Below are 56,806 nucleotides of genomic sequence, written 5' to 3' on the forward strand. Positions count from 1 at the left end.
AACCACAAGCTATGCTTGTGGACGAGAAGAGCACGAGCGTTGAAACGGTAAAAAAAGAACCTCCTTTTGCTACAATAGAAGCGGGTAACGCCAACCGCACTAAAGCAAAAGGAGGTTCATCCATATGGACGAAAAAAGTTTATCACATACGAGTTGGAATTGCAAATATCACATAGTACTGGTGCCAAAGTATCGCAGAAAGGTAATTTACGGGAAATTAAGAAAAGATATTGGAAAAATCCTGAGAATGCTTTGTGATTACAAGCATGTGGAAATCATCGAGGGACATGCAATGCCAGACCACATTCATATGCTGGTATCGATTCCGCCGAAACTGGCGGTGGCAGATTTCATGGGGTACTTGAAAGGCAAGAGTACGCTGATGATTTTTGAGAGGCATGCGAATTTAAAGTACAAGTATGGAAGAAGAGTGTTTTGGGCAAAAGGGTACTATGTAAATACGGTTGGAGGAAATGAGGCAAAGATTCGCAAGTACATCCAAGACCAGGAAATGCAAGACCAGATGAGCGATCAGCTGAGTTTCAGAGAATACGAAGATCCGTTCAAAAATATAGCGGATCTGGATGATGATTCACCAGATATCCCGACCGACAGTAGAATAAAGAAGTAAAAAAGCAACGCCAAGTGCGGTTGGCGTTGCTCATTACGCACCTTTAGGTGCTGCTGGAATAATGGCCCTTATAGGGCCGTTCTGCAAACCCCACGTTCAACGTGGGGTTATGATTGCTATAATAAAACTGATTGTTCATTCATACCCAAACATTTTTGAACATCAGACACATAAAAAGAGCACCCGGCAGCACCGAGAGCGCATGGCTTGATTTTTGCCGGGTGTTCATTGCCGCAGAGTATTAGCTTGCTTTAGGGTCGTCCAGCGTCAGCCAGTCCAGCTGCGCAGGGTCCACGCCGACGGTACAGTAAAACAGCCGGGCATCAATGCGCAGGATCGCGCACAGGCGCAAAAGCAAGCGTCCGCTGGGAGTACGCCGCCCGCTTTCAATCTGCTGATACCACCGGGTCGAGATCCCTGCAAGTTCGGCGACGCTTTCTTGCGTAAGACCCAATTGGTGACGGCGGACAAAGAGCTCAGATGAAAATGCATGTTTGAATTTCATACCGCAAGATTACCTCCTTTACTTCTTATTATATAGTGTAGTGCGTTTTGCGTTTTTGTGGAGAAAAAGGTGCTGATGTAGGCAAATTTGGCGGGATTGCGCTGTTTTTGTGCCAAAAATGCCGACAAAACAGAGCGGCCAAGAGGGCGAAAAGGTTCGGGCTGTACTGGACAGATTACTGATGCTCTGTTATGATAAACTCATAAAGAAAAGTGCGCTGTGTCTGATTTGCGGAAAGTATAACAAAAAAAGAATGAAATGGCGTGCGGCATGGCTTTTGATTGCGAAATATGGTATACTGAAAAAAATAGTATTCGATTCAACTTGGACGGTATACGGCTGTTTAAGAAAAAGCAGGTGTACTGTCCAATGTAAAGTGGGGATTTTGGCTGTGAGTTTGGAAGTAACGATGTTCGGCGGCTTTGCGCTGCGGCACAACGGAAATACGCTTAAATTAGAGCGAAATAACGTCACACGCTCCATGCAGGTATTGCAGATGCTTCTGTTCCATGGGGAAGAGGGTGTGCCCAAGGACGTGCTGATGGACCAGTTGTTCGGTTACGAGGATGGTGTAACCAATCCGGCCAATAACTTGAAGGTGACCATCAGTAACCTGCGGCGTATCCTGAAGCAGGTCGGCCTGGAGGATACTACTGTGCTGTTCAAGGCGGGCAGCTATCACCTGGTCACGTCGGAAGAGATCACTGTGGATGCCTTCCGGTTCCAGCAGACGGCAGAACAGGCGCTGGAGGCCCAAGGCGATGAGCGAATCGATCTGCTGGAGTCGGCATGTGATCTTTACAACGGCGACTTCCTGCCTCATCTGGCAGGCTGCGATTGGGCGATGGTGGCGGCAGTCTATTATAAAGAGGAATACGCCGCTTGTGTGCATGCTCTTTGTGCGGAGCTGAGCCAGCGACAGGACTGGCAGCGGATGCTGCGCATCGCTACCAAGGCTTCGGGCCTGTGCCCGCAGGAGGACTGGGACATCCTGCGTATCCAGAGCCTGCTTGCCATGCAGCGCTATCAGGAGGCCAAAGAGGTCTACGAAGAGACCGCCAACCGAATGCTGGATGAATTCGGCGTCAAGCCCAGCGACCGGCTGAATGAGTGCATGCGTCAGCTGGAAAATGTGCTGCCCAGCAGCAAGGCTTCTCTGGAGCAGCTGCAGGAGGTCCTGAAAGAAGAGGATGTGTCCCGCGGAGCGTATTATTGCCCCTTCCCCAGCTTCATCGATACATACCGTACGGTCAGCCGTATGCTGGAGCGCAGCGGGCAGTCGGCCTATCTGATGATGTGTTGGGTCACTGACAAGCAGGGGCACCGCATTGAGCAGCGTGGCCAGGTGGCCCAGGTGATGCCTCAGGTAGGCGAGGCGATCCATTCCGCTCTGCGCCGGGGTGACATTTATACTCGTGCAGAGGATGACCGCTTCCTGATCCTGCTTACGGGCATCAACCGGGAGAACTGCAGTATCGTTATTCAGCGCATCGACGATTGCTACACCGCTCTGCGCCGGGGCAGCCGCGGCCCTGCTGTGACCCTCCACTATAAAATGGCCCCTGTGGGCGATATGAGCCCCCAGCAGTGGAAAAGCGGCAGCGTGAACTGGGGCTGAGTCGCGCCATTCATCCTGCCGGCAATTGTAGGCGCATGTTCGGATGCGGCCGTTGTTAGGCCATCAACCGCCGCAAGAGCGTTGACGGCAGGTGATTCCGGCAGTAAAATAAAAAGGAGCCGGCTGTGAAGGCAAAACGCCTGTTCACAGCCGGCTTTTATTTATCGGAAAGGGGGAGTGGTCCATGCCCACACCCACAAAACAGACGAAACGAAAATTCGGTCTGCTGGATTTTGTGCGTATTATTCTGGTGCTGGTGATCCTGTGTGCGCTTGGCGTGATTGCATACCGCCTGTGGGACTACAAGATCGGAACGGACCGCTATAATCAGCTGCAGCAGCAGGCGGTGCAGCCGGTGGAACCGGTTCAGGAGGAATCCCCGGAGGAGGGCTTTGTTCCGCTGGATATTGACTTCGACACGCTGCGGGAGGAAGGGCCGGACATCATCGGCTGGATTGATTTCGATTCGGTGGAGATCAGCTATCCCATCGTGTACAGCGGTGACAACAGTTACTACCTGCGCCGCCTGTGGGACGGCAGCTATAACCAGGCAGGCACCCTGTTCCTGGAGGGCAACAACCAGAGCCTGAATGATCTGCATGCCATCGTATACGGGCACAACATGCGCAACGGCACCATGTTTGCCCCCTTGAAGGAATATCTGGACCCGGAATTTTTTGCGGCGAACGGCGGCTGGTTTACCCTATATACTCCGGAAGGGGCCTGGCGCTATCAGCTGTTTTCCATCCATGAGGCCGAGCCGGACGATCCGCTCTATACGGTGGGCTTCGTGGTGGGGGATGAATACACCGAATTTTTGAAGACCTTGCGGGAGGCGCGCCTGTATGATACCGGCGTGACGGTGTATTCCGACGATCATGTACTTACCCTGAGCACCTGCACCGACGACGGCAACGACCGAATCGTGGCCCATGCCCGCCGGGCCGAAGCGGTGGAGCTGCCCTGAGGGGAAGAAAATAAGGGCAATACCGCACAATTCACGCCTAACGGCTCAGACGGCGTATCACGCCAAAATTTTCTGTGCTATTTTCCCAAAATGCTCGCCAATCCACCAAGGATTGGCTGTGCTTTTTGGTTCATATCACAAAAATTTTCCGGCGCGTTCCACCATCTGGAATTGTGCGGCATTGCCTAAGGGAGTGTGAGGAGCAATGGCAATGCGTTTGACCCCGGACCAGCAGGCCATGCTGGACGGCGCAAAGGGAGAGACCCTGGCCAAGGTTATGAAGACCCTGGTGATGTACGGCGAGGCCTTCGGCGCCGAGGAAATGGTCCCGGTGACGGCGGAGAAGGGGCATCTGGTGACCAGCTTTGGTCTTTCCATGATGAAGCCGGTGTACGACCTGATGGATCAGCTGATTGAAGGCGGTGCGGTAAACGGCCAGAAGTTCAGTGTGGACCCCCGTCCGCTGGACCCCAATGTGCCCACGAACCTGCTGCAGAAGCTGGTGTTCAAGTTCATGTATTCCAAGCAGGATGACTACGAGGCGCAGCTGCGGCAGCTGGGCCTCGTGGAAGACGACGCCTTTACCTGCACCTGTTATCTGCCTCAGGTGGGCAACGAGCCCAAGCAGGGCCAGGTGCTGAGCTGGGCGGAATCCAGCGCGGTGGTGTATGCCAACAGCGTGCTGGGTGCCCGCTGCAACCGGAATTCCGGTATTCTGGAGCTGTTTGGCTCCATCGCCGGCTGCGTGCCCAAGTTCGGTCTGCTCACCGATGAGGGACGCAAGGCCAGCTGGGTGGTGGAAGTGAAGACCAGCCGCCGCCCGGAGGCGCAGATTCTGGGCAGCGCCATCGGCATGAAGGTGATGGAGGACGTGCCCTACATCCAGGGGCTGGACCAGTGGCTGGGCGGCCAGCTGGATGATGCGGCCAAGGCCTACCTGAAGGATATGGGCGCAGCCAGTGCCAGCAACGGCGCGGTGGGTCTGTACCATGTGGAGGGCATCACTCCGGAGGCCTGCCAGCAGGGCAAGGCGCTCATCCGGCCGGACGCGCAGGTCTATGTGATCGACGACGCGGAACTGGAGCGGGTGCGGGCTGGCTATCCCTGCATCTGGAAGGACCCCAATGCCAAGCCGAAGCTCTGCTTTGTGGGCTGCCCCCATCTTTCGCTGGAGCAGCTGAACCAGTGGACCGGCGATCTGTGCGCCGCGCTGGAACAGGCAGGCCGCAAAACCGTTGCGGTGCCCACCGTGTTCACCGCAGCGCCCGCGGTGGCCAAGGCCTTTTCAAAAACGCCCGCCGCCGCCCGGCTGAAGGGCACGGGCGTGGTGCTTTCCTCCATCTGCCCGCTGATGTACATGAACAATCCGCTGTGCGGCAAGATGCCGGTGGCCACCAGCTCCAACAAGCTGCGCACCTATTCCTCGGCCCGTTACTACACCGATGCCGAGATGCTGCAGATCATGGTGAAAGGGGAGTGCTGAGATGAAACAGTTCAAGGGCCGCCCGGTGGTGCCGGGCAAGGCGAAGGCGGAGGCACTGGTTTCCCACGGGGGCTTCAACACCTTGGCCAGCTTCCAGAAGAGCCTGATGTTCGGCGACAAAAACGCCACCTGTTCCGACCAGAACAACCCGGATCTGTACCAGAAGCCCATGGCGGGCAAGGCGCTGTGCCTGCCCATGACCATCGGCTCCACCACCGGCGGTATGGTGCTGTACACCGCCGCCTGCATGGGCCGTCAGCCCGCCTGTCTGCTGTTCAGCCAGCCCATCGACAGCCTGGCCGCAGCAGGAGCGATTCTGGCGGGCGTCTGGAGCGAGAACCCCATGCCCACCGTGGACAGCCTGGGCGAGGAGTTTCTGCAGGCAGTGAAGACCGGCGACTCCATCACCGTGGAGGAAGACGGCACCGTGACCGTGGGCTGAGGCTTCTGCCGGACACAGAAAGCAAAAAAGAAAGACCGCCGGGTGGTTTGCAGGCACCCGGCGGTCTTTCTCTGCTTGAGAGCTGAAAAAGGAAGAATACATATGGTATTGGGAAATGTCGAATCTACAAATGGGAGCGTTTTCCGGCCGCTCCCGGGCCGGATCAGACCAGCTGTGCGCCCAACGCGCGGCAGGCAGCCTCGGCGGTTTCGTCCGGCGCGTCGCAGCAGATCACGCCCTCGCCCACCAGAGCCGCGCTCGCTTCGGTGCAGCGGTCCTGCCAGGTGCGCATCCACTCGCCGTCGCCCCAGCCGTAGGAGCCGAACAGGCCCAGCTTTTTGCCGCTGAGGGCGGACTCACAGGCGGCGAACATGGGCTCGAACTCGCCCTCCTCCAGCTGCTCCGCACCCATGGAGGGGCAGCCGAAGGCCACTGCGTCATATTCAGGCAGCTGCTCGGGACCGAATTCCGCGGCGGTGAGCAGGACGGCCTCGCCGCCTGCACCGCGCACGCCCTCGGCCACCTGAGCGGCCATCTGCTCGGTATTGCCGGTGCCGCTCCAATATACAACTGCGATCTTACTCATCGTCATACACATCCTTTCGGGAAAGTAAAAATGCTTCAGGCGGCCACGGTGAGCTGCAGCACGCTGCGCCCGCCGTTGAATAACCGCCAGTAAACGCCCCGGCATTTCTGATACTTGGCGAACAGCTTGGCGGTCTCACATTCGTTGCAGTAGACCTTCCAGCAGCCGGAGCATTTATAATGGGCGCCGCCGTGCTCAATGAAGCCCTGCACGTCGCCCAGCGGATAGCTGAGAAACAGGCCGATCTCGTGAGGAAAGCCCTCCTGGCTGCAAAGCCGTTCGCTCAGCCGGGCCAAGGCCTCGTTCGGGGCCAGGCTCTGATAGCCGCACCCGGCCAGGAATTCCGCTACACCCGGCTTGCACAGATCTGCGGCCAGACGCAGCGGCCGGTACACATAGATCAGCGCACAGCCGTTTTTGGCCCGAAGCAGCCGCAGGCAGACACCTTTGGATTCCAGCGCCCGGTGCCAGCCCAGCACCTGACCGGCCAGCTGTTCCTGGCTGCTGTAACGGCAGGAAAACAGGTTGGCGGTTTTCAGGTTGGCCAGTGTGGGGGAACAATGGTCAATGAGGTAACGGTCCAGCGGCATGGCGGGGCTCCTTTCGGCGGTTTGTTTTTTTGCGGTTAGCGTTAACTAACTTGATTGTATTATAGCACGCCTCACAGCGGCGCGCCTTTAAAATCTTGGCTGGTTCTTTCAAAAAATGATCCCGGCAGTGGTTGACATCGCAGATGAGTTAGTTTATACTAATCCTGAAGTTAGAAAAGACTAACTGCAGGCTGAAATGCCTGCCAGCCTTCTATATAAAAGGAGAGAGAACCATGAACCGAGAATTGCTTCAGGCCATTTATGATCACCGGGCCATCTGCACGGCAGTGGAGCAGCGGCAGGAGGAGCAGGCGCTGGAGCTGTGGGAGGAGAAGGCCCGGCTGCTGAGTCAGGCGGAATCGGCCGAGCGCAGCGCCATGCTGGAGGCGCTGAGCCAGAGCCTGTACGACCATATTTTACGGGTACAGGGTGCGGCTCCGGTGGAGTTCCGCCACACCAGCCGGGAGATGTACACCCGCACGCTGCCCCAGGCGGCGCTGGTGGGCCATGGGGCCGAGATGATCCGCCAGTACATCCGGCGCATGAATGAGGACGGCCGGCAGGATGACCACATCCGCATGGCCTGCTGCTACATCACCACCCACCTGAGTGAGCCCTTCACGCTGGAAACGGTGGCCAAGCATGTGTTTGTGAGCAAGTGCTACCTGTGCCGGATGTTCCGCAGCCAGACCGGGCAGAGCTTTTCTCAGTATGTGACCGCTCAGCGGCTGGAACGTGCCGAGCACCTGCTGCGCCACAGCGGTCTTTCCATCGACCGGATCGCTGAACAGTGCGGCTTTGGCAGTGCGGCTTATTTTGCAACCACCTTCCGGCGGCGCAACGGCATGGCTCCCAGCGCCTGGCGGCGGCAGCTGCGGACCCAGCAGAAGGCGGGGTGAGCGGCATGGAGTTGGAACGCAAGCGGAAGAACGAGCAGGAGATGGTGGAGAAGATGATCCGCATCTATTGCAGGGGAAAGCACAAAAGCAAAAAAGGCTGCCTGTGCCCGCAATGTCAGGCCCTTGCCGATTACGCCCGTGCCCGCACCCAGCGCTGCCCCCGCATGGCGGAAAAGACCTTTTGCAGCGCCTGTCCCCGCCCATGCTATAAGCCTGAGCTGCGGGAGCAGATGAAACAGGTGATGCGCTACGCAGGCCCTCGGATGCTGCTGCACGACCCGGTGGCAGCGGTGCGCCATCTGGTGCTGACCCGTTCACTCTGAGCGATTTTATCCAAAAGAACCGAAAGGCCCCGATTCATCCGAATCGGGGCCTTTTTTGGCCTGAAAACCGGCAAAATGTAAAAATAGTATGAAATGAGATTGGATATATTGACAAGGAAGCAAAAGATGAATAAAATACTTAGGTAACATAATTAATATAGATAACAACTGACGTAGTCAGTCGAGAAAGGGGGAGAAGATGAAGGAAATGGAGAACAGCAACGCGCTGCAGATGCTGCGCGCCATGGACCGCATCCGGCGGGCCTGGAAGAACGCCAGCCCCAGTGAAACGCTGAACAAATCGCAGTTTTTCACCCTGATGACCCTGCACAACAAGGGGGCGGATGTGTTTGGCGGAAGCTGCCCGCACACCGACCCCTACGAGCCGATGACCCTGTCGGCGCTGGCGAAGGCGATGAATCAGAGCATGCCTGCGGTGAGCCAGCGTATCCGGCGGCTGGAGGAACTGGGCTATGTGTGCCGCACGCCGGACGAGAATGACCGGCGCACGGTGTGGATTGGCCTCACGGAGTCGGGCAACACGCTGTTGCAGGAAAACTGCCGGGATATGTTCCGGCGGCTGGAGCGGATGATGACCCGCCTGGAGCGGCAGGGAGAACGAACCCCCGCCCAGGTGATCGAGGCCTTCAACTACCTGGCGGATGCCATGGAGGAGGAGTTCGGTGCGCCCTGAACCCGGTGTGGCCGGTGAAACAAAGCGAATTTAACAGCTGCCGCCCGCTTGCGGACGGCGCTGGCAGTAAGGAGAAACGAGTATGCTGAAACTGAAGCGATATTTAAAGCCCTATCTGGGCCTGCTGCTTGTGGGCGTGGCGCTGCTGTTCGGCCAGGCAATGCTGGAGCTGACGCTGCCCAACTACATGAGCGACATCGTGAACGTGGGCCTGCAGCAGGGCGGCATCACCCAGGCGGCGCCTGAGGTCATTGACAGTGATGCCATGGCTATGATGCAGATGTTCATGTCCGAGGAGGATAAGGCTCTGGTGGATGCGGCCTACCAGCCTCTGGGCGAACGGGAGGACGCAGACAAGCTGAAAGAGACCTACCCCAATGCAGGGGATGAGGATCTGGCGCTGGCCGCCGACCCGGAGAATGGTGCAAACGATGTCTTCAACCGGGCAGCCTATGCCCTGGTGAACATGATGGAGGAGCTGGCCCCTGCCGATTCCTCCACCGAAACCGAGGAGCAGGCCAGCGGTACGCTGGGTGCCGGCGCTATGGCCCAGCTCACCGCCATGCTGCAGAGCGGCGCGCTGGATGAGCAGCTGAATGAAGCCATCGCCACCGCGGCAGTGACTCCCGAAAGCATGCTGGAGCAGACCGGCGTGGTGCTGACCAAGAGCTTTTACACTCAGTTGGGCGCGGACACCGATGCCATCCAGACCTCGTACATTCTGAAGGTGGGCCTGCGCATGGCGGGCCTTGCCATCCTGCTCACTGTGTGTGCTATCTCGGCGGGCTTCTGCATGGCGCGCCTGGGCGCGGGCGTGGGCCGCGATCTGCGGCGGGACGTATTCCGCAAGGTAAGCTACTTCAACAACAACGAGATGGACCAGTTCTCCGGTGCCAGCCTGATCACCCGGTCCACCAACGATATCACCCAGGTGCAGAACTTTTTGAGCATTGGCCTGCGGATGATGTGCTTTGCTCCCATCATGGGCATGGGCGGCCTGATCATGGGCCTGTCCAAGTGCCTGAATCTGGCATGGGTGCTGGCCCTGGCTCTGATCGTGATGCTGGGCCTGATCCTCACCCTGTTCGCGGTGGCCATGCCTCGTTTCAAGAAGATGCAGACCCTGATTGACCGGCTGAACCTGGTGAGCCGGGAGGAGCTGAGCGGCCTGATGGTGGTGCGCGCCTTCTCCAACCAGCCCTTTATGCAGAACCGGTTTGAAAAGGCCAACAAGGACCTGACCGGCAATACTCTGTTTGTGAACCGGGCCATGGCTACCATGATGCCCTTCATGATGCTGGTGATGAACGGTCTGTCGCTGCTGATCGTCTGGTTCGGCGGCAAGCAGATCGCCGCCAGCAATCTGCAGGTGGGCGATATGATGGCCTTCATCCAGTACGCCATGCAAGTGATTATGAGCTTTTTGTTCATCAGCATGATGTTCATCATGGTGCCCCGTGCCTCGGTCTCCGCCGAGCGTATCAACGAGGTGCTCACCTGTGAGAGCACCGTGGCTGACCCCGCTCAGCCCACCGAGATGAACCACCCGGTAAAGGGCGTTGTGGAGTTCAAGGATGTTTCCTTCCGGTACGAGGGCGCGGATGCCAACGTGCTGGAGCATGTGAGCTTCACTGCCCGACCGGGCGAGACGGTGGCCTTTATCGGCGCCACCGGTTCCGGCAAATCCACCCTGGTAAACCTGATTCCCCGGTTCTACGACGCCACCGAGGGCAGCATCACCGTGGACGGCGTGGACGTGCGCCAGCTGCGTCAGAAGGATCTGCGCGACGCCATCGGCTATGTGCCCCAGAAGGGCCTGCTGTTCAGCGGCACTGTGGCCACCAACCTGCGCTACGGCCGGGCCGATGCTTCGGATGAGCTGCTGAAGGAAAGCGCGGACATCGCCCAGGCCACCGAGTTCATCCAGACTCTGGAAAACGGCATGGATACCGCCATCAGCCAGGGAGGAACCAACGTATCCGGCGGTCAGCGCCAGCGGCTTTCCATCGCCCGTGCGCTGGTGAAGCAAGCTCCCATTTATATCTTTGACGACACCTTCTCCGCCCTGGACTTCAAGACCGACGCCAAGCTGCGCGCGGCGCTGAAGGGCTACACCGAGCAGTCCACGGTGTTCATCGTGGCGCAGCGTGTGTCCACCATTATGCATGCGGACCAGATCCTTGTGCTGGATGAGGGCCGCGTGGTGGGCAAGGGCACCCATGAGGAGCTGCTGAAAAACTGCGAGATCTACCGCGAGATCGCGGAAAGTCAGCTTTCGAAGGAGGAATTGGCATAATGGCAGGACCGATGAGACACGGCCCCGGCGCAATGGCCGTGGGCGAAAAAGCCAAGGACTTCAAGGGCACCATGAAAAAGCTGCTGGCCTATATGCGGCGCTATCTGCCCAGCATTGTGCTGGCGCTGCTGTGCGCTGTGGGCGGCACGGTGTTCTCCATCTTCGGACCCAAGATTCTGGGTCAGGCAACCACCAAGCTGTTTGAGGGCGTGATCGCCATGCTCACCGGCACCGGCGGTATTGATTTTGCGGCCATCGGCCAGATTCTGCTGTTCCTGGCCGGTTTGTATGTGCTCAGTGCGCTGCTGTCTTACGTGCAGGGCTGGGTAATGGCCGGCATCGCCACCAAGGTGAGCTACGCCATGCGTACCGATATCAGCCAGAAGATCGACCGGTTGCCCATGTCCTATTTTGACCGGGTGCCCCACGGTGAGGTGCTCAGCCGCATCACCAACGATGTGGATATGGTCACCCAGACCCTGAACCAGAGCCTTTCCCAGGTGGTCACTCAGCTGACCATGATCGTGGGCGTGCTGTGCATGATGCTTTCCATCAGCCCGCTGATGACCCTGATCGCCATCTGCATTCTGCCGGTGTGCCTGGTAATCGTGATGAACGTGGTGCGCCACAGCCAGAAGTTCTTCCGCCGCCAGCAGGAATACCTGGGTCATGTGAACGGCCATGTGGAAGAGATGTACGGCGCCCATGTGGTGGTCACCGCCTTCAATGGCCAGGAAGAGAGCATCGAGAAATTTAACGGCCTGAACGAAAAGCTGTACCAGAGCGCCTGGAAGAGCCAGTTTTTGAGCGGCATGATGATGCCCCTGATGAACTTTGTGAGCAACCTGGGCTATGTGGCCATTTGTGTGCTGGGCGGCTTCCTTTCGCTGAACGGCACCATCACCGTTGGTGATATCCAGGCCTTCACCCAGTATGTGCGCCAGTTTACCCAGCCCATCACCCAGCTGGCCAATATCTCCAACCAGCTGCAGATGACTGCCGCGGCTGCCGAGCGCGTGTTCCTGTTCCTGGAAGAGCCGGAGGAAGTGCCGGACACCAAGGAGCCGGTACCCAGCAGCGAGATCAACGGTTCGGTCTACTTTGCCCATGTGCACTTCGGTTATGTGCCGGAGAAGACCATCATCAACGATTTCTCCGCCATCGTGCAGCCGGGCACTAAGGTGGCCATCGTTGGTCCCACCGGCGCGGGCAAGACCACCATGGTCAAGCTGCTCATGCGCTTCTACGATGTGAGCGACGGCGCCATTCTGCTGGATGGCTACGATGTGCGCCAGTTTGAGCGAGGCGATATGCGCAGCGCCTTCGGTATGGTGCTGCAGGATACCTGGCTGTACAACGATACCATTCGGGAGAACATCCGCTTCGGCCGTCTGGATGCCTCCGATGAGGATGTGCTGGCAGCTGCCAAAGCCGCTCAGGTGGACCATTTTGTGCGCACCCTGCCCCAGGGCTACGACACCATTCTGAACGAGGATGCCAGCAACATCAGCCAGGGCCAGAAGCAGTTGCTCACCATTGCACGGACCATCATCTCGGACCCCAAGATTCTGATTCTGGACGAAGCCACCTCCAGCGTGGATACCCGCACCGAGCTGGCCATCCAGAAGGCCATGGACGAGCTGACCCGTGGCCGCACCAGCTTTATTATTGCCCACCGCCTGTCCACCATCCGGGATGCGGATATGATCCTGGTGATGAAGGACGGCGACATCGTGGAGACCGGCAACCACAACGAGCTGCTTGCCAAGGGCGGCTTCTACGCCAACCTGTACAACAGCCAGTTTGCGAACGGCGAGGAATAAGCCGGCGAAAGGGTAAAAACTCTGTGAAAACCGTTGACCTTGCCACCGGAAAACTGGTATAGTAAAGCCAGTTGAAAAGGGAGTAGTTGCAAGTCGCTTCGTCAACAGCACGGCAAATGCCTGGCGAAGCGGGCCGGTTTGCTCACAGCGCGGTAACAAGACTTTTCGGCACAGTGTTTGCTGTGCCGAAAGGTCTTTTTTTATTGCCGGGCCGGGGGCGGGTCAAACGGAAAGGAGGCAGAGCAATGGCCACAATGTATCTGATGGTGGGAATTTCCGGCGCGGGCAAGACCACCTGGGCCAAAACCCGGCTGGCCGGGGCGGAGTACATCGGGTCGGACGGCATCCGCATGGAGCTGTTCGGCAAGGAGCTCACTTTGAAGGGGTACCACCGGGTACACCGGATCATGAACCAGCGCATGCGCGCCGCGCTGGAGCAGGGCAGAGACGTGGTGGTGGATTCGGTGCATCTGTCCCGCCGGGCGCGGCGGCGGGTGCTGCGGGCGGTGCCTCAGGGGGTGCGCTGTGTGGCGGTGTGGATCGACACCGGCGTGGTGCAGGCCATCCGGAATGATGCCTGCCGTCAGCGGCATGTGCCCTTCTTTGCCATCGCTCTCATGCGCCGCCGTCTGGTGGAGCCGAAAAAGGAGGAAGGCTTCCACGAGATCCGGCGCATCTCCTGGCAGGAGCGGGCGGAAAGCGCGGCATGGAAAAATGGCATCAAATATGAAAAAAATGAAAATCCTGCAAAAATCACTTGACGGGGCCTGCCTGCCGTGGTATAGTTAACCCAAGTTGAAAAGGGAGTAGTTGCAAGCCGCCTTGTCAACATCACGGCCTCAAAAGGGCCTGGCAGGGTGCGCCGCTTCTTAATGAGTCGGTAACAAGACTTTTCGACAGCAACGCTTTGCGCGTGCTGTCGGGAAGTCTTTTTTCTTTTGCGAAAAAAGACTTCCCGCCGGGTGAAACGGGCAAACTAGGAAAAAGGAGAATGAACGTATGGAACAAACTTATTTTGACAAAACTGTTCCGCAGGCCCTGGAGCAGGTAAAGGCCACCGCGGACGGTCTGTCCGCTCAGGAGGCCGCCCGGCGGCTGGAGGAGCACGGCCCCAACCAGCTGGCGGAGGGCAAAAAGAAAAGCCCGCTGGTGGTATTCCTGGAGCAGTTCAAGGACCTGCTGGTCTTTATTCTGGCTGTGGCCGCGGTGATCTCCATGGTGTCCGGCAATGTGGAGAGCACGCTGGTCATTTTTGCGGTGCTCATCATGAACGCGGTGCTGGGTACCGTACAGTACCTGAAGGCGGAAAAAAGCCTGGAAAGCCTGAAGGCTATGTCCGCTCCGGTGGCTAAAGTCCTGCGGGACGGCGTGCGCCAGGAGGTGGCAGGTCCCAAGGTGGTGCCCGGTGACATCGTGTACCTGGAGGCGGGCGACCTGGTGGTTGCCGACGGCCGTCTGCTGGAGTGCTACTCGCTGAAGGTGAACGAGAGCTCGCTGACCGGTGAGTCCGAGGCGGTGGAGAAGACCGCCGACGCTCTGCCCGCGGGCAAGACCGCGCTGGGCGACCAGAAGAACATGGTGTTCTCCGGCTCGCTGGTCACCTACGGTCGCGCAGTCATGCTGGTCACCGGTACCGGTATGAACACCGAGCTGGGCCACATCGCCGAGCTGATGAACCAGACCCAGCAGCGCAAGACCCCCCTGCAGAAGAGTCTGGATGATTTCTCCGGCAAGCTGGCGGCGGCCATCCTGGCCATCTGCGCGCTGGTGTTCTGCCTGTCGCTGTTCCGCAGCGGTATGGGTGTGCTGGACTCCCTGCTCTTTGCCGTGGCTTTGGCGGTGGCCGCCATTCCCGAGGCGCTGAGCAGCATTGTGACCATCGTGCTGGCCATGGGCACCCAGAAAATGGCCCGTCAGAACGCCATCATCAAGGAGCTCAAGGCGGTGGAAAGCCTGGGCTCGGTGCAGGTGATCTGCTCGGATAAGACCGGTACCCTGACCCAGAACAAGATGACCGTGCAGAAGATCTGGGCGGACGGCAAGCTGGTGGAGGCGAAGGAAGCCGACATGAGTGACCCGGCCCAGGAGCTGCTGATGAAGATCGGCCTGCTGGCCAGCGACGCCACCGTGGATGTGGCCAGCGGCGCTTCGGTGGGCGACCCCACCGAGATTGCCCTGGTGAACTGGGGCGGCATGCATCAAACCGATGCAAACAGTGTACGCAGTCAGTTCCCCCGCCTGGGCGAGCTGGCCTTTGATTCCGACCGCAAGCTGATGAGCACCCTGCACCGGGTGAACGGCAAACCCATGCTGCTCACCAAGGGCGCCATGGATGTGCTGCTGGCCCGTTCCGAAAAGCTGCTCACCGCCAAGGGCGTTGTGCCTCTGACCGATGAGATGCGCACCGCCATCGCCCGGGCCAACGAGGAATTTTCCGAAAACGGCCTGCGCGTTCTGGCCTTCGCCTGCCGCGAGATGGACGCGGAGCGGGAGCTGACCCTGGAGGACGAGAACGGCTTCACCTTTGTGGGTCTGGTGTCCATGATCGACCCGCCCCGTGAGGAGAGCAAGCAGGCCGTGGCCGACGCCAAGCGCGGCGGCATCCGCACCGTGATGATCACCGGCGACCATAAGGTCACCGCCACCGCCATTGCAAAGCAGATCGGCATCTTTGAGGAAGGCGACATGGCTCTGGAGGGCGTGGAGCTGGATGCCATGACCGACGACGAGCTGGACGAAAAGCTGACTCGCATCTCGGTTTACGCCCGCGTTTCTCCCGAGCATAAGATCCGCATCGTCTCCGCCTGGCAGCGCAAGGGCTGCATCGCCGCCATGACCGGCGACGGTGTGAACGACGCCCCCGCCCTGAAGAAGGCGGATGTGGGCGTGGCCATGGGCATCACCGGCACCGAGGTAAGCAAGGACGCCGCCGCCATGATCCTGGCGGACGACAACTTTGCCACCATCGTGAAGGCTGTGGTGAACGGCCGCGGCGTGTACACCAACATCAAGAACGCCATTCAGTTCCTGCTGTCCGGCAACATGGCCGGTATTCTGGCGGTGCTGTACGCTTCGCTGATGGCTCTGCCCGTGCCCTTCCAGCCGGTGCACCTGCTCTTTATCAACCTGCTCACCGACAGCCTGCCCGCCATTGCCCTGGGCATGGAGCCCGCCCGCAAGGGTCTGCTGGACCAGAAGCCCCGCGACCCCAAGGCCTCCATTCTGGATAAGCCCCTCATGTTCAAGATCCTGTGGCAGGGCGCGCTGATCGCCATCGCTTCCATGACTGCCTTCTATCTGGGGCTGTCTGCCGGCGGCGCTGCCATGGCCAGCACCATGGCCTTCGCCACCCTGACCCTGGCCCGCCTGTTCCACGGCTTCAACTGCCGCGGCACCGAGTCCATCTTCAAGCTGGGCCTTGGCAGCAACAAATATTCTCTGATGGCCTTTGCCGGCGGCGTGGTGCTGCTGGTGGCCGTACTGATGATCCCGGTGCTGGAGAGCCTGTTCGCAGTCACCGCCCTCAGCGGTATGCAGTACCTGCAGATCCTGGGTCTGGCCTTCGCGCCCACCCTGCTGATCCAGCTGGGCCGTGTGATTCGCGGCAAGTAATTCCGGGCAGGAAACACACAAAAACAGCCGCCGCGCTTCCCGATTTCGGGAGGCGCGGCGGCCTTTTTTTGTATGCGCTTATCAATACTGGCTGATGGGCAGGGAAGCGTCGTCGTCACTGGCTTCAATGGCCCGGATGGTCACCGGGTAGCTCACGCCGGGGCGAACCTCCACCTGCACGGTGTCGCCGATACGCTTGCCGAAGATAGCCCGGCCCAGCGGGGATTCCCGGCTGATGAGGCCGCTGTCCGCGTTGACCCGCAGAGTGGTCACCAGCTTGACCACCATCTCCTCCTCGTCCTCGGGGAAGTACAGGGTGATTTTGTCAAACAGACCCACCGAACCCTCGGCGTGGTCGGATTTGACCACCTTGGCGGTCTTGATCATCCGCTGCAGGTAACGGATGCGGCTCTCGTTCCGGTTTTTCTGGCGCTTGGCCTCCTTGTATTCAAAGTTCTCGCTCAGATCTCCGTAGGAGCGGGCGATCTTCACGTCCTCCAGGCACTGGGGCCGCACCACCAGGATGCGGTGCTCGATCTCCTCCTGCATTTTTTGAATGTCCACTTCGGTGAGTTCGTCGTACATGCAATCAATCCTCTTTTTCGGTATGTTCGCTCAGAGCCCTCAGGCGTAGACCTGGCGGCTCTGGAAGATGCACAAAGCGCTTTTGCTTTTGCCCGATTCCAGCAGGGTGCGGGCGGCGTATAGGGTGGCCCCGGCGCTGGCACCGGCGGGAATGCCGTCGGTGAGCAGCACCTCGCGGGCGGCCTGCACCGCCTCGCCGGTGGTCACCGCCGTCACCAGATCCACCACATAGGGGTTGTAGTTCTCCGGCACAAAGCCGAAGCCGATGTTGGCAATTCCGTGGGGCGCCAGAAAACCGCCGCCGATGGCCTGACACTCGTAGGGTTCCACCGCTGCCATGCGGATGTGGTTGGTCCAGGCCTTCACGTATTCGCCCACGCCGGTCACGGTGCCGCCGCTGCCCACCCCGGCCACAATGGCGTCGATCAGGTTGCCACCCTCGGTGGCCTTTAAAATGGCGGGGCCGGTGATGCGCCGGTGGTATTCCGGGTTGTCCTCGCTGGCCAGGTAGTTCATGTAGTAAGCGCCCTGCTCCTCGGCCATGCGGCGGGCCAGAATATCCATGCCCTCCTGGCCGGAGGGGCGCTCGTAGCAGGGACGCAGCCGGGCACCCAGTCCCTGCAGAAAACGCTCCCGCTCCGGCTCCAGTGCGGGCGGCACCACCAGCGTGAGCGGGTGACCGCTGCGCCCGGCGGCAATGGCCAGCGCCGCCGCAAAGGCGCCGCAGCCGGTCTCCACAATGGGCTGGCCTTCCTTCAGTTCACCCCGCTGGGTGGCCAGACGGATCATGGCGGTGGCCAGCGCGTCCTTGCCGGTGCCGGTGGGGCCGTCGAACAACAGGCAGGCGTATAGCTTGCCGGGGAGGCCGTGTTTTGCGGCATAGCCGCCAAGGGCCACCACAGGGCAGCGGGTGAGCTGCTGGTAATAGGTCTCGTTGATTCCGGTCATCACAAACGCCTGCCTTTCTTATTATATATAGGAAAGCATCGCAAACGGATGCAGCGGATACGGGCGGCGCACCCGCCGCTTTCTGCCTTTATTGTAGCACGTTCTGCGGCCAAAGTCATGCCCGGGAAAAAAGAACGTTTTTTGCACCGTTTCCCCCTTGACAGCGCTGCGCGGCCTCTGTTATAATAGCAAACTGTAAAGCAAAACGCTTTACGAAAAGGCAAAACACTTTACAGGGCCCGGCACCCCGGCAAGGAGGCGTTTTCGGTGGCAAAGAATCTTGAGATTTCGCTGTTGCTGGATTTCTACGGCGACGTGCTCACCGAAAAGCAGCGCGATGTGATGGAGCAGTATTACAACGACGATCTGTCGCTGGCCGAGATCGCCGATAACTTCGGCATTACCCGCCAGGGCGTGCGGGACTCCATCAAGCGGGGCGAGGGAATCATCCTGGAGCTGGAGGAAAAGGTAGGCTTCGCGAAGCGCTACCGGGCCGTGCAGCAGGGCATCGCCCAGCTGGAAAGCCTTGCGCGGGAGATTCAGTTCGAGAACGCCAACGGCTACACGCCGAACAAGCGTATCGACGATTCCGCCCGCAGGATGCTCGAGATCATCGGGCAGATCAGCGAATAACCGGCACACACAACGAAAGGACAACGACATGGCCTTTGAATCTCTTTCCGAACGGCTTTCGGGCGTGTTCAAACGGCTGCGGGGCAAGGGCAAGCTCACCGAGGCGGATATCAAGGCCGCCATGCGTGAGGTGCGCACCGCTCTGCTGGAGGCCGACGTAAACTATAAGGTGGCCAAGGACTTCATCGCCGGGGTCACCGAGCGGGCCATGGGCCAGGAGGTCATGGAAAGCCTGACCCCCGCCCAGCAGGTCATCAAGATCGTAAACGAATCCCTTACCGAGCTCATGGGCGGCAGCGAGGCTGCGCGCATCCACATCAAGTCCAAGCCTCCCACGGTGCTCATGCTCTGCGGTCTGCAGGGTAACGGTAAAACTACCCATGCCGCCAAGCTGGGCAAATGGTTCCTCAAGCAGGGCCATCGCCCGCTGCTGGTGGCCTGCGATATCTACCGCCCCGCGGCTATTGATCAGCTGCAGGTGGTGGGCAAGCAGGCGGGCGTTCCGGTGTTCACCATGGGCACCGAAAAGCCCGAGATCATCGCCAAGAAGGCCATCGCCCACGCCAAGGATTACGGCAACGACATCGTGATCCTGGATACCGCCGGCCGTCTGCATGTGGACCAGGCGCTCATGGATGAGCTGGGCCGCATCAAGGAAGCCGTTGAGGTGGACGAGGTCCTGCTGGTGGTGGACGCCATGGCCGGTCAGGACGCGGTGAACGTGGCCAAGGCCTTCAACGAGGCCGTGGCGGTGGATGGTATCATCCTCACCAAGACCGACGGCGACACCCGCGGCGGTGCGGCGCTCAGCGTCAAGGCCGTCACCGGCAAGCCCATCAAGTTCCAGGGCACCGGCGAAAAGCTGGACGATCTGGAGGTCTTCCACCCGGCCCGCATGGCCAGCCGAATCCTGGGCATGGGCGACGTGCTCACCCTCATCGAGAAGGCGCAGGACCTGCAGGATGAGAAGAAGGCCGCCGAGACCGCCAAGCGGATGATGGAGAACAAGTTCGACATGAACGACATGCTGGACCAGCTGGCCCAGATGAAGAAGATGGGCGGCGTTGCGTCTCTGGTCTCCATGCTTCCCGGCGGCAACAAGATCAACCCGGACGACATCGATGAAAAGGTGTTCGTCCACATCGAGGCCATCATCCACAGCATGACCCCCGCTGAGCGGGAAAAGCCCAGCATCATCAACCCCAAGCGCAAGCGCCGCATCGCCGCCGGCAGCGGTACCAGCGTGGAAGAGGTGAACAAGCTGCTTCGCCAGTTTGAGATGATGCAGAAGATGATGAAGCAGATGAAAAAGAACCCCAAGGCCTTTGGCCGCCGCCTGCGCGGCATGTAAGCGCGAGAAAAACGCGCAGTTTTCCAAGGTATGACCCGCAGCCCCCAAAAGGGCGGGTTTGATACAATATAACAATCACAATCGCCCCACACCGGGGCCCCAAACATCAGGAGGTTTACCACTATGGCAGTTAAGATCCGTCTGCGCCGCATGGGCGCCAAGAAAGCTCCCTTCTACCGCGTTGTTGTTGCTGACAGCCGCTTCCCCCGTGACGGCCGCTTCATCGAGGAGATCGGCTACTACGATCCCACCAAGGAGCCCAGCGTTGTGAAGATCGACGCCGAGAAGGCTAAGAAGTGGATCGCCAACGGCGCTCAGCCCACCGATACCGTTCGTGAGCTGCTGAAGAAGAACGAGATCCTGTAATCAGTCTTAAAGGGAGGGCAACCCTATGCAGGAGCTGTTGCTGGCAGTTGCCCGGGGCCTGGTCGACGATAAGGACGCTGTGTCCGTTACCGTGGACGCCCCCCGTGAGGACGGCACCATCGTTTACCACCTGAGCGTGGCTGAGAACGACATGGGCCGGGTGATCGGCAAACAGGGCCGCATCGCCAAGGCCATCCGCGTTGTAATGCGGGCTGCCGCCGTTCGCAAGGGCGAAAAGGTCATGGTAGAGATCGACTGACCTTCGGGAGAACAAAACCACAAAAACAGGGCCACTTGCCAGCTTCTGTGCAAGGGGCCCTGTTTTTTGCGTGGGAAACACCGCAATTCACGCCAAAAGGCTCGGGAGTTGTATCACGCCAAAATTTTCCGTGATATTTTCCAAAAATGCTCGCCAATCCACTAAGGATTGGCTGCGCTTTTTGGTTCATCTCACAAAAAATTTCCGGCGCGCTCCACCACCCGGAATGGTGCGGTGTTTCCCTTGTCACCGGGCGGGCGAAGCGGCCCTGCCCCACACAAAAGGAGAGAAACAAGATGCAGCAGTATCTGGAAGTCTGCAAGGCCGTGACTACCCATGGGGTGGCAGGCGAAGTGAAGGTGGAGCTCTGGTGCGACGACGCGGCCTTTCTGGGCCGGTTCAAGCGGCTGTACCGGGGCCCGCAGGGCCAGGCGCCCATCGCCGTGACCAAGGTGCGCGCCCACAAGAACATGGCGCTGGTCACCTTTGAAGGCGTGAACGACATGGACGCTGCCCGCGCGCTGGTGGGTCAGGTGTTCTACATCGACCGGGCGGATGCAAAGCTGCCCAAGGGTCATTATTTTCAGGCGGACCTGCTGGGCTGCCGCCTGATCGACGCCGAGACCGGCCGGGACTACGGCGAGATCGCCCAGGTCAGCCATCCCGGCGCCCAGGACATCTATACCGTCACCTGCCCGGACGGCTCCACCGCCCTGTTCCCGGCGGTCAAGCCCTTCCTGGTGAAGATCTGCATTGAGGACCGCAAGGTGCTGGTCAGCCCCATTCCGGGCATGTTCAGCGAAGCGGAAAATGGTGACCAGGTATGATGCGTGTGGATGTGGCGACCCTGTTTCCGGAGATGTGCCAGCGGGTGCTGGACGAGAGCATCCTGGGCCGGGCCGCAAAACGAGGCTATATCGAGACCCACTGCCACCAGATCCGGGACTACACCCTGAACCGGCAGAAGCAGGTGGATGACTATCCCTACGGCGGCGGCTGCGGCATGGTAATGAACGCCCAGCCCATCTATGACTGCTGCCAGGATATCATCCGTCAGGTGGAGGAACAGGGCCGTCAGCGGCCGCATATTATATTTATGACCGCGGCGGGTCAGCGGTTTTCCGAAGAGACCGCCAAGCGTCTTGCCCAGTACGACAGCCTTCTTCTGGTTTGCGGCCATTACGAAGGCATGGACGAGCGGGTGATCGAGGAGCTGGCGGACGAGGAGATCAGCATCGGCGACTATGTGCTCACCGGCGGCGAGCTGGCCGCGCTGGTGGTGGCAGACAGCGTGCTGCGTCTGCAGCCCGGCGTGTTGTCTCAGCCGGAGGGCTATCAGGATGAAAGCCACTGGAACGGCCTGCTGGAGTACCCCCAGTACACCCGTCCGGAGGAGTGGCGGGGCAAAAAGGTTCCGGAGGTCCTGCTCAGCGGTCATCATGGCAATATAGACAAATGGCGGCGCGAGCAAAGCCTGGAACGCACCCGTATCCGGCGTCCTGATTTGTACGAAGTGTATCAAAATGAGCATAATCAGAACCACAAAAAGTAATTAATATCAATAACGTTGAAAACTTTCGGGATTTCATATGAGATTGTTGAAAACTAAGTGGTTGTTTTGCACAAAGAAACGTTTCCGGCATTTTCTGGATTCGGGAAACTGACAAAATTGCACAAATGTACTGTACAATCGGGTGAGAATGGGCTATTATAACAACCAGAAGCCCATCTAATTTTAGAAATAGGAGCGAATGAATCATGTTTGTTAAAGAAGTTACCGTTGAGAACAAAGTCGGCCTGCATGCCCGTCCTGCTACCTTCTTCATCCAGAAGGCCAACGAGTACAAGTCTTCCATCTGGGTCGAGAAGGAAGAGCGCCGCGTGAATGCCAAGAGCCTGCTGGGCGTTCTGAGCCTGGGCATCGTGGGCGGCACCACCATCCGCATCATCGCTGACGGCGCCGACGAGCAGGCTGCCGTGGAAGGCCTGGTAAAGCTGGTAAACTCCGGTTTCGCCGAGTAATTTCTTTGCTTTCATAAATCAAAGGGCGGGTTTTGAAAAACCCGCCCTTTTTCTGCTTTTGCCCCACAGCGGGGCATACTGGAGGATAGCGGCCCCGCAAAACCCGGCCGCAGAAGGAGGACCCCCATGACCAAGGCTGAACTGCACGAAAAAGCGAAGATGCTCCCCCTGCTGCCGGGGGTCTATATCATCCGGGATAAAAGGGATGAGATCATCTACATCGGCAAGGCCAAGCGGCTGCGTACCCGGGTGAGCCAGTATTTCCGCGAGGGCGTCCCCCACGATGCCAAGGTCACCCAGATGATCGAGCATGCCTTCAACTTCGACGTGATCGTCTGCCAGAGCGAGTTCGAGGCTCTGGTGCTGGAGGCCAGTCAGATCAAGGCCCACACGCCCAAGTACAACATCCTTCTGAAGGACGATAAGGGCTACAGCTATGTGAAGATCACCAAAGAGGAATACCCCCGCATCTCGGCGGCGCTGCAGAAGGAGGAGGACGGGGCGGAGTACATCGGCCCCTTCACCAGCAGCTTTGCGGTGCGCCAGATGGTGGAGACCGCTCAGGACGCCTTCCTGCTGCCCCGGTGCAACCGGCGCTTTCCCCAGGAGATCGGCAAGGGCCGACCCTGCCTGAACGCTCACATCGGCAAGTGCATGGCTCTGTGCAGCGGTAAAATCAGCAAGGACACCTATAACCAGGCGGTGCAGGGAGCCATCCGGCTGATCCGCTACGGCAAAAAGGACATTGTGAAGACGCTGGAGCAGCGCATGGAAGAGGCCGCCGAGCGGCTGGACTTTGAACAGGCCGCCCTGCTGCGGGACCAGATCGCCGCCATCAAAAAGGTGTCGGCCGGGCAGAAGGTGGTGGTGGACGAGAGCACCCAGATGGATGTGATCGCCTTCGCCGGAGCGGGGCAGAACAGCTGCGCCGCCATTTTGCGCTACCGTACCGGCCGTTTGACCGACAAGCGGGAGTTTTTGTTCCGGGGCACCGCCGATCTGGACGCCCTGCGGGAGGAGTTCCTGCCCCGTTACTATCTGGACGGGGAGGAGATCCCCAAGGTCATCGCGGTGGATGTGCTGCCCGAGAGCCATGAGGCTCTAACCCAGCTGCTGGAGGAGACCCGGGGCACTAAAGTGCAGCTGTATGTGCCCCAGCGGGGCGACACCGCCAAGCTGGTGAGCATGGCCTACACCAATGCGGTGGAGCGCCTTGCCCGGGAGAGCGGACGCACTGACCGGAGCCAGCGCCTGCTGGACGAGGCCGCCGCGGTGCTGGGCCTGCCCGAGCCGCCTGCGGTGATCGAGAGCTACGATATCTCCAACTGGGGCGAGGGCACCAGCGTCTGTGGTATGGTGGTGTTTGAAAACGGCCGCCCCAAGAAAAGCGGCTACCGGCGCTTTAAAATGCGCACCGTGGCGGGCACCGACGACTTCGCCAGCATGGCCGAGGCGCTGAGCCGCCGGGCCGCCGAATACGAAAAGGGCACGGCGGGCCAGTTCTCGGTGCTGCCCAGCGTGATCTTGCTGGACGGCGGCAAGGGCCAGGTGAGCGCGGTGAAGTCGGCGCTGGCAGGTACCGCCCTGGCGGCGGTGCCCCTGTTCGGCATGGTGAAGGACGATCACCACCGCACCCGGGCCATCGTGACCGCGGACGGCGGCGAGATCTCCATCAGCATGCACCGGAACATCTTCACCTTCATCTCCTCCATTCAAGACGAGGTGCACCGGTTCTCCATCGCTTACCAGCGCCAGAACCAGAAGAAGAAAGCCTATGCCTCCAGCCTGACCGCCATTCCCGGCGTGGGCCCGGCCACCGCCAAGGCACTGCTGGCCCATTTCAAATCGGTGGGCGCGGTGCGTGAGGCCGATGTGGATGAGCTGACCAATGCCAAGGGTGTGGGTCAGAAGGCAGCCCAAACCATCTATGACTATTTTCACCCCCAAACGGAGGACTGATCTATGGACCAGAACACATTGCACGAACGTTTTGCCGAAGCGGCGGAGTACTATGCCGGCCGCAAGGGCAGCCGCCCCACCCTGGAGCAGGAGGACACTGTGGCCCTGCTGCGGGAAACCCAGGAGATCTACGGCCATATTCCGCCCCAGGCGCTGGAGACCATTTCCGTCTGCACCGGCTATAAAGTGCCGCTGCTGGAAAAGCTGATCCGGTTATATCCCAGCCTGAAGCTGGGGGCCGCCGCCCACGAAATCGTGGTGTGCAGCGGCGGGCGCTGCGGCGCGAAAAATGCCGCTCTGATGGATCGGCTGAAAAAGGGGTTGGCCCAGCTGCCCGAAGGCACTGCAGTACTGCGCACCCAGAACTGCTTCAAGCAGTGCGGCAAGGGGCCCAACATCCAGGTGGACGGAACGCTCTGGAACGGCTGTGATGCCGCCGCCGTGGACCGGATTCTGGAAATGCTGCGGCCGAAAAAAGGGTAAATCAACGGTAAGGGCTCACGCCTTTCTGCTTGACAAAGCGGCCGGTGCGGGCCATAATGGAAAAAAACAAAGGGACAGGAAAGGGAGGTGGACCCCCATGCGCGTGATCTCAGGCTCTGCCCGGGGAACAAAGCTGGCGGCCCTGCCGGGAGAAGATATAACAAGGCCCACGGTGGACCGGGTGAAGGAGGGCATGTTCAGTGCTCTGCAGTTCATCCTGCCGGGAGCGAAGGTACTGGACCTGTTCGCGGGCAGCGGGCAGCTGGGCATCGAGGCGCTGAGCCGTGGCGCGGCCAGCTGTGTGTTTGTGGATCAGGACCGGGGCGCGGTGCGCATTGTGGAGCAGAACTGCAAGGCTGCCGGAGTGCAGGCCCAGAGCCAGATCCGAAATACCAGGGCGGACACGTTCCTGGCAAGCTGCGGCGAGCAGTTCCACATCGTACTGCTGGACCCGCCCTACCGCCACGATACGCTGGCACAGATCCTGCCTCAGGTGGCGCGGGTGACCGCGCCCGGCGGCACCGTGCTGTGCGAGAGCGAGCTGGCAGCCAATCTGCCGGACGAGTGCGAGGGCCTTTGCAAGAAAAAACAATACCGTTACGGCACCGTATTGGTGACCCGCTATGAAAAGGAGCGAGAAGAATGAACATCGACGAGTTGCTGGACCTGATGGAAGAAACCATGGAAGAGGCCTCCGGCCTGCCGTTCTCCGGCAGCAAGCGGATGGTGGACATTGACAAAATGCGGGACATCATCGACGAGGTGCGCCTGAACATGCCCACCGAGATCCGCCAGGCCAAGGCCATCGTGAACGACCGGGCGGACATCATCGCCAGCGCCAAGCGGGAGGCTGAGGCCATCGTGAAGAAGGCCGAGGACCGGGCCCGGGTACTGGTGGGCGAGGAGCAGATCGTGCGGGCTGCCCAGCAGCGCGCGGCGGAGATCCTCTCCAGCGCGCAGAGCCAGTCCCGCGAGATGCGCACCACCGTGACCGACTACTGCGAAAACATGCTGCGCATCACCGAGGAGCAGCTGGCCCGCAACGCGGCGGAGGTCAAGACCGTGCGCGCCAACCTGCGCCAGAACGCGAAGAACAATAACGGCTGATTTGGCTGTCAGTCATCAGAGCCCCGTGCCCGCCCGAACCGGCAGGCACGGGGCTTTTTGCTTGCTGCGGGCTGTGGAAAATCCGGTGAAAATACAAATCCTTGCCTGCGTGATTTACTGTGCGGCAGTGCCCGGCGGAAAGAATACACAAAACAGGAAAAATATGCAGCCAAACCACGAAAAAGCGGCATTGGGGCGAGATTTTTCACGATTCTTTTTCGGTGCAATATCTTGCAATTGAGGTGGGGGTAACGTATAATAATTGATACAGTGGGGAGAAGTGGGGGAAAGTGGAGAGTTTTCCACAGCGGTGGAGCCGATGGGCAAAACCCGTGCCCCCGCGCGAAAGGAGGCGGCGCCGTATGTTGATGGGCGAGTACAACTATGCCATCGACGAAAAAGGCCGCCTGAATTTTCCCGCACGCTTTCGGGAGCAGATGGGTCAGGTGTTCGTCATCACACGCTGGATGGACAACTGCCTGGTCGCTTTCCCGGAGAGCGAATGGCAGCTCATCTGCGAAAAGCTGCAGGGCAAGAGCCTGGTCAAGACCCGCGAGATCCAGCGGTTCCTGTTCGCCATGGCCACCGAGGTCACGCCGGACAAACAGGGCCGGGTGCTCATTTCGCCCAGCCTGCGTACCCACGCGGGCCTGCAGAAGGATGTGACCATCATCGGTGTGGGCAAGCATGCCGAGATCTGGGACACTGCTGCCTGGCAGCAAAAACAGGCGGGCTTTGGCAGCGAAGAGCTGGAAGCCGCCATGGAAGAACTGGAACTGTAAGGGGGAACGCACATGGAATTCAGCCACATCCCCGTGCTTTTGAACGAATGCCTGGAGGGCCTGGCCATCGACCCGGCCGGCATCTATCTGGACGGCACCGCCGGAGGCGGCGGCCATTCCAGCCAGATTGCCAAACGCCTCACCACCGGCCGTCTGGTCAGTCTGGACCAGGACCCGGACGCCATCGAGGCGGCGGGCAAGGCCCTGGAGGGGCTGCCCGCCACACTGGTGCAGACCAACTTCTGCAACGCCCGCAGCGCCTTGTATGGGCTGGGCATCGAAAAGATCAACGGCGCCTTGCTGGATCTGGGGGTATCCTCCCATCAGCTGGACGATGCCTCCCGGGGCTTTTCCTACCGGCAGGACGCGCCGCTGGATATGCGCATGAGCCAGAGCGGCCCCACGGCGGCAGATCTGGTGAACACCGCCAGCCGGGAAGAGCTGGCCCGTATTCTGCGGGAGTACGGCGAGGAGCCCTATGCCTGGGCCATTGCCGGACGCATCGTGCAGCGCCGGGAGGAGACGCCCTTCGCCACCACCCTGCAGCTGGCCGATGCCATTGCCAGCGCCCTGCCCCCGGCGGTGCGCCGTAAGGACAAAAACCCCGCCCGGCGCAGCTTTCAGGCGCTGCGCATCGCGGTGAACAGCGAGCTGGATGTGCTCAGCCAGGGCATGGAGGAGATCTTTGATCTGCTTGCCCCCGGCGGACGCTTCGCCATCATCACCTTCCACTCGCTGGAGGACCGACTGGTGAAGAATAAATTCCGCCAGTGGGCCACCGCCTGCACCTGCCCGCCGGAGTATCCGGTCTGCGTGTGCGGGGGCAAGGCAAAGGGAAAGCTCATTACCCGCAAGCCCATCGAGGCCACCGCTGCCGAGCTGGAGGAAAACCGGCGCAGCCGTTCCGCAAAGCTTCGGGTGATCGAAAAGCTGGGCGACTGAATCGCATTCTGTTTCGGCAAAGGGGAGCCGGAACACCGATAAAACGCAAGGAACAAAAAAGGAGGTGAGCGCACATGGCACAGGCAGCCTATGAACTGGAACGGTTCGCGGACCGGCCATTGGACGTAAAACCCCGCATGAGAGCGGTACAGGGCAAAAAGCAGGCCATGAAGATCAGCGCTCAGGCCTATAAAACCGTGGCGGTGAGCTGCGTGATGGTCATGCTCACCGTGGGCCTGCTGCAGAGCCAGGCCACCCTGACCCAGCTGACGACCCAGATTCAGAAAACCAATCAGCAGCTGGTCAATGCCCAGAGTGACTACAACTATCTGTCCGGCGTGCTGGACAGCAAAACAAACCTGAAAAACGTGGAGCAGATCGCTGCTCAGCTGGGGCTGATGAAGCTGGATAAAAGCCAGATCACCTATGTGACGCTGGAAAACGAAAGCACCATCCAGCGGCCGGAGAGCGGTTGGCAGCGCATTTTGGATCTGCTGAACAACGGATTTCTGCGCCTGATGGATCATCTTGATCCCTGACCGCAAATGGAAAAAGCGTGCCGCCGCGCACGCTTTTTCGATTATCAGGGGGATTCGATCGGTTTCGCCCCCCCTTATGCGCGGCAAAGACACTGATGCAAACAAAGGAAACACAGCCATGGCAAGAATGATGAATCCGCAAAACCCGCAAAAGCAACCGCCCAAACGCAGCTCACTGCGTTACTGGCTGCTGGCGGGAGCATTTGCCTTCGGCGCTGCGATCCTGATTGGCCGGCTGGCCTGGCTGCAGATTGCAAAACACGATGAATACCGCATCCAGGCGGCCAACCAACAGCTGAAGGATGTGGCGGTGACCCCCACACGCGGGCAGATCTACGATGCCAACGGCAAGGTGCTGGCCAAGAGCAGCATTGTGTGGACCATCGCTGCCGACCCCAGCCAGATCAGCGCATTGAAAGCGGCGGAGGGCGACGAGCGCCCCGCCGAGGAGCGCCGGGCCGAGCGGGTGCGCACCGTGAGTGCCGATGTGGCCGGGATACTGGGCCTGGATGAAAATGAGGTTTACGATAAGCTCATCGATTCCGAGAGTCAGTATCAGGTGCTGGCCAAGCAGGTGGATAAGCCGGTGGCGGACCAGATCAAGGAGTACGCCAGCGAGAACAATCTGCCCATCACCGTAACGCAGGATACCAAGCGGGAATATCCCTACGGAGCCTTCGCCGCCAGTGTGCTGGGCTTTATGCATGCGGACGGCTACGGCTTCTATGGTCTGGAGGCCTATTACGAGGAAACGCTGGCCGGTACGCCCGGCCGTCTGGTGAGCATCAAAAACGGCCTGGGTGCCGAGATCGCCAACGATGAACGGGAGGAATACCCCGCACAGGACGGCAACAGTCTGGTACTTACCCTGGATGCCAACATTCAGGCCATTGCGGAAAAATACCTGGAAAACTCGGTAAAGGTAAACAACGTAACCGAGCGCGGCGTGGTGATCGTGATGGACGTGAACACCGGCGCCATCCTGGCCATGGCCACCAAGCCGGATTTTGACCCCAACGATCCCATGACCATCTATGACCCCCAGCGGGCTGCCCTGCTGGAGGGACTGTCTGACGAGGAGTACACCCAGGTACAGGGCTCGGAGCGCCAGCGCCAGTGGAAAAACAAGGCCATTACCGAGCTATATACCCCCGGTTCGGTGTTCAAGCTGATCACCACCTCCGCTGCACTGGATTCCGGTGTGAGCACTCCCGGCACCACCTATTACTGCGGCGGCAGCTATCAGGTGCTGCCCGGTACCCAGCCCTATAGCTGTGCCGAAGGCGCCAATCATCAATGGCAGGACATGGGCAAGGTGCTGTACAACAGCTGCAACATCGCCACCATCCATGAGGCCGAGAAGATGGGCATCGAGACCTTCTCGGATTATTACAATGCCTTCGGCTTCACCGAAAAGACCGGCATCGATCTGCCGGCGGAGCAGGCCCCCTATGCGGGCATCTCCTACCATTCGGCGGATACCATGACCATTATCGACCTTGCGTCCACCAGCTTCGGTCAGGCCCAGAAGGTGACGCCCATCCAGATGATCACCGCAGTGGCGGCCGTCGCCAACGGCGGCTATCTGGTGCAGCCCTATATTGTGGATAAAATCGTGGACCAGGAGAGCAACGTGGTACAGGAGACCGAGCCCACCATCAAGCGCCAGGTCATCAGCGAAGAGGTCTCGCAGCGGGTGCTGAAGATGATGGAAGGCGTGGTGGACTACGGTGCCGCAGGCGCGGCTGGCCGCAACGCCTATGTGGCGGGCTATCACATCGGCGGCAAGTCCGGTACCAGTGAGAAGCTGGACCAGGGTGAACGCGAGGGCGGCGGCTACGAGAAGGTTTCCAGCTTCCTGGCGGTGCTCCCGGTGGACGACCCGCAGATCGCCATCCTGGCCTTTGTGGATGAGCCCCATGCGGAAACGGAATACGGTTCTATGCTGAGCGCCCCGCTGATCGGCAACATCATCAGTGAGGTTGCTCCCTATCTGGGCATCGAGATGGACGAGAGCCTGCTGCCCAGCGGCGATGTGACCGTGCCCAATCTGGTGACGCCCAACAATCCCAGCTACAGCCAGTGGGATCTGGCTCAGGTGGAGCTGAACAAGATCGGCCTTGCGCACCGAAAGGTGGGCAGCGGCGATACGGTGCTGGCTCAGTATCCCGAGGCAGGCACCAAGGTGGCCGCAGGTACCACGGTGTATCTGTATACCGACAGCACCGAATACACCAAGACCACCGTGCCGGATGTGACCGGCAAGAGCGCGGCTCTGGCCAGCCAGATGCTGGCGGGCTCCGGTCTGAACGTGCGCATCAGCGGCGATGAGAACGGGCAGGTAACCGCACAGGATGTGGCTGCGGGCACCGAGACGCCCATGGGTACGGTGGTGACCATCACTGCCGCAGCCGCGGCCGAACCGGCGCAGGATGCCGACACCTCTGCGGATGCATCCTCCGCCGATTCCGGTACAGATGCCGGAACCGATGAGGGCGGAGAAAACGGCGAGGGCTGATGCCACGCCGGAAAACAATTCAGCAATCAGGCGCCCGGCCCGGATCATCTGCCGGGTGCCTGCAATACAAAAGGAGGCAGTTGCAATGCAGCCGATCCCTGCGAAGATGCTGCTTGCCGGGCTGGCCGAGGCCGGTTCGGTGGGCGGTGAGACCATCACAGCTGTGGTGACCGACAGCCGGGCCGTATGTCCGGGCTGTGTGTTCGTGTGTTTCCCCGGCCAGCGGGTGGACGGTCATGATTTTGCCGCAAAGGCAGTGGAGGAAGGGGCCGCCTATGTGGTGGCCAACCATCCGGTGGAGGGCGTGCCGGAGAAAAAGCTGGTGCTTTGCCCCAGCAGTCACCATGCTATGGTGCGCATGGCGGCCAACTACCGCATGCTGTTCCATCCGAAAATGATCGGCGTTACCGGCAGCGTGGGCAAGACCACCACCAAAGAGTTCTGCTATGCCATCCTCAGCGCATTCGGCAAAGCCATTAAGACCGAGGGCAACCAGAACAACGAGATTGGCGTGCCCAATACCCTGTTCCGCATCACGGAGGAAACCGAGTACGCGGTGGTGGAAATGGGCATGAGCGCCCTGGGTGAGATCGAGCGGCTCAGCCGGGCCGTCCGGCCGGATGCGGGCCTGATTACCTGCATCGGCGTGAGCCATCTGGAAAGTTTGGGCAGCCGGGAGAATATTCTGAAAGCAAAGCTGGAGATCTGTACCGGTCTGCCGGACGGCGCGCCCCTGGCCCTGAATGCAGATGACGAATATCTGCAGCTGGCCCGGCGGGAGGGGATGATCCCCGCCCGGCTGCGCCCGGTGTGGTACGGCATGAACGACCCGGAGGCGGACGTGCGTGCGGTAGAGGTAAAGGCACTGGAAAACGGCATGGCCTTCACTCTGGAGGACAAGGAGCACGGCAGCTTTGCGGTGACCATTCCTGCCCTGGGCCTGCACAGCGTCTACGACGCGCTGGCCGCCTATGCCGCCGCCACCCGCATGGGGTTGGACGCGGGCCGCTGCGCGGCGGCGCTGGCGGATTACCAGACCACCGGTATGCGCCAGAAGGTGGTGGAAAACGGTGGACGGGTGTTCATCGAGGACTGCTACAACGCCAGCCCGGACAGCATGCACGCCAGCCTGAACATGTTCCGGGAATACCCCTGCAAGGGGCGGCGGTTCGCACTGCTGGGCGATATGCTGGAGCTTGGCTCCATTGAAGAAGAGGCCCATCGGCAGGTGGGACGCTGGGCGGCGGAAAGCGGCCTGACCCACCTGGTCACGCTGGGCTCTGCCAGCCGGTTTGCGGCCGACGAGGCGGAAAAGGCGGGTCTTGCGGTGACCCGCTGCGAGACCCATGAGGAAGCGGCGCACACGCTGGGAGGCCTGATGGTCCCCGGCGACGCGCTGCTGGCAAAGGGCAGCCGGGGCATGCGGCTGGAGCAGGTGCTGCAGCTGCTGTATACCGGCGAAACCCAAACAAACAACTAAGAGGAGAATCAAATTATGGCACGTTATGCGCTGATTCTGGCGGCCGCCTGCGGTTTCATGATCTCGGCGGTTTCCGGTCTGTTCATTGTTCCGTTCTTACATAAGCTGCACTTCGGGCAGACCATCAAGGAGATCGGCCCCACCTGGCACAACAAAAAGCAGGGAACACCCACCATGGGCGGTCTGTGCTTCATCCTGGGCACCGTGTTTGCGGTCTGCCTGGCCCTCACCAGCCTGCTGCACGGCAGCCCCGAGCTGATGGGCGGCCCGGATTCCCGGGGCCTGTACCTGGCCATCTTCTCCGCCTTCGGCTTCGGCCTGATCGGTTTTCTGGACGATTTCATCAAGGTGGTGAAAAAGCGCAACCTGGGCCTGCGGGCCTGGCAGAAGATCGTCGGTCAGCTGCTGGTGACCACCGCGCTGCTGGCGGGTCTGTGGATGAACGGCACCCTGAGCACCTGCATCACCCTGCCCTTCTTCGGCATGGTGGATTTCGGCATCCTGTTCTACCCGCTGTCCTACATCCTGATCATCGGTGTGGTGAACGCGGTGAACCTGACCGACGGCATCGACGGCCTGTGCTCCTGTGTGACCTTTGTGTCCATGCTGGGCTTTCTGACCCTGGTGAGCTTTTTGGGGCAGTTCGTGCTGTCCATCCTGCCGGCGGCTCTGGCCGGCGCTCTGGCCGGTTTCCTCATCTGGAACTTCTACCCGGCCAAGACCTTCATGGGCGATACCGGCAGCATGTTCCTGGGCGGCGCGGTCGCCGGCCTGGGCTATGCCATGGGCCGGCCGGAGATTCTGTTCTTCTTCGGCGCGGTCTACATCTGGGAGGCGGCCACCGTGGTGATCCAGGTGACCTATTTCAAGCTGACCCACGGTAAGCGCATCTTCAAGATGACCCCCATCCACCATTCCTTCGAGATGCGTGGCTGGAGTGAGGTGAAGATCGACGCAGGCTTCAGTGCTCTGGCGGCACTGTTTGTGGTGCTAGGTCTGACCTTCGCTTATTTCTACTACTAATGTCTTTTTGCCAGGCCGCGCAACCGGCCTGAGTATCCCTGAAAAAGGAGGTCTGTGGCCATGATCGGTATGGCACGACATGGCGGTACGGCCCGCCAGACCTATCGAGCGCCCCGGCCGCAAAGCGGTGCGAGGCAGCGGGCGGAGCAGCTTCATCGCGCTGCCCGCCAGGCCCGTCAGACCAGCCGAACCCCGGTGCGCATGTTCTACAAGCACCCGGGCAAGCTGAACGGGGCCTTTCTGGCAAACCTGATCATCCTGCAGGTGTTTGGTCTGATCATTCTGTTCAGTGCCAGCTATGCCACCTCGCTGAATAAGTTCGGCACCAGCTATGAATATGTTGGCCCCCAGACCATCTACGCGATTATGGGTCTGGTGGCCGCGTTGATCGTCTCCCGGGTGGATTACCACTGGATACGGCGGTTCGCCTGGCCGCTGTATTTTGTGACCCTGGGACTTCTGGTTGTGGTTCTATTCATGCCGCCCATCAAGGGCTGCCGCCGCTGGATCAACGTGAGCGGTCTTCCCACCATTCAGGTGAGCGAGATCGCAAAATTCGCCCTGATCCTGCTGCTGGCCCATCTGTTTGCCCGGTACCAAAAGCACATCGAGGGCCAGTTCCCAGGCGCGGGCCCGGCGCAGAACCTGAAGCTGAGCATTATCATGCCGGGTATGCTGCTGGCACCCATTCTGGTGCTGCTGCTGCTGGAGCCCCATCACAGCGCCATGATCCTGATGTGCTGCATCGCAGCCTCCATCATGCTGGTGGGCGGCGCGCTGCTGCGCTGGTTCTTCCTGGCGGGCGGTGTGGCGGTAGCGGCCATCGCGCTGCTGCTGGTTACCCGCGGCGGTTACGTGGCAGAACGTCTGCAGGGCTGGCTGCAGCCTTTTTCGGATATGCAGGACTCCACCCGCCAGACCGGCCAGAGCCTTTACACCATCGGCTCCGGCGGACTGTTCGGCGTGGGCATTGGCAACAGCGTGCAGAAGCACATGTGGCTGCCGGAGGCCCAGAACGACTTTATCTTTGCCATCCTCTGCGAGGAGCTGGGCTTTGTGGGGGCTGTGATCTGCATCCTGCTGTTCCTGCTGCTGATCATCCAGGGCATTGTTATTGCCTGGAACGCTCCCGACCGGTTCGGAAGTCTGCTGGTGGTGGGCTGCATCGCCCAGATCAGCTTCCAGTTTCTGTTCAATGTGGCGGTGGTGACCAACACCATCCCGAACACCGGTATCAGTCTGCCCTTCTTCTCCTCCGGCGGTACCAGTCTGTTGATGCTGCTGGGTCAGATGGGCGTGGTGATGAGTGTGTGCCGGGCCGGAAACCGGAAAAAGGCCGACGAAAAGGCTGCGGCTGAACAGGAAAAGCAGGCCCAGCGAGCCCAGGAGGAATCGGACCCCTACGCCCGGTTCCGCCGCTGATTTTGAGGAATCCCTATCGTTTTGAAGGAGGCGCTTATCATGCGCGTATTGATCGCAGCCGGCGGTACCGCCGGTCACATCAACCCGGCGCTCGCCATCGCGGGCGCGATCAAGCAGCACTGCCCCGAGGCGGAGATCCACTTTGCAGGCCGCAAGGCAGGCATGGAGTTTAAGCTGGTGGGCCAGGCGGGCTATCCCTTTCATCACATTGAGGTGAACGGCATCCAGCGGAGCCTGACCCCCAAGAACATCCTGCGCAACATCGAGGCGGTGTGGCATCTGGCGTTGTCCGGGCCGCGGGCCAAGGCCATGATGCGTCAGGTTCAGCCGGATCTGGTGATCGGCTGCGGCGGTTATGTGAGCGGGCCGGTGGTGCGCTGTGCCGCCAAGATGGGCATCAAGACCGCCATCCATGAGCAGAACGCCTTTCCCGGCGTGACCAACAAGCTGCTGGCCAAGGATGTGGATGTGATCTTTGCGGCAGTGCCCGCAGCGGTGGAAAAGCTGGGCGCGCCCCAAAAGACCACCGTGGTGGGCAACCCGGTACGACCGGAGATTTTTGCTCAGGACCGTGCTGCCGCCCGCGCCAGGCTGAAGGCGGGGGACCGCACCGTGATCCTGAGCTTCGGCGGCAGCCTGGGCGCCCGCCGCATCAACGAAGTGGTGGCCGATCTGGCCGCCTGGGAGCAGAAGCAGCCCCGCAACATTCTGCATCTGCACGCCACCGGCAGCCGGGGCGTGGAGCTTTTCAAGAATCTGGCAAACGAAAAAGGCTTCTCTTATAATGAGAACCTGGTGGTGAGCGAGTACATCAACAACATGCCGGAACTGCTGGCTGCGGCCGACCTGGTCATCAGCCGGGCGGGTGCGCTTACTCTGGCGGAGCTGGAGGCAGTGGGCCGTGCGGCGATCCTGATTCCCAGCCCCAATGTGGCAGAAAACCATCAGTATTACAATGCGCTGGAATTGCAAAAAGCCGGAGCCGCCCTGGTGGTGGAGGAGAAGGACCTGACCGGCGAAAAACTCATCGCTATGGTGGAGGAGCTGCTGGCTCAGCCGGGCCGTCTGGCCCAGATGGGCCGCAATGCGCAGAGTCTGGCCGAGCCTCATAGCCTGGATAAGATCTGGACGAAGCTGGCGCAGCTGATGGGACTGGAAAATACGGCGAAAAAATAACAAATTGTAATAAATTCAAGAAAAAATACAAAAGAGGGGAGGGAAACCGGTGGCGAAACGTCAGCCAAGACGGAATCAGAGCCGTCAGCAGCCACAGAACAGAGGGCAGAATACACAGCGCGTTTCGGCAGGCAGCAGACGTCCGCCGCAGTCCTGGCCGGAATCCCAACCCGGTGCACAGCGAAGAGCTCCGCAGCAAAACCGTACTGTCCGGCAGCGGTCGGTCTCGGCGCAGCAACCGGAGTATCGTCGGCAGCAGGTTCGTTATCCGCAGGGAATGCAGCAGCCGGGCGCTGCCCGCGGCACAACCGTCCGCGCAAGACCGCCCAGACCGCCCCGCCGCCTGACGCACAGCGAGCTGCGCCGCCGTCGCCGCCGCCGCAATCTGTTGATGGCGCTGCTGGGACTTCTGGTGGTGGTGGTTGGTGTGGCCCTGTCGCTTACCGTATTGTTCAAGGTGGATACCTTCCGAATCGAAAATATGGACGGCAGTACACCGGCGAATACCGGCATCTACACCGAGGATGCGATTCTGGGTGCACTGGGCATCCCAGTAGGGGAGAACATGTTCCAGTTCTCGGCATCCCAGAAGGAGAAGAGCATGGAGATCAGCTTGCCCTATCTGGAGCGGGTGGAAATCCGCCGGCGACTGCCCAGCACGCTGGTGATCCGGGTGGAGCCCGCGGTGGAAACCTGGTGCGCCCAGTCGGACAGCGGATGGCTGACCCTGAGCGATGGGCTCAAGATCATGAAGATCAGCCAAGAGCAGCCCCAGGGGCTGCCCGCTCTGCTGGGGCTGGACATCGAAGCGCCGGTGGCCGGGTATTACCTGAAGCTGGCCACGCCCAACGCAACCGCCACACCGGCTCCGGCGGCATCCGGGGTGTCGTCGGTGCAGTCTGTTTCCTCTTCGTCTTCCTCCACATCGGGAAGTGAGCAAAACGCGCATGACCCCATGGAGGATGTGAACCGTCTGCTGGAGCTGCTCTGGACCTATGAGCTGAAGGATGACTGCACCAGCATTCAGTTCGACAATTCGAATGAGCTGTACCTGATTTATCAAAACAGAGCAAAGGTTCTGCTGGGGACCTTTAATAATCTGGACTACAAGATCAAGTTTGCTGCCTATCTGCTGCACAACGAGGACGGCAAAGGCATCGGCGACACTGAACAGGGAACTCTGGATGTTTCGCACCAGCTGGAGGATGGAAGCCTGCGGCCCACCTGGTCGCCCGGTTCCATTGCGGAATCGAATTCCGGTGAATCGGGTTCTGACCAGACGAATACCGCCGGGGAAGGCGACCAGTCAGACGGAGAAGGCGGAGATGCGGCAGGGGACGCTGAAAATGGTGACCAAACCGATTCCACGGAGGGCGGAGACGCAGCCGCACAGTCGGGAGAAGGAGACACAGCCGCAACGCCAGAACCTACCGCTGAGCCCGCCGCGTAAGTGAAGGATACCTATTATAACAAGGAACGCAGGAATCTGCGTTCCTTATTTTTATTCATCCGAAGAGCATGAAAATGGAAAATGATAGCAGGAATTGCTCTGCTTAAGAGAGATTTTTGCTGTTATAAGGCGGAAATGTGATGCTTGATGACAAATCTAGTATGAATTTATCTAAAGAATGAATCCAAGGGCGTAATTCCTTTATGCGAGTTTACGAAAAAATGCTTTTGCCTTGCAGGCGAAAAACCTTTGTGATATACTTTAAAGCGTCATCGAATGGTTTCAAATAAATCTTTAACCACTTCGATTGATCGGATTTTTTAATAGGGCAAAAGTTGTCCTTTTTAGTTGAGTAGTGAGGGAAAGACTGTGGAGCAAGAGTACGAGACCATAGACCTGCGTGAAATATTTTTCATGCTGAAAAATAATCTGCTGGCCATTGTGGCAAGCACCATTGTGTGTGCGATCGTGGGCTTTTTGATCACGAATTTTCTGATCACCCCGCAGTATCAGGCCAGCGCCACCATGATCGTAAATTCGCAGCAGAGCCAGACCAGCAACAACCTGACCAACGATATGCTGACCACTGCCAAGAATCTGGTGGCTACCTACGGCATCATCGTAAAGAGCGATACGGTTCTGGATCAGGTGATTGATGAGCTGGGCCTGGAGATGACCTATGAGCAGCTTGCCGACCGGGTGAGCGTTTCCGCGGTGGATTCCACCCAGGTGATGCAGATCTCGGTGGAGGATGAAAATCCGGCTGAGGCAAAGGCTATTGTGGGCAAGATCGTGGAGATTGCCCCGGATGTGATCCAGGAGGCTGTGGAGGCCGGCTCGGTCAAGGTGATTTCTGACGCCCGCGTGGGCGACGCACCGGTTTCGCCCAACAAAACCATGAACACTGCCATTGCCGGCCTGTTGGGTCTGGTGGCCAGTGTGGGCTTTATTTTCCTGAAGGAAATGCTGAACAATACCTTTAAAACGGATGACGACATCCAGAAGCATCTGGGCTTTACTGTGCTGGGCGTTATTCCGCAGGTGGAAGTGGAGGACTGATCAATGGCTTTTAAATTGCCCGCGCTCGGGAAGAAAAAGAGAAAAGATCAGCCCCTCAATCGTAAGCTGCAGATCATTTCCAAAAGCGCTCCCTTCCAGTATGTGGAGGCTTACAAGACCCTGCGCACCAACATCAATTTCATGGCGGCCAGCAACAATTATCGCCGTCTGGTGATTACCAGCTCCATCCCGGGCGAGGGTAAGAGCAACGTGGCGATCAACCTGTCCATCTCGCTGGCGGAGAACGGCAAAAAGGTTCTGGTTATTGACTGCGACCTGCGCAAGCCGGTGATGCATAAGTACCTGCGCATCACCCGCCGTGCCAGCGGCCTGACCAACGTGCTCAGCGGTGAGGCAACGCCCGCCGATGTGATCGTGCATTTCAGCGATCTGAACATCGACGTGATCACTGCCGGTGTGATCCCGCCCAATCCTGCGGAGCTGTTGGGCAGCGCCCGTATGGCCAAAATGCTGGACAGCCTTTCCGAGCAGTATGACTACATTATTATGGATACCCCTCCGGCCTCGGTGGTTACCGATGCGGCGGTGCTGAGCGCACTGGCTGACGGCGTGATCTTCGTGGTAAGCCATGCGAATGCCACCATTGAGTCGGCACAGCTGGCCAAGAAGAACCTGGAGGCGGCCAATGCCAACATCATCGGTGCGGTGCTGAACGGCTTTGATCTGAAGAGCACCACCCGCGATACCGGTTACTACTACTCCTACGAGTACGGATATTACAAATAAGGAAAGGAAGAGCGGCCCATGACGGACCTTCACAGCCATATCCTGCCGGGGATTGACGACGGCGCACAGACTGTGGAAGATTCTCTGGCTCTGATCCAGCGCCAGCTGGAGCAGGGAGTGGATGAAATTGCACTCACGCCGCACTTCAACGCCGAGCGCACCAGTGTGGAGGAATTTGCCCGGCGCCGTGCCGAATCGTTTGCACTTTTGCAGGACGCGGTGCAGCGGGAAGGGCTTGAGGTCAAGCTGAAGCTGGGAGCGGAGGTGTTCTTCAGCTCCAATCTGCTGGAGCTGGATCTGGAGCCGCTGCTTTTGCAGGACACGCCTTATCTTCTAGTGGAATTTTCCCCCATGTTTTATCCCAGCTGGGCGAAGGATATCTTTTATAACCTGGGGCTGCAGGGCATTACACCGCTGCTGGCCCATGTGGAGCGATATCCCTACATGCTCAGCGATCCCACCCGCCTGTTCGATCTGGTCAGTGCGGGTGCCGTGACCCAGGTGAATGCCAGCAGCATCATGCGCGCCGGCAGCCGCCAGGCCATGATTCAAAAGTTTTTGCGGTGGCAGCTCGTTCACGTGCTCTCCACCGATACTCATTCCGTGGACAAGCGCCCGCCTCTCATCGGTCCGGCCATGCAGAAGGTCGAGGGGTGGCAGGGCGCCGATACGGTCCGCTATCTTACCCAGAACGCCGCGGATGTGTTTGCCGGGCTGGAGCCTCAGCTGCGGGATGCCGCCAAGCCGAAGAAATTCTTTGGCCGGTGGTTCTGAATTTTATCTGGTATAGCGCGGGGAAACCCGCGTTATATATAAATCTTTGGGAAAGGAGGACGATACCAATGAAGAAGGTTATTTCTACCGTTGCTGCTCTGGCTCTGGCTGCCGTTATGGCTACCTCTGCTTTTGCTGCTACTACTGTTACTAAGGAAGATCTCAAGAACTGGGTAAGCAAAGCTTCTGTTCCTAGCAGTGTTGTTGACGCGTCTAGCGTTAAATCTGTTGCGAATCAGGTTATTGATGCTCTGACTGATGAGCAGGTAGCAAACCTGAGCAAAGAGAGCCTGCAGAGCGATTTCGCGGTTGCTACTGAAAAAGTAGAAAAAGCCGGGAATGATAAGGCGGCCTTGGTCACTGTGGCAAGCGATCTGAATGCTATGGTTGAGAAGCGTCTGGAAGCTTTGGGTGCTACCGTTGAGATGCCGACCTGGGCTGTCGAGGTGTACCTGAATGAGTTCGCTCTGAAGCCCACCAGCAATTTGGTGGTCAATGGTCAGAAGATTAGCGTACCTGAGGTCAGAGGCGAAGTTAAGGCTTCTGCTGCCAATAATGGTTCCACTACCACCACTGCTACCAGTGGCGCTGCTGCTTCTACCGCTGGCGTGATCAAGGCTACCGGCCTGAACACCACCGGCGCTGCTGTTGTGGCTCTGGCTGTGGCTTCCGTGCTGGGCGCTGCTGCCGTGAAGGCTCGCAAGCTGGGTGAGTAATCACTCGAACAAGGCAAATGATGTGTTTGCCACATAATTTGCCCATGAACAAGGAAAGGAACCCGTTGTGCTAACTTTCCTTGTTTTTTCTGTTTATAAAGGCCTTTTGGCCTATGATATATAATTGTTCACTGTTAACCGTCTTCCGCTCTGAAGCCGGAGTCGGTGCAGGCATCTGTTGAAAGGGGGCTATCCCATGCCCGTATATCATCGGCCGGACGATTACCGGCCAACTCAATCCGCTCCTTCCCGCCCCAAAGCGCCGCTCTGGCGTAAGCTGCTCAGCTTTGTGGGCGTGCCGGTATTGTTTTTTGCACTCACTGCCGGTGTGATTTATCTGGCTGCTATGCCCACGGTAGGGCCTTATGTGGGGCTTGCCAAATATCTGTTCAGCAAAGGCGAGACGAGCCAGCCCACCAACCTGTACGAGAATCTGGCGCAGAGCATCGAAAATTCCACCTCGGTTCCGTTCAGTCAGCTGGTGTATCCCTCCAAGGGCGACCAGTATGGTCAGATCACCATCGAGGGCACCAGTGTGGACGCACCGCTGTATTACGGCGACTCCACCCGGGAGCTGAATCGGGGCGTGGCGACCTACGCGGATTCGGTGGGTGCAGGCATCCCCGGCGAGAGCGAGACGGTTCTGTTGGCTGGCCATAATAACACCTTTTTCAACGGCCTGCAGGATGTACAGGAGGGCAGCCTCATCCACATCGACACTCATTACGGCAGCTATGTATACCGTGTGACCGAGATGAAGGTGGCGGATTATCAGGATGCCACCACCTACGATTTTACCCGCACAGACGAAAATCTGATCCTCTATACCTGCTACCCCTTTGATGCGCTTGGTTTTACGCCGCAGCGTTACTTTGTGTATGCGGAGTATGTGTCCGGTCCGATGATCGATAAGAGCAAATAACAGGGAGGCGGCAAAGGATGAAACAGAAAAAGATCCGAAGAAACGCTGCCGGCCCGGTGATCACCGGTGCGGTGGCCTGGGTGCTCAGCTTTTTGCTGGCGCTGCTGGCGGTGCTGGGCGTTGTGGCCTGCACCGTGTGCAATTCGCGCTATCTGCGCAGCCAGGTGCTGGAGAGCGGTTTTTGTGCAACCACGCTGGAGCAGCTGAACGAAAACTACACCAGCTATGGCAATGCGGGCGGCATCCCGGAAGAGGTGATGACCAGCATCGTGACCGAGGACCAGATCCAGCAGGATATGTTCCGGGCGGTGGAGAGCTTGTACGAAGGTGACCGACGGCTGATTGCCCATCCGGAGGTGGCTCAGGCGGCCGTGAACGCCATCGAGGCCAATCTGGAAGAGCGTGGCATCCAGATCACCGACGAGATCAGTCAGGCGGTGCAGGAGATGGCCAACGGCTGTCAGGTGGACTACGACAACTATGTTCAGCTGATCGTGACACCCTACATTGCGCCTTATATTGCACGTGTTACCCAGATGGTATGGATCGGCTTTGCGGTGCTGGCTGTGGTATGTGTGATCACACTGGTGCTGCTGATGAAGCTGCAGCCTTCCGGCGCGGCCCGGCTGCGCTGGTGCATCAATGCCTTTTCCGCGGCAGCTTTGTTCAGTGTGGTGGTTCCGCTGCTGTTTAACGCATCGATTCAGATGGACCGGCTGAACCTGAGCCCGGAGACCCTGAAGATGCTGGTGGCTTCCTATACGCACGGTGCAGTGGAGGTATTCTTCTATTTTGCACTGATCTATGCGGTGGTTGTTGCTGCGCTGGCCATTGCCTGGCGTGCAGGCCTTAAAAACTACCGCATGGTCTATCGCCGCGCGAAAGAAGAGCGGGAGGAAGCATAAGCAAACGGCCGGAATACGGTACGAAGGGGGTAAAACATGCCGCACGAGATGAAATATTTCACTCCGGAAGAGGAGAAAAGAATGGAGCAGGGCTCTGTGCAGCCTTCGGATCCGGCGCAAAAGGTCCGCTGGTCCGCCGAAGAAGGTTCTGCGCCGGGAAAAGGCGGCTCAGGCGGAGGAAAAGGCTGGGTCATCGCCCTTGGGGTGATCGTGCTGGCAGCGGCAGTCCTGATCGCGTTTTTGATGTTTGGCAGCGAAGCGGAGCAGAAGAGCGCATCGGAAGATCTTCCCGCGCCTTCGCAGGCACAAAGTGTTTCGGCCGAGCCTACCGCCGAGCCCTCGCCCACACCGCTGCCGGGACCTGCCGTGACGGCGGAGGACTGGTTCGCGGTGCTGAACGGCCCGGGCAATCCGCTGCCGGAGGGCTTTGACCCCCAGACGGATGCCATTGACAGTGCGGGATATTACCTGGACAGCCGGGCTGTGGAGGAGTCCTTCGCCATGCATCAGGCCGCGCAGGACGCGGGGCTACAGCTGAAGATCATCTCCGGCTTCCGCAGTGCACAGCGTCAGCAGCAGCTGTATGAGCAGGAGGTTCAGGTGCTGCTCGGTCAGGGATTGGACCAGGCAGCCGCAGAGCAGCAGGCCCAGCGCGTGGAGCAGAAGGCCTACGAGTCGGACCACAACACCGGCCTCGCGGTGGACCTGGTGCCCCGGTACAGCCAGACCAAGAATGCCGAGACCATCGTGCAGACTCCCGAGTACCAGTGGCTCAGCGAGCACGCGGCGGAGTACGGCTTTGTGCTTCGTTATCCGGAGGACAAGCAGGAGATCACCGGCGTGGAGTTCAAGCCCTGGCACTGGCGCTATGTGGGCAAGGAGCTGGCAGCTTTCCTGAAGGAGCAGAATCTTACTCTGGAAGAGTACTGGCAGCAATATCTGAGCTGACAAATACGAATTGTAAAACGGATTCAACAGGAAGAACGCCGAAACTGCGCTCTTCCTGTTTTTTTGAAGGCGGCAGACAAAAAAGCTTGCATTTTGGAATCTGGCGTGCTATAATATTTTGGCAATCGTTCCGATGGCCGCTCCATACGCACAGGATGGTGTATGCTGGTGGCCTCCTATTGAAGGTTGTGATGGGCGCATGTATCAAGCATGGCCCCTTTAGTCATTAACCAGAAAGAGGTGAAAAGAATGAAACAGGGCATCCATCCCAATTATGTGGACTGCACCATCACCTGCGCTTGCGGCGAGGTCATCCACACCCGTTCCACTAAGCCTGAGATCCACGTTGAAGTTTGCTCCAAGTGCCATCCTTTCTACACTGGCAAGCAGAAACTGGTTGACACCGGCGGACGTGTTGATCGCTTCAACCGTCGTTTCGGTCTCAAGAAGTAAGATCCAAAAGCCAAAAAGGCGGTTTGTTTCAAACCGCCTTTTTTGTTGTCTGTAAATCATAAAAGAAGGAGCGCCGCCCATGCAGGATTACCGCACCATTCAGGGCACCGCCACGGCCGAGATCGAGGAAAAACGCAGCCGGTTCATTGCCAACGTGTCCTTTGCCGACACCGAGGAAAAAGCGGTGGAATTTTTGAACAGCATCCGCGCCCAGCATCGCACTGCACGTCATAACGTATATGCCTATATCCTGCGGGAGGGCGGCCGGATGCGCTATTCCGATGACGGAGAGCCCGCCAAGACCGCGGGCCTGCCGGTACTGGAGAGCATCCAGCATGCCGGCCTCACCGACTGCATCGTGGTAGTGACCCGGTACTTCGGCGGCATTCTGCTGGGCACCGGCGGTCTGGTCCGGGCCTACACCGAAAGTGCGGCCAGCGGACTGCGGGCGGCGAAGATCGTCACGGTGCGCTCCTGCGTGAAGCTCACCGTGGAGGTGGACTACGCCCTCTATGAGCGGGCGCTGCTGCTGCTTCAGGGCGCAGGAGCCCAGGTGGACGAGCCGGTCTTTGCGGATAAGGTCACTCTTACCGCCACGCTGCCCGCCGGGCAGGAGGTGGGGCTGCCCACCGCCTTCCAGGAGCTGAGCCGGGGCGCGGTGACCCCCACCATCTCCCAGCCCTTCTACACTCCTTTTTGAGTTTGCTTTTCCCAAACGGCTCCTGCCGTAAAATTGGGGCTTTTGCAAAAAATTCACAAAATCCAAAGAGGGTTTTGGGCGTTTGTGTCGTATATATTATTACAGAGTGTATCCGCTCAAAAAGTCGGAACGCGCACAGGGGAGGGATACGGCATGGACGAGATCCGCAGGCACACAGAACAGATTGAACGGCAGATCCTGGCGCCGGGCGCGGCGCTGAGCGAGGAAAGCCGGGGCCGCATGCGGCCGGAGGAACCCTGCCCCATGCGCACCTGCTACCAGCAGGACCGGGATCGGGTGATCCATTGCAAATCCTTCCGGCGGCTCAAGCAGAAGACTCAGGTGTTTCTCTCCCCGGAGGGGGACCACTACCGCACCCGCCTCACCCATACCCTGGAGGTGAGCCAGATCGCCCGCACCATTGCCCGGGCGCTGCGGCTCAACGAGGACCTGACCGAGGCTGTGGCCCTGGGCCATGACCTGGGGCACACCCCCTTTGGTCACGCGGGGGAACGGGCGCTGAACCAGCTGAGCCCTCACGGCTTCCGCCATTACCAGCAGAGCCTGCGGGTGGTGGACCGGCTGGAGCGCCGCTTTGTGGGGCTGAATCTGACCTGGGAGGTGCGCAACGGCCTGGTGTGCCACACCAAGGGCACCTGGCCTGCCACCCTGGAGGGCTGCGCGGTGCGTTATGCGGACCGCATCGCCTATATGAACCACGACATTGAGGACGCCATCACCGCCGGTGTGCTGCGCCCGGAGCAGCTGCCCCGGGATGTGGTGGAGGTGCTGGGCGACACCAAGAGCAGCCGCATTTCCACCCTGATCGCCGATCTGGTGGCTCACAGCAGCCGGACCCAGCTGGCCTTCAGCCCGGAGGTGGACGAGGCCTACGAGGCGCTGCACGCCTTCATGTACTCCACCGTTTATGTGGATAAGGTCGCAAAACGGGAGGAAGAGAAGGTGGAGCGGGTGATCGGCGCGCTGTATGAGCGGCTGAGCACCCACATCGACCTTCTGCCCGAGGGCTTTCTGCAGATTGCCTATCAGGAAGGCGTGGACCGGGCGGTGACCGATTATATCAGCGGCATGAGCGACGAGTTCGCCATCCGCACCTTTGAAGAATTCTTCGTGCCCCGCAAGTGGCACGTTCTGTAAGGGCAGTTTTGATGCCCGATTGTTTTGACCCGGAAAGGAGGGGCTGCCTGTGATCCCACATGAATATGTGGAGGAAGTGGTGCGCCGCAACGACATCACCGACGTGGTGGCCAGCTATGTGCAGCTGCGCCACCGGGGCCGCACCCACACCGGGCTGTGTCCCTTCCACAGCGAAAAGACCCCCTCCTTCGTGGTCTATCCGGAGACCCAGAGCTTTTACTGCTTCGGCTGCGGAGCGGGCGGCGATGTGATTACCTTCATCAAGAAGATCAACAATCTGGACTATGTGGAGGCGGTCAAGTATCTGGCAGGCCGGGCGGGAATGCCCATGCCCGAGGAGGACGACAAGGTGGGCCGCCTGCGCAGCCGAGTGCTTTCGGTGAACAAGGAGACCGCCCGCTTTTTCTACGAGCAGCTCAATGCCCCCACCGAGGAGGCTGCTGCTGCCCGGGCCTACTGGCGAGGGCGCGGCCTGTCCGATTCCACCATCCGGCGGTTTGGTCTGGGCTATGCGCCCAACGACTTCCGGGCGCTGCGCATGCATCTGCGGGCCAAGGGCTTTTCCGAGGAGGAGATGCTGGCCGCCGGTGTGGAGAAACGCAGCGAAAAGGGCAACGTGTACGATGCCTTCCGCGGCCGGGTGATGACACCCATCTTCGATCTGCGGGGCAACGTGATCGCCTTCGGCGGGCGTGTGCTGGGCAATGAGAAGCCAAAGTATATCAACAGCCCGGAAACGCTGGTCTACAAAAAGAGCAAGGCCATGTTCGCACTGAGCATTGCCAAGAAAAGCACCAGCCGCCGCTACATTCTGTGCGAGGGCTATATGGATGTGATCAGCCTGCACCAGGCCGGATTCGACACCGCGGTGGCCGCCTGCGGCACCGCCCTCACCGCCGAGCAGGTGCGGCTGCTGGCCGAGTACGCCGATGAGGTGGTGCTCTGCTACGACTCGGACGAGGCGGGCCAGAAGGCCACCGCCCGAAGCCTGAGTCTGTTCAGCGAAAGCCCGGTGAAGGTGTCGGTGCTGAACATCCCCAACGCCAAGGACCCGGACGAGTTTATCAAAAAGTTCGGGCGCGACGCCTTCGACCGTCTGCTCAACGGCACAAGCAATGCCATTGAGTATAAGATCCAGAAGGTGAAGAGCAAATACGATATCACCCGGGCGGCGGATCGGGTGGAATACATCAAGGAGGTCATCCGCATTCTGGCAGACGGCGTCTCGCCCACCGAGCGGGACATCTATGCCGGGCGTCTGGCGGAGGAGACCGATGTGGCCAAGGCCGCGATCCTGAACCAGCTGGATGCCGCGGTGAAGGCTGGCCGACGCCGCAAGCAGCGCCAGTTCGAGCGGGATCTGCTGAATCAGGGCCTGGGGTCAGACATCAAGCTGCCCTACAACACCATGAACAGCGAAAAGGCGCTGGGCGTGGCCAGTGCGGAGCAGCAGCTGGTGGCGGCCATGGTCAAGAACCCGGATTTCATCGCCACGGTGGAAAAGCGCCTTGCCCCCGAACAGTTCCTGATGGAGGACATGGGCGAGGCCTACCGGGCCATCCTGCGCTGCAAGGCCCAGGACATCCGGCCGGACCTGACCGCCCTGACCACCCAGCTGCCGGAGGATACCGTGAACCGCATTTCCCACCTGCTGGCCCGCAACTACGATGTGGGCATCGGCCCCCGGGATGTGGAGATGTATCTGAACCGCATCGAGCAAAGTGCCCCCAAAAGCACCGAGGCCGCCCGCATGAGCGGCCAGGAACTGGAAGATTACCTTGCCGGGCTGCGCCGTCAGAAGGCGTGAACCCCGGCAGCATTACATATTACACAGGTCAAAAGTCCAAATGTATCCAAACCAGGAGGAAGTAAAAGTATGGCAGAAAAGAAAATCACCATCCGCGAACTGATCGAGACCGGCAAGCGCAACGGCAAGCTGACCACCAAGGAGATTAACGACGCCATTGAGGAAACCGGCTTCGACGTGGAGCAGATCGACAAGCTGTATGAGACGCTGGAAGGCCACAATGTGGAGATCGTGGATGAGCCGGATGCCGATTCCGAGAACTTCACCCTCACCGAAGACAGTGTGGATATGTTCGAGACCGCCCTGTCCGCCGAGGGCGTTGCCATCGACGACCCGGTAAAGGTCTACCTGAAGGAGATCGGCCGGGTGCCCCTGCTCAGCGGCGACGAGGAGATCCGCCTGGCGCTGGACATTCTGGACGGCAACAAGGCCATTGAGGAAAAGAAGGAAAAGTTTGCCAAGATCTGTGAGATCGAGGAGGACAAGGAGCTCTCCAACGACGAAAAGCGCATCTGGCTGACCCAGACCAAGGACGCGCTGCCCACCGAGGAGCGCATCGAGCTGCGCAACCTGGAGACTGCTATCCGCAAGGGCGAGCGGGCCAAGCAGCGCCTGAGCGAGGCCAACCTGCGTCTGGTTGTATCCATTGCCAAGCGGTATGTGGGCCGCGGCATGCAGTTCCTGGACCTGATCCAGGAAGGTAACCTGGGCCTGATCAAGGCGGTGGAGAAGTTCGACCACACCAAGGGCTTCAAGTTCTCCACCTACGCCACATGGTGGATTCGTCAGGCCATCACCCGCGCCATTGCGGACCAGGCCCGTACCATCCGTATCCCGGTGCACATGGTGGAAACCATCAACAAGGTGAAGAAGGTGTCCAGCCAGCTGCTGCACCAGAACGGCCACGAGCCCACCGCCGACGAGATCAGCGAGGCGCTGGACATGCCGGTGGAGAAGGTGCGCGAGATCATGCGTGTGGCGCAGGAGCCGGTAAGCCTGGAGACCCCCATCGGTGAGGAGGAAGACAGCCATCTGGGCGACTTCATCCCCGATGAGGATGCCCCCGTGCCCGCCGAGGCTGCCAGCCACACTCTGCTGAAGGAGCAGCTGTCCACCGTGCTGGGCAGCCTGACCCCCCGTGAGGAGAAGGTGCTGCGCCTGCGCTTCGGCCTGGAGGACGGCCGTCCCCGTACCCTGGAGGAGGTTGGTCACGAGTTCGAGGTTACCCGTGAGCGTATCCGTCAGATCGAGGCCAAGGCCCTGCGCAAGCTGCGCCATCCCAGCCGCTCCAAGAAGCTGCGGGATTTCCTGGATTGATCACCGGAAAGGCAGAAAAAAGGCAGTAAAAAGAAAAGGAGAACCGTATATGCTGGCGAACTGGAATGTGAACGAGGAGCAAATCCGCAAACAGCAGGAAGAGCTGAAGGCGAAGATGAATTTTACCTATGTGGGCCACGGCCCCAAGGCCACCGGCTTCTTGGCGAAGGAATTCAAGCGCAAGCCCGGCCTGTATGCCCGCTGCACCGGCTGCGGCTACTACATGCCGCTGGACGCCAGGGGCGAGGAGACCTGCATCTGCGGTAACCTGAGACGCACCGAGCGGGAATTCCGCCATGAGCTGCCCGCCACCGAGATCGAGATCTTCAAGGGTCAGCGCAAATAAACGAACATAGAAAATGCCGTCTGGAATCTCCAGACGGCATTTTTGCGTAATTAGAAATAAGTGACCAGCTCCAGCGCGGTTTCCAGCAGGTTGCGGCGCACGGTGTGCTGCCGGTCCCAGCCCCGGCTGTCCCAGGTGGCGGCGCTCAGATCGTCGCCCGCGTAGAGCAGCTGAGCCAGCGGCAGGCCGTGAAACTGCGCCGCCGCGAAAAAGCCCGCGCATTCCATCTCCACCGTCAGACAGCCCTCGGCGGCCCGGCGGGCGATTTTCGCTTCCGTCTCCCGGTACAGGGCATCGGTGGTCCAGGTCTTGCCCTCCAGCACCGGGACACCCAGCGCGGCAAGGCCACGGCGGGCAGCAGCAAGGCCCTCGGCCGGGCAGGCGACTTCCCGACTGGGCTCCAGATAATGGTAGGATGCCCCCTCATCCCGCACAGCACTCACCGGCAGGATGATCCGTCCCAGCTCCAGCCCGGGAGTCAGACAGCCTGCACCGCCGCAGACCAGGAATTTCTCCGCACCCAGAGCATTCAGCTCCTCCAGCGTGCAGACCGCGCCCGGCGAGGTGGCAAAGGGGAGGGCGACACACACCGGCTCGCCGCCCCGTTCCAGCCGGTAGATGGGCAGATCCACGATTTCGGAATGGAGATGCGCGATGGGTTCCAGCTGCTGCTCCCGGACCAGTTCCTCCAGGGCCTCCCGGAAGAAGGTGATCACACAGCGCTGCGGCAGCAGGGGAGCAGCAGGACGTTCCGGAGTCAGCTTGGCCCTGCGGTCCGGGTCGAATTCCAGAATGGGAAAAGGGGAATGGTTCATTTGCGCAGCCTCCGTTTCGTTTTCACTGTAGTATCCCTCTATTATAGAAGACGGGGAAAGTACTGTCCAGAAAAAAACACTTGCGAAGGCGCGAAAAATGTGGTACCATAGTCGACGCTGCCCAAAAACGGGCGGCGCGCAGAACGTTTGGTTTTATTGGAAACGACACCGGAGCAGCTATGCTTTGCAGGCTGCGCGGCTAACGAACAACACAGCGTTGCGGACACACAAACATCCGAAAAAACAATGTGGAGGAGTATTCGTTATGCCGAAAACCAAACTGGAAAATGTTATTTTCACCCTGCTGATGGCCTTTGTGATGGTCTATGCCATGATCTGCTACAACATTTCTCTGAATGTGGGCGGTATGAGCAATCAGGTCTTTGTCATGGCCTTTGGCGAGATGGTCATCATGTGGCCGGTGGCTTTTATTCTGGAGTTCTTTGTGGTGGAGCGCCTGTCCCAGAAGCTGGCCTTCCGTCTGGTCACTCCCGGCGTGGATAAGCCCGTCTTCGTGATCCTGGCCATCTCCTGCATGATCGTCTGCCTGATGTGCCCCATGATGAGCCTGGTGGCCACCATTCTGTTTAAGAATCCCGGCAGCCAGATCGTGGCCGTATGGCTGCAGACCGCGGTGATGAACTTCCCCATGGCCCTGTGCTGGCAGGTATTCTTCGCCGGTCCGCTGGTGCGCCTGGTGTTCCGGGTGCTGTTCCGCCGGGGCGAAAAGGCTGCGGCCAACGCGTAATCAAAAATAAAGTCCGGGCGGTTTCCTGAAAGAAGCCGCCCGGGCTTTTTGCGTGTGGGAGAAGTTTGACAAATCAACCCAAATCTGATATATTTAACTATATCATTAAAGTATAGTTATTGCGGGGCGCACCCGCGCAGCGGGCCCCGGTCCGCGGGAAAGGAGACGGCGTTATGCACATCACGCAGGAATCGGATTACGCCATCCGTATCATCTACTGTCTGGCAAAAAATCAAAAGCGGATGGACGCACGCTCCATCAGCCAGGAGATGAGCGTTTCGCTGCGCTTTTCGCTGAAGATCCTGGGCAAGCTGGTGGCCAGCGGTCTGGTGGCCAGCTTCAAGGGCAACCGGGGCGGCTACGAGCTGGCCCGGCCCGCGGCCGAGATCACCATGCTGGATGTGATCCGCGCGGTGGAAGGTCCCTACCAGCTTTCCCGCTGCCTGGAGGAATGCGGCGAGTGCAACCGGGGCGCCTCCGGTATCTGCGCCTTCCAGCAGGTCTTCCGGCGCGTCAGCGAGCAGGTGAACCGGGAGCTGGGGGCGGTGGACTTCGCCCAGATCGTAGCCAGCGAGCAGCAGTGCCGCTGAGAATCATCAAAAAGATAACACCGGCCCGGGCGTATCATGCCTGGGCCGGTGTTTTTGAAAAAAGCGAAAAAATGGCTTGACACCGGGCTTTTTGGCCATTATACTGTTATGGTATACCATAATTGGATCAACACGCCCTAAAAAAGGCAGCATGTACAAAAAACTTGCAAAAGTTTGTGAAAGTTACACAAAATTCTGCGAGCCGCATGGTTGCCCCGGCGGGGCGTGCTCAATCATGTAAGTAGAAACAGGATAGGAGTGGAAGCTTTTTATGATGAAGGTCAAGCCCACAACCCTTGGCAAAACCGAACGCATGAGCTTTTCCCGCATCGATGAGGTTATCACCATGCCCAACCTCATCGAGGTGCAGAAGAACTCGTACCGCTGGTTTTTGGACGAGGGTCTGAAAGAGGTTTTCCGCGACATTGCCACCATTGAGGACTTCACCGGCAATCTGGCTCTGGAATTCGTGGATTACCATCTGGGAGAGCCCAAATACACCATCAAAGAGTGCAAGGAACGCGACACTACCTACGCGGCGCCCCTGCGCGTTACCGCCCGGCTGCTGAACAAGGAGACCGGCGAGGTAAAGGAGCAGGAGATCTTCATGGGCGATTTCCCGCTCATGACCGACGCAGGTACCTTCATCAACAACGGTGCGGAGCGTGTCATCGTCAGCCAGCTGGTTCGTAGCCCCGGCGTTTACTTCGGCGCCAGCTACGACAAGACCGGTAAGAAGCTGTACACCGCCACCATGAACCCCAACCGCGGTGCCTGGCTGGAGTACGAGACCGACTCCAACGATGTGTTCTATGTGCGCATCGATAAGAACCGCAAGCTGCCCGTCACTGTGCTGCTGCGTGCTCTGGGCATGGGCAGCGACGCTCAGATCCGTGAGTTCTTCGGTGAGGATGAGCGCATCCTGGCCACTCTGGACAAGGATACCACACACAACGAGGAAGAGGGTCTGCTGGAGACCTACCGCAAGCTGCGTCCCGGCGAGCCCCCGACGGTGGAGAGCGCCCAGACCCATCTGAACAACCTGTTCTTCGACCCCCGCCGGTACGACATGTCCCGGTTCGGCCGGTACAAGATGAACAAGAAGCTGGCTCTGGCCCGCCGCATCACCGGCTTTGTGGCCGCCCGCGACATCATCGCTCCCCTGACCGGCGAGCTGCTGATCGCCGCCGGCGAGAAGATCAGCCGTGAGGCCGCTGAGGCCGCCGAGGCCGCCGGTGTATCCGTGGCCTTCATCATGGCTGACGACCGGGAGCGCAAGGTTATCACCAACGGCACCGTGGATGCCCAGAACTTCTTCAACTTCGATGTTCTGGAGTGCGGCATCAACGAGCGCGTGACCTTCGCCGAGGTGAAGGCCATCCTGGATGCCACCAGCGACGAGGCCGAGCAGAAGGAGCTGCTGGTCAAGAACCACGACCGCCTCATCAGCAAGACCGTCACCCTGGATGACATCTTCTCCTCCATCAACTACCTGAACGGCCTGGACCACGGCATCGGCGTCACCGACGACATCGACCACCTGGGCAACCGCCGTATCCGCAGCGTGGGCGAGCTGCTGCAGAACCAGTTCCGCATCGGCTTCTCCCGTATGGAGCGCGTCATCCGCGAGCGCATGACCCTGCAGGCTCAGGATATGAACGAGGCCACTCCCCAGAGCCTGATCAACATCCGTCCTGTGGTTGCCGCCATCAAGGAGTTCTTCGGTTCCAGCCCGCTGTCCCAGTTCATGGACCAGAACAACCCCCTGGCTGAGCTGACTCATAAGCGCCGTCTGTCCGCTCTGGGCCCCGGCGGTCTGAGCCGTGACCGCGCCGGTTTTGAGGTTCGAGACGTACACTACAGCCATTACGGCCGCATGTGCCCCATTGAGACCCCCGAAGGTCCCAACATCGGTCTGATCTCCTACCTGGCCAGCTTCGCCCGCATCAACGAGTACGGCTTCATCGAGGCTCCCTACCGCAAGGTGGACAAGGAGCGCGGTGTGGTCACCGATGAGGTGGTCTACATGACCGCCGACGTGGAAGACGAGTACGTGGTAGCCCAGGCCAACGAGCCTCTGGACGAGGAAGGCCACTTCACCAAGGCCCGCGTCAATGCCCGCCGCCGTGACGAGATTCTGGAAATCGAGCGCGAGCGCGTGGACTACATGGACGTAAGCCCCAAGATGGTTGTGTCCGTGGCTACCGCCATGATCCCCTTCCTGGAAAACGACGACGCCAACCGTGCTCTGATGGGTGCGAACATGCAGCGTCAGGCTGTGCCTCTGCTGGTCACCCAGCAGCCCATCGTGGCCACCGGCATGGAGTACAAGGCTGCCTGTGACTCCGGCGTCTGCGTTCTGGCAAAGAACGACGGTGTTGTGGAACATGTGGATGCCGACAAGATCGTGATCCGCACCAGCAAGACCACCACCGACGAGTACGAGCTGATCAAGTTCATGCGCTCCAACCAGGGCACCTGCGTGAACCAGCGCCCCATCGTGGACAAGGGCGAAGAGGTGAAGGCCGGTCAGGTCATCGCCGACGGCCCCGCCACCAAGAACGGTGAGATCAGCCTGGGTAAGAACGCCCTGATTGGCTTCATGACCTGGGAGGGCTACAACTACGAGGACGCCGTTCTGATCAACGAGAAGATCGTTCGTGAGGACGTTTACACTTCCATCCACATCGAGGAGTACGAGACCGAGGCCCGCGAGACCAAGCTGGGACCCGAGGAGATCACCCGCGATATCCCCAACGTGGGCGAGGATGCCCTGAAGGATCTGGACGAGCGCGGCATCATCCGCATCGGTGCCGAGGTCAAGGCCGGCGACATCCTGGTCGGTAAGGTCACCCCGAAGGGCGAGACCGAGCTGACCGCTGAGGAGCGCCTGCTGCGCGCCATCTTCGGCGAGAAGGCCCGCGAGGTGCGCGACACCTCCCTGCGCGTTCCCCATGGCCAGTACGGCATCATCGTGGACGTGAAGGTCTTCACTCCCGACAACTGCGACGAGCTGCAGCCCGGCGTGCGCCAGGTTGTGCGCTGCTACATCGCTCAGAAGCGCAAGATCAGCGTGGGCGACAAGATGGCCGGCCGTCACGGTAACAAGGGTGTTGTTTCCCGCATCCTGCCTCAGGAGGATATGCCCTTCCTGGCCGACGGTACCCCGCTGGATATCGTGCTGAACCCCCTGGGCGTTCCCTCCCGTATGAACATCGGTCAGGTGCTGGAGATCCATCTGAGCTACGCCGCCAAGGCGCTGGGCTGGAAGATCATGACCCCCGTATTCGACGGTGCCCACGAGCAGGACATCCGCGAATGCTACCACCTGGCCTACGAGACCAACCACGGTGAGAATGCTCCCGAATATCCCACCAAGCTGGACAAGATCATGCGCCCGGAGATCGGCCACGTGATCGACTTCTCCAAGATCGAGCTGGATGAGGACGGCAAGAGCACCGTTTACGACGGCCGCACCGGTGAGAAGTTCGACAACCGCGTCACCGTTGGCTACATGTACTACCTGAAGCTGCATCACCTGGTAGACGATAAGATCCACGCCCGTTCCACCGGCCCCTACAGCCTGGTTACCCAGCAGCCTCTGGGTGGTAAGGCCCAGTTCGGCGGCCAGCGCTTTGGCGAAATGGAGGTTTGGGCCCTGGAGGCGTACGGCGCAGCCTACACCCTGCAGGAGATCCTGACCGTCAAGTCCGACGACGTGGTCGGCCGTGTGAAGACCTACGAGGCCATCGTGAAGGGCCAGCCCGTTCCCAAGCCCGGCATCCCCGAAAGCTTCCGCGTGCTCATCAAGGAGCTGCAGAGCCTGGGTCTGGATGTGCGTGTGCAGGATTCCAATGGCGACGAGATCGATCTGAAGCAGAACTTCGACGACGAGGAGCCTGGCTTCGATACCCGCGATCTGCCCATGGGCGAGGACGTTCTGGTGGAGAACGAACTGAGCAACGATTACAGCATCGAGGACGCTGATCCCGATGCAGACGCCGGTTTCGATGAGCCGGAGGATATTTTTGAGCCGGACGAAAGCCTGTTTGCCGACGACGGCCTGGGCCTGGACGACGAATTCTGATCAAGCCGAGAGTGGAGTGCGGCGCGTGTAAGATGCGCCGCACTCCCAAGCCCTCATTCATCGAAACATTAGAAAAGGAAGGGTTCGTTTAATGGAATATAACGATTTCGATTCGATCAAGATCGGCCTTGCTTCTCCCGACCAGATCCGCGCATGGAGCTACGGCGAGGTCAAAAAGCCGGAAACGATCAACTACCGCACCCTGAAGCCCGAGCGGGACGGCCTGTTCTGCGAGCGCATCTTCGGACCCACCAAGGACTGGGAGTGTCACTGCGGTAAGTATAAGCGCATCCGCTACAAGGGCAAGATCTGCGACCGCTGCGGCGTTGAGGTCACCAAGTCCAAGGTGCGCCGTGAGCGCATGGGCCACATCGAGCTGGCCGCGCCCGTTTCCCATATCTGGTACTTCAAGGGCATCCCCAGCCGCATCGGCCTGATGCTGGACATCAGCCCCCGTCAGCTGGAGAAGGTGCTGTACTTCGCCAGCTATATCGTAACCGATCCCGGCTACACTCCGCTGGAGAAGAAGCAGCTGCTCAGCGAGAAGGAATACCACGAGATGCGCGAGCGCTACGAGGATGAGTTCCAGGCTGCCATGGGCGCCGAGGCCATCAAGGAGCTGCTGGCGGAGATCGATCTGGAAGAGCTGCGCACCCAGTTGCGCAACGAGCTGGAGGACGCCGGCGGCCAGAAGCGCGTTCGCATTCTGAAGCGCCTGGAGGTTGTGGAGGCGTTCCGCCTGTCCGGCAACCGCCCCGAGTGGATGATCATGGATGTTGTTCCCGTGATTCCGCCGGATATCCGTCCGATGGTTCAGCTGGATGGCGGCCGTTTCGCCACCAGCGACCTGAATGACCTGTATCGCCGGGTCATCAACCGTAACAACCGTCTGAAGCGCCTGCTGGAGCTGGGCGCTCCCGATATCATCGTGCGCAACGAGAAGCGCATGCTGCAGGAGGCTGTGGACGCCCTGATCGACAACGGCCGCCGCGGCCGTCCCGTCACCGGCCCCAACAACCGTCCCCTGAAGAGCCTGTCCGACATGCTGAAGGGCAAGCAGGGCCGCTTCCGTCAGAACCTGCTGGGTAAGCGCGTTGACTACTCCGGCCGTTCTGTTATCGTTGTCGGCCCCGAGCTGAAGATGTACCAGTGCGGTCTGCCCAAGGAGATGGCTCTGGAGCTGTTCAAGCCCTTCGTGAT

55 protein-coding genes (1 of these 55 cut by a window edge) are annotated in these 56,806 nt (G+C 59.6%); 49 read left to right on the plus strand and 6 right to left on the minus strand.

The window, feature by feature from the left end:
- Positions 1-124 precede the first annotated feature (124 nt).
- Entirely contained in the window at positions 125-631 is a 507-nt protein-coding gene (gene tnpA, locus B5F28_RS05880) for an IS200/IS605 family transposase (protein WP_087294317.1), read from the plus strand.
- Positions 632-872: 241 nt separating this feature from the next.
- Here tnpA and B5F28_RS05885 read toward each other — a convergent pair whose 3' ends face one another.
- Positions 873-1,136 carry a helix-turn-helix domain-containing protein gene (locus tag B5F28_RS05885; RefSeq protein ID WP_087294319.1) on the minus strand — a complete coding sequence of 88 codons (264 nt, stop codon included), beginning with the start codon at positions 1,134-1,136 and terminating at the stop codon, positions 873-875.
- 391 nt (positions 1,137-1,527) lie between these two features.
- Between B5F28_RS05885 and B5F28_RS05890 the strand changes: the two genes are divergently transcribed.
- From B5F28_RS05890 to B5F28_RS05905, 4 genes are all read left to right on the plus strand, one after another.
- Positions 1,528-2,754 (plus strand): AfsR/SARP family transcriptional regulator, encoded by a 1,227-nt coding sequence (locus tag B5F28_RS05890; protein WP_158097534.1) that lies wholly within the window; start codon positions 1,528-1,530, stop codon positions 2,752-2,754.
- Between the two features lie 184 nt (positions 2,755-2,938).
- Positions 2,939-3,721, plus strand: a complete 783-nt coding sequence (locus B5F28_RS05895) for a class B sortase (RefSeq protein WP_087294323.1) — start codon at positions 2,939-2,941, stop codon at positions 3,719-3,721.
- Positions 3,722-3,932: 211 nt separating this feature from the next.
- On the plus strand, positions 3,933-5,204 hold the full coding sequence (locus B5F28_RS05900; RefSeq protein ID WP_087294325.1) for an aconitase X: 1,272 nt from the start codon (positions 3,933-3,935) through the stop codon (positions 5,202-5,204).
- 1 nt (position 5,205) lies between these two features.
- Positions 5,206-5,646 (plus strand): aconitase X swivel domain-containing protein, encoded by a 441-nt coding sequence (locus tag B5F28_RS05905; RefSeq protein ID WP_087183533.1) that lies wholly within the window; start codon positions 5,206-5,208, stop codon positions 5,644-5,646.
- 163 nt (positions 5,647-5,809) lie between these two features.
- Here B5F28_RS05905 and B5F28_RS05910 read toward each other — a convergent pair whose 3' ends face one another.
- Positions 5,810-6,232 carry a flavodoxin gene (locus B5F28_RS05910; protein ID WP_087294327.1) on the minus strand — a complete coding sequence of 141 codons (423 nt, stop codon included), beginning with the start codon at positions 6,230-6,232 and terminating at the stop codon, positions 5,810-5,812.
- A 35-nt stretch (positions 6,233-6,267) separates the two neighbouring features.
- Positions 6,268-6,822: a DUF3793 family protein gene (locus tag B5F28_RS05915; RefSeq protein WP_087294329.1), complete on the minus strand. Its 555-nt coding sequence runs from the start codon at positions 6,820-6,822 to the stop codon at positions 6,268-6,270.
- Between the two features lie 233 nt (positions 6,823-7,055).
- Here B5F28_RS05915 and B5F28_RS05920 point away from each other — a divergent pair, with 233 nt between their 5' ends.
- The 7 genes from B5F28_RS05920 to B5F28_RS05950 all read left to right on the plus strand — a co-directional run bounded on the left by B5F28_RS05920 (position 7,056) and on the right by B5F28_RS05950 (position 16,469).
- On the plus strand, positions 7,056-7,721 hold the full coding sequence (locus tag B5F28_RS05920) for a helix-turn-helix domain-containing protein (RefSeq protein ID WP_087294331.1): 666 nt from the start codon (positions 7,056-7,058) through the stop codon (positions 7,719-7,721).
- A gap of 5 nt (positions 7,722-7,726) precedes the next feature.
- Entirely contained in the window at positions 7,727-8,044 is a 318-nt protein-coding gene (locus B5F28_RS05925; protein ID WP_087294333.1) for a nitrous oxide-stimulated promoter family protein, read from the plus strand.
- 199 nt (positions 8,045-8,243) lie between these two features.
- Positions 8,244-8,738 carry a MarR family winged helix-turn-helix transcriptional regulator gene (locus B5F28_RS05930; protein WP_087294335.1) on the plus strand — a complete coding sequence of 165 codons (495 nt, stop codon included), beginning with the start codon at positions 8,244-8,246 and terminating at the stop codon, positions 8,736-8,738.
- An 82-nt stretch (positions 8,739-8,820) separates the two neighbouring features.
- The gene (locus B5F28_RS05935) at positions 8,821-11,034 is read left to right on the plus strand and encodes an ABC transporter ATP-binding protein (protein ID WP_087294337.1); all 2,214 of its coding nucleotides are present in this window, start codon (positions 8,821-8,823) and stop codon (positions 11,032-11,034) included.
- Positions 11,034-12,857: an ABC transporter ATP-binding protein gene (locus tag B5F28_RS05940; RefSeq protein WP_087294339.1), complete on the plus strand. Its 1,824-nt coding sequence runs from the start codon at positions 11,034-11,036 to the stop codon at positions 12,855-12,857. Before B5F28_RS05935 ends, B5F28_RS05940 begins: the two co-directional genes overlap by 1 nt.
- 245 nt (positions 12,858-13,102) lie before the next feature.
- Complete coding sequence (locus tag B5F28_RS05945; protein WP_158097535.1) at positions 13,103-13,618, plus strand: ATP-binding protein; 516 nt, start codon at positions 13,103-13,105, stop codon at positions 13,616-13,618.
- Between the two features lie 238 nt (positions 13,619-13,856).
- Positions 13,857-16,469, plus strand: a complete 2,613-nt coding sequence (locus B5F28_RS05950) for a cation-translocating P-type ATPase (RefSeq protein ID WP_087294343.1) — start codon at positions 13,857-13,859, stop codon at positions 16,467-16,469.
- An 81-nt stretch (positions 16,470-16,550) separates the two neighbouring features.
- Here the strand turns inward: B5F28_RS05950 and B5F28_RS05955 are convergent, their stop codons facing one another.
- Entirely contained in the window at positions 16,551-17,054 is a 504-nt protein-coding gene (locus tag B5F28_RS05955) for a GreA/GreB family elongation factor (RefSeq protein WP_087294345.1), read from the minus strand.
- Positions 17,055-17,093: 39 nt separating this feature from the next.
- Positions 17,094-18,002, minus strand: coding sequence for a pyridoxal-phosphate dependent enzyme (locus B5F28_RS05960; protein ID WP_087294347.1), 909 nt, complete (start codon positions 18,000-18,002; stop codon positions 17,094-17,096).
- 267 nt (positions 18,003-18,269) lie between these two features.
- Between B5F28_RS05960 and ylxM the strand changes: the two genes are divergently transcribed.
- From ylxM to B5F28_RS06125, 33 genes are all read left to right on the plus strand, one after another.
- Entirely contained in the window at positions 18,270-18,635 is a 366-nt protein-coding gene (gene ylxM / locus B5F28_RS05965) for a YlxM family DNA-binding protein (RefSeq protein ID WP_087294349.1), read from the plus strand.
- Positions 18,636-18,663: 28 nt separating this feature from the next.
- Positions 18,664-19,986, plus strand: coding sequence for a signal recognition particle protein (ffh, locus tag B5F28_RS05970; protein ID WP_087294351.1), 1,323 nt, complete (start codon positions 18,664-18,666; stop codon positions 19,984-19,986).
- Positions 19,987-20,109: 123 nt separating this feature from the next.
- Complete coding sequence (rpsP, locus tag B5F28_RS05975; protein WP_087180391.1) at positions 20,110-20,352, plus strand: 30S ribosomal protein S16; 243 nt, start codon at positions 20,110-20,112, stop codon at positions 20,350-20,352.
- 25 nt (positions 20,353-20,377) lie between these two features.
- Positions 20,378-20,611 (plus strand): KH domain-containing protein, encoded by a 234-nt coding sequence (locus B5F28_RS05980; protein ID WP_058965745.1) that lies wholly within the window; start codon positions 20,378-20,380, stop codon positions 20,609-20,611.
- A gap of 296 nt (positions 20,612-20,907) precedes the next feature.
- On the plus strand, positions 20,908-21,438 hold the full coding sequence (gene rimM / locus B5F28_RS05985; protein ID WP_087294353.1) for a ribosome maturation factor RimM: 531 nt from the start codon (positions 20,908-20,910) through the stop codon (positions 21,436-21,438).
- The gene (gene trmD, locus B5F28_RS05990) at positions 21,435-22,163 is read left to right on the plus strand and encodes a tRNA (guanosine(37)-N1)-methyltransferase TrmD (protein ID WP_247643423.1); all 729 of its coding nucleotides are present in this window, start codon (positions 21,435-21,437) and stop codon (positions 22,161-22,163) included. The genes rimM and trmD overlap by 4 nt, the downstream gene beginning before the upstream one ends.
- A 206-nt stretch (positions 22,164-22,369) precedes the next feature.
- Positions 22,370-22,633, plus strand: coding sequence for an HPr family phosphocarrier protein (locus tag B5F28_RS05995; RefSeq protein ID WP_058965751.1), 264 nt, complete (start codon positions 22,370-22,372; stop codon positions 22,631-22,633).
- Between the two features lie 126 nt (positions 22,634-22,759).
- Entirely contained in the window at positions 22,760-24,592 is a 1,833-nt protein-coding gene (uvrC, locus tag B5F28_RS06000) for an excinuclease ABC subunit UvrC (RefSeq protein ID WP_087294358.1), read from the plus strand.
- Between the two features lie 3 nt (positions 24,593-24,595).
- Entirely contained in the window at positions 24,596-25,075 is a 480-nt protein-coding gene (locus tag B5F28_RS06005; RefSeq protein ID WP_087294360.1) for an NAD(P)H-dependent oxidoreductase subunit E, read from the plus strand.
- Positions 25,076-25,172: 97 nt separating this feature from the next.
- The gene (gene rsmD, locus B5F28_RS06010) at positions 25,173-25,721 is read left to right on the plus strand and encodes a 16S rRNA (guanine(966)-N(2))-methyltransferase RsmD (RefSeq protein WP_087294362.1); all 549 of its coding nucleotides are present in this window, start codon (positions 25,173-25,175) and stop codon (positions 25,719-25,721) included.
- Positions 25,718-26,182, plus strand: coding sequence for an HrpE/YscL family type III secretion apparatus protein (locus B5F28_RS06015; RefSeq protein ID WP_058965758.1), 465 nt, complete (start codon positions 25,718-25,720; stop codon positions 26,180-26,182). Before rsmD ends, B5F28_RS06015 begins: the two co-directional genes overlap by 4 nt.
- Positions 26,183-26,544: 362 nt before the next feature.
- Positions 26,545-26,964: a division/cell wall cluster transcriptional repressor MraZ gene (mraZ, locus tag B5F28_RS06020; RefSeq protein WP_087294364.1), complete on the plus strand. Its 420-nt coding sequence runs from the start codon at positions 26,545-26,547 to the stop codon at positions 26,962-26,964.
- Positions 26,965-26,976: 12 nt separating this feature from the next.
- Complete coding sequence (rsmH, locus tag B5F28_RS06025; protein WP_087180384.1) at positions 26,977-27,906, plus strand: 16S rRNA (cytosine(1402)-N(4))-methyltransferase RsmH; 930 nt, start codon at positions 26,977-26,979, stop codon at positions 27,904-27,906.
- Between the two features lie 74 nt (positions 27,907-27,980).
- A complete protein-coding gene (locus tag B5F28_RS06030; protein ID WP_087294366.1) occupies positions 27,981-28,445 on the plus strand; it encodes a hypothetical protein in 465 nt (154 codons plus the stop codon).
- Positions 28,446-28,563: 118 nt separating this feature from the next.
- Positions 28,564-30,963 (plus strand): penicillin-binding transpeptidase domain-containing protein, encoded by a 2,400-nt coding sequence (locus tag B5F28_RS06035; protein ID WP_158097536.1) that lies wholly within the window; start codon positions 28,564-28,566, stop codon positions 30,961-30,963.
- A gap of 85 nt (positions 30,964-31,048) precedes the next feature.
- On the plus strand, positions 31,049-32,443 hold the full coding sequence (locus B5F28_RS06040) for a UDP-N-acetylmuramoyl-tripeptide--D-alanyl-D-alanine ligase (RefSeq protein WP_087294371.1): 1,395 nt from the start codon (positions 31,049-31,051) through the stop codon (positions 32,441-32,443).
- A 15-nt stretch (positions 32,444-32,458) separates the two neighbouring features.
- Positions 32,459-33,466 carry a phospho-N-acetylmuramoyl-pentapeptide-transferase gene (gene mraY, locus B5F28_RS06045; protein WP_087294373.1) on the plus strand — a complete coding sequence of 336 codons (1,008 nt, stop codon included), beginning with the start codon at positions 32,459-32,461 and terminating at the stop codon, positions 33,464-33,466.
- Positions 33,467-33,526: 60 nt separating this feature from the next.
- Complete coding sequence (locus B5F28_RS06050; protein WP_247643424.1) at positions 33,527-34,888, plus strand: FtsW/RodA/SpoVE family cell cycle protein; 1,362 nt, start codon at positions 33,527-33,529, stop codon at positions 34,886-34,888.
- A gap of 39 nt (positions 34,889-34,927) precedes the next feature.
- Positions 34,928-36,064 (plus strand): undecaprenyldiphospho-muramoylpentapeptide beta-N-acetylglucosaminyltransferase, encoded by a 1,137-nt coding sequence (gene murG / locus B5F28_RS06055; protein ID WP_087294375.1) that lies wholly within the window; start codon positions 34,928-34,930, stop codon positions 36,062-36,064.
- A gap of 277 nt (positions 36,065-36,341) precedes the next feature.
- Positions 36,342-37,514 carry a cell division protein FtsQ/DivIB gene (locus B5F28_RS06060; protein WP_087294377.1) on the plus strand — a complete coding sequence of 391 codons (1,173 nt, stop codon included), beginning with the start codon at positions 36,342-36,344 and terminating at the stop codon, positions 37,512-37,514.
- A 369-nt stretch (positions 37,515-37,883) separates the two neighbouring features.
- Entirely contained in the window at positions 37,884-38,573 is a 690-nt protein-coding gene (locus B5F28_RS06065) for a YveK family protein (protein WP_143424696.1), read from the plus strand.
- A gap of 3 nt (positions 38,574-38,576) precedes the next feature.
- The gene (locus B5F28_RS06070) at positions 38,577-39,320 is read left to right on the plus strand and encodes a CpsD/CapB family tyrosine-protein kinase (protein WP_087294381.1); all 744 of its coding nucleotides are present in this window, start codon (positions 38,577-38,579) and stop codon (positions 39,318-39,320) included.
- An 18-nt stretch (positions 39,321-39,338) separates the two neighbouring features.
- Positions 39,339-40,094: a tyrosine-protein phosphatase gene (locus B5F28_RS06075; RefSeq protein ID WP_087294383.1), complete on the plus strand. Its 756-nt coding sequence runs from the start codon at positions 39,339-39,341 to the stop codon at positions 40,092-40,094.
- A 68-nt stretch (positions 40,095-40,162) separates the two neighbouring features.
- Positions 40,163-40,810, plus strand: coding sequence for a hypothetical protein (locus B5F28_RS06080; RefSeq protein ID WP_087294385.1), 648 nt, complete (start codon positions 40,163-40,165; stop codon positions 40,808-40,810).
- Between the two features lie 196 nt (positions 40,811-41,006).
- On the plus strand, positions 41,007-41,732 hold the full coding sequence (locus B5F28_RS06085) for a class D sortase (RefSeq protein WP_087294387.1): 726 nt from the start codon (positions 41,007-41,009) through the stop codon (positions 41,730-41,732).
- A gap of 17 nt (positions 41,733-41,749) precedes the next feature.
- Positions 41,750-42,637: a hypothetical protein gene (locus B5F28_RS06090; protein ID WP_087294389.1), complete on the plus strand. Its 888-nt coding sequence runs from the start codon at positions 41,750-41,752 to the stop codon at positions 42,635-42,637.
- 81 nt (positions 42,638-42,718) lie between these two features.
- Positions 42,719-43,585: a M15 family metallopeptidase gene (locus tag B5F28_RS06095; RefSeq protein ID WP_158097537.1), complete on the plus strand. Its 867-nt coding sequence runs from the start codon at positions 42,719-42,721 to the stop codon at positions 43,583-43,585.
- Between the two features lie 249 nt (positions 43,586-43,834).
- Positions 43,835-44,038, plus strand: a complete 204-nt coding sequence (gene rpmE / locus B5F28_RS06100) for a 50S ribosomal protein L31 (RefSeq protein ID WP_058965787.1) — start codon at positions 43,835-43,837, stop codon at positions 44,036-44,038.
- A gap of 79 nt (positions 44,039-44,117) precedes the next feature.
- On the plus strand, positions 44,118-44,738 hold the full coding sequence (locus B5F28_RS06105; protein WP_087294393.1) for an IMPACT family protein: 621 nt from the start codon (positions 44,118-44,120) through the stop codon (positions 44,736-44,738).
- Between the two features lie 153 nt (positions 44,739-44,891).
- The gene (locus B5F28_RS06110; protein WP_087294395.1) at positions 44,892-45,896 is read left to right on the plus strand and encodes a deoxyguanosinetriphosphate triphosphohydrolase; all 1,005 of its coding nucleotides are present in this window, start codon (positions 44,892-44,894) and stop codon (positions 45,894-45,896) included.
- Positions 45,897-45,945: 49 nt separating this feature from the next.
- Positions 45,946-47,703, plus strand: a complete 1,758-nt coding sequence (gene dnaG / locus B5F28_RS06115) for a DNA primase (protein ID WP_087294397.1) — start codon at positions 45,946-45,948, stop codon at positions 47,701-47,703.
- Between the two features lie 69 nt (positions 47,704-47,772).
- Positions 47,773-49,020 (plus strand): RNA polymerase sigma factor RpoD, encoded by a 1,248-nt coding sequence (gene rpoD, locus B5F28_RS06120; RefSeq protein WP_087294399.1) that lies wholly within the window; start codon positions 47,773-47,775, stop codon positions 49,018-49,020.
- Positions 49,021-49,069: 49 nt separating this feature from the next.
- Entirely contained in the window at positions 49,070-49,366 is a 297-nt protein-coding gene (locus tag B5F28_RS06125; protein WP_087294401.1) for a hypothetical protein, read from the plus strand.
- 50 nt (positions 49,367-49,416) lie between these two features.
- Here the strand turns inward: B5F28_RS06125 and B5F28_RS06130 are convergent, their stop codons facing one another.
- A complete protein-coding gene (locus B5F28_RS06130) occupies positions 49,417-50,181 on the minus strand; it encodes a nucleoside phosphorylase (RefSeq protein ID WP_087294403.1) in 765 nt (254 codons plus the stop codon).
- A gap of 265 nt (positions 50,182-50,446) precedes the next feature.
- Between B5F28_RS06130 and B5F28_RS06135 the strand changes: the two genes are divergently transcribed.
- From B5F28_RS06135 to rpoC, 4 genes are all read left to right on the plus strand, one after another.
- Positions 50,447-50,929, plus strand: a complete 483-nt coding sequence (locus B5F28_RS06135) for a DUF2798 domain-containing protein (protein WP_087294405.1) — start codon at positions 50,447-50,449, stop codon at positions 50,927-50,929.
- A gap of 173 nt (positions 50,930-51,102) precedes the next feature.
- Positions 51,103-51,519 carry an RrF2 family transcriptional regulator gene (locus B5F28_RS06140; protein ID WP_087294407.1) on the plus strand — a complete coding sequence of 139 codons (417 nt, stop codon included), beginning with the start codon at positions 51,103-51,105 and terminating at the stop codon, positions 51,517-51,519.
- Between the two features lie 271 nt (positions 51,520-51,790).
- The gene (gene rpoB, locus B5F28_RS06145; RefSeq protein ID WP_087294409.1) at positions 51,791-55,606 is read left to right on the plus strand and encodes a DNA-directed RNA polymerase subunit beta; all 3,816 of its coding nucleotides are present in this window, start codon (positions 51,791-51,793) and stop codon (positions 55,604-55,606) included.
- Positions 55,607-55,697: 91 nt separating this feature from the next.
- Positions 55,698-56,806 carry the 5' end (the start) of a DNA-directed RNA polymerase subunit beta' gene (gene rpoC / locus B5F28_RS06150; RefSeq protein ID WP_087294411.1) on the plus strand. It continues 2,503 nt past the right edge of the window, so 1,109 of the gene's 3,612 nt are visible here — the first part of the coding sequence; the start codon lies at positions 55,698-55,700; its stop codon lies beyond the right edge, outside the window.

The sequence above is a fragment of the Gemmiger sp. An194 genome, from assembly GCF_002160145.1.
Taxonomy (GTDB): domain Bacteria; phylum Bacillota; class Clostridia; order Oscillospirales; family Ruminococcaceae; genus Allofournierella.

What these genes read in the sequence shown, in the direction of transcription:
- tnpA (WP_087294317.1), top strand. Translation starts at nt 125, where the DNA reads ATGGACGAAAAAAGTTTATCACATACGAGTTGGAATTGCAAATATCAC.
- B5F28_RS05885 (WP_087294319.1), bottom strand. Translation starts at nt 1,136, where the DNA reads ATGAAATTCAAACATGCATTTTCATCTGAGCTCTTTGTCCGCCGTCAC.
- B5F28_RS05895 (WP_087294323.1), top strand. Translation starts at nt 2,939, where the DNA reads ATGCCCACACCCACAAAACAGACGAAACGAAAATTCGGTCTGCTGGAT.
- B5F28_RS05900 (WP_087294325.1), top strand. Translation starts at nt 3,933, where the DNA reads ATGCGTTTGACCCCGGACCAGCAGGCCATGCTGGACGGCGCAAAGGGA.
- B5F28_RS05905 (WP_087183533.1), top strand. Translation starts at nt 5,206, where the DNA reads ATGAAACAGTTCAAGGGCCGCCCGGTGGTGCCGGGCAAGGCGAAGGCG.
- B5F28_RS05910 (WP_087294327.1), bottom strand. Translation starts at nt 6,232, where the DNA reads ATGAGTAAGATCGCAGTTGTATATTGGAGCGGCACCGGCAATACCGAG.
- B5F28_RS05915 (WP_087294329.1), bottom strand. Translation starts at nt 6,822, where the DNA reads ATGCCGCTGGACCGTTACCTCATTGACCATTGTTCCCCCACACTGGCC.
- B5F28_RS05920 (WP_087294331.1), top strand. Translation starts at nt 7,056, where the DNA reads ATGAACCGAGAATTGCTTCAGGCCATTTATGATCACCGGGCCATCTGC.
- B5F28_RS05925 (WP_087294333.1), top strand. Translation starts at nt 7,727, where the DNA reads ATGGAGTTGGAACGCAAGCGGAAGAACGAGCAGGAGATGGTGGAGAAG.
- B5F28_RS05930 (WP_087294335.1), top strand. Translation starts at nt 8,244, where the DNA reads ATGAAGGAAATGGAGAACAGCAACGCGCTGCAGATGCTGCGCGCCATG.
- B5F28_RS05935 (WP_087294337.1), top strand. Translation starts at nt 8,821, where the DNA reads ATGCTGAAACTGAAGCGATATTTAAAGCCCTATCTGGGCCTGCTGCTT.
- B5F28_RS05940 (WP_087294339.1), top strand. Translation starts at nt 11,034, where the DNA reads ATGGCAGGACCGATGAGACACGGCCCCGGCGCAATGGCCGTGGGCGAA.
- B5F28_RS05945 (WP_158097535.1), top strand. Translation starts at nt 13,103, where the DNA reads ATGGCCACAATGTATCTGATGGTGGGAATTTCCGGCGCGGGCAAGACC.
- B5F28_RS05950 (WP_087294343.1), top strand. Translation starts at nt 13,857, where the DNA reads ATGGAACAAACTTATTTTGACAAAACTGTTCCGCAGGCCCTGGAGCAG.
- B5F28_RS05955 (WP_087294345.1), bottom strand. Translation starts at nt 17,054, where the DNA reads ATGTACGACGAACTCACCGAAGTGGACATTCAAAAAATGCAGGAGGAG.
- B5F28_RS05960 (WP_087294347.1), bottom strand. Translation starts at nt 18,002, where the DNA reads ATGACCGGAATCAACGAGACCTATTACCAGCAGCTCACCCGCTGCCCT.
- ffh (WP_087294351.1), top strand. Translation starts at nt 18,664, where the DNA reads ATGGCCTTTGAATCTCTTTCCGAACGGCTTTCGGGCGTGTTCAAACGG.
- rpsP (WP_087180391.1), top strand. Translation starts at nt 20,110, where the DNA reads ATGGCAGTTAAGATCCGTCTGCGCCGCATGGGCGCCAAGAAAGCTCCC.
- B5F28_RS05980 (WP_058965745.1), top strand. Translation starts at nt 20,378, where the DNA reads ATGCAGGAGCTGTTGCTGGCAGTTGCCCGGGGCCTGGTCGACGATAAG.
- rimM (WP_087294353.1), top strand. Translation starts at nt 20,908, where the DNA reads ATGCAGCAGTATCTGGAAGTCTGCAAGGCCGTGACTACCCATGGGGTG.
- trmD (WP_247643423.1), top strand. Translation starts at nt 21,435, where the DNA reads ATGATGCGTGTGGATGTGGCGACCCTGTTTCCGGAGATGTGCCAGCGG.
- B5F28_RS05995 (WP_058965751.1), top strand. Translation starts at nt 22,370, where the DNA reads ATGTTTGTTAAAGAAGTTACCGTTGAGAACAAAGTCGGCCTGCATGCC.
- uvrC (WP_087294358.1), top strand. Translation starts at nt 22,760, where the DNA reads ATGACCAAGGCTGAACTGCACGAAAAAGCGAAGATGCTCCCCCTGCTG.
- B5F28_RS06005 (WP_087294360.1), top strand. Translation starts at nt 24,596, where the DNA reads ATGGACCAGAACACATTGCACGAACGTTTTGCCGAAGCGGCGGAGTAC.
- rsmD (WP_087294362.1), top strand. Translation starts at nt 25,173, where the DNA reads ATGCGCGTGATCTCAGGCTCTGCCCGGGGAACAAAGCTGGCGGCCCTG.
- B5F28_RS06015 (WP_058965758.1), top strand. Translation starts at nt 25,718, where the DNA reads ATGAACATCGACGAGTTGCTGGACCTGATGGAAGAAACCATGGAAGAG.
- mraZ (WP_087294364.1), top strand. Translation starts at nt 26,545, where the DNA reads ATGTTGATGGGCGAGTACAACTATGCCATCGACGAAAAAGGCCGCCTG.
- rsmH (WP_087180384.1), top strand. Translation starts at nt 26,977, where the DNA reads ATGGAATTCAGCCACATCCCCGTGCTTTTGAACGAATGCCTGGAGGGC.
- B5F28_RS06030 (WP_087294366.1), top strand. Translation starts at nt 27,981, where the DNA reads ATGGCACAGGCAGCCTATGAACTGGAACGGTTCGCGGACCGGCCATTG.
- B5F28_RS06035 (WP_158097536.1), top strand. Translation starts at nt 28,564, where the DNA reads ATGGCAAGAATGATGAATCCGCAAAACCCGCAAAAGCAACCGCCCAAA.
- B5F28_RS06040 (WP_087294371.1), top strand. Translation starts at nt 31,049, where the DNA reads ATGCAGCCGATCCCTGCGAAGATGCTGCTTGCCGGGCTGGCCGAGGCC.
- mraY (WP_087294373.1), top strand. Translation starts at nt 32,459, where the DNA reads ATGGCACGTTATGCGCTGATTCTGGCGGCCGCCTGCGGTTTCATGATC.
- B5F28_RS06050 (WP_247643424.1), top strand. Translation starts at nt 33,527, where the DNA reads ATGATCGGTATGGCACGACATGGCGGTACGGCCCGCCAGACCTATCGA.
- murG (WP_087294375.1), top strand. Translation starts at nt 34,928, where the DNA reads ATGCGCGTATTGATCGCAGCCGGCGGTACCGCCGGTCACATCAACCCG.
- B5F28_RS06060 (WP_087294377.1), top strand. Translation starts at nt 36,342, where the DNA reads ATGCAGCAGCCGGGCGCTGCCCGCGGCACAACCGTCCGCGCAAGACCG.
- B5F28_RS06070 (WP_087294381.1), top strand. Translation starts at nt 38,577, where the DNA reads ATGGCTTTTAAATTGCCCGCGCTCGGGAAGAAAAAGAGAAAAGATCAG.
- B5F28_RS06075 (WP_087294383.1), top strand. Translation starts at nt 39,339, where the DNA reads ATGACGGACCTTCACAGCCATATCCTGCCGGGGATTGACGACGGCGCA.
- B5F28_RS06080 (WP_087294385.1), top strand. Translation starts at nt 40,163, where the DNA reads ATGAAGAAGGTTATTTCTACCGTTGCTGCTCTGGCTCTGGCTGCCGTT.
- B5F28_RS06085 (WP_087294387.1), top strand. Translation starts at nt 41,007, where the DNA reads ATGCCCGTATATCATCGGCCGGACGATTACCGGCCAACTCAATCCGCT.
- B5F28_RS06090 (WP_087294389.1), top strand. Translation starts at nt 41,750, where the DNA reads ATGAAACAGAAAAAGATCCGAAGAAACGCTGCCGGCCCGGTGATCACC.
- B5F28_RS06095 (WP_158097537.1), top strand. Translation starts at nt 42,719, where the DNA reads ATGGAGCAGGGCTCTGTGCAGCCTTCGGATCCGGCGCAAAAGGTCCGC.
- rpmE (WP_058965787.1), top strand. Translation starts at nt 43,835, where the DNA reads ATGAAACAGGGCATCCATCCCAATTATGTGGACTGCACCATCACCTGC.
- B5F28_RS06105 (WP_087294393.1), top strand. Translation starts at nt 44,118, where the DNA reads ATGCAGGATTACCGCACCATTCAGGGCACCGCCACGGCCGAGATCGAG.
- B5F28_RS06110 (WP_087294395.1), top strand. Translation starts at nt 44,892, where the DNA reads ATGGACGAGATCCGCAGGCACACAGAACAGATTGAACGGCAGATCCTG.
- rpoD (WP_087294399.1), top strand. Translation starts at nt 47,773, where the DNA reads ATGGCAGAAAAGAAAATCACCATCCGCGAACTGATCGAGACCGGCAAG.
- B5F28_RS06125 (WP_087294401.1), top strand. Translation starts at nt 49,070, where the DNA reads ATGCTGGCGAACTGGAATGTGAACGAGGAGCAAATCCGCAAACAGCAG.
- B5F28_RS06130 (WP_087294403.1), bottom strand. Translation starts at nt 50,181, where the DNA reads ATGAACCATTCCCCTTTTCCCATTCTGGAATTCGACCCGGACCGCAGG.
- B5F28_RS06135 (WP_087294405.1), top strand. Translation starts at nt 50,447, where the DNA reads ATGCCGAAAACCAAACTGGAAAATGTTATTTTCACCCTGCTGATGGCC.
- B5F28_RS06140 (WP_087294407.1), top strand. Translation starts at nt 51,103, where the DNA reads ATGCACATCACGCAGGAATCGGATTACGCCATCCGTATCATCTACTGT.
- rpoB (WP_087294409.1), top strand. Translation starts at nt 51,791, where the DNA reads ATGATGAAGGTCAAGCCCACAACCCTTGGCAAAACCGAACGCATGAGC.